The organism is Vibrio sp. NC2 (assembly GCF_025195005.1).
Classification (GTDB): Bacteria; Pseudomonadota; Gammaproteobacteria; order Enterobacterales; family Vibrionaceae; genus Vibrio; species Vibrio splendidus.
Genome location: NZ_JANVFC010000006.1, coordinates 1 through 57,671 on the forward strand (window position 1 = coordinate 1; position 57,671 = coordinate 57,671).

The following is a 57,671-nucleotide window of genomic DNA, read 5'->3' on the forward strand; positions in this document are numbered from 1 at the left end:
TGGAGCGATACATCGGGTTCGAACCGATGACCTCAACCTTGGCAAGGTTGCGCTCTACCAACTGAGCTAGTATCGCATTTTCATTACTCTTACCTCTTCTCATTAACTAAGAAAAAGAGATAATGGAGGCGCCTCCCGGAGTCGAACCGAGGTCCACGGATTTGCAATCCGCTGCATAGCCACTCTGCCAAGGCGCCTTAGTAACGCCAATCGAATCGCTTATTGCCATCCTCTTGGGTACGGGATGCATTCTACGGATTCAGAGGATTGAGTCAATATTATTTTTGTATTTTTAATTCGTTTGAATAGATTTCATACGAAACAGGCTAAATAGCTGACTTTGTGTGCAAAGGACTTTGTGGACAGGCCATTCAAAGGCGATCTATATCACATTAGATATCCACTATTGATAACTTAACCTTAGGTTAAAGATCAAAAAAGCGAGCCTCAGCTCGCTTCTTCATCAATGATGTTTTTCGTCTAACAAATCGTCTTTGGCAGCCATCAAGTATTGCGCCATTGACCAGTATGTAAGAACGGTTGCAACATAGAGCGCAATGTAACCTACCCATACCATCCAGTCGTCGTATCGCCAGATCAGTACCCAAAGAGCGAACATCTGAGAAACGGTTTTGACTTTACCAACCCAAGATACCGCAACGCTTGCACGTTTACCTATTTCAGCCATCCATTCACGAAGCGCTGAGATAATAATTTCACGAGCGATCATGGTAACCGCTGGAATAGTTATCCAAATCGAATGGTAATGTTCAGTCATCAAGATAAGAGCCGTAGCAACCAGCACTTTATCCGCTACAGGGTCAATAAAGGCACCGAAGCGAGACGTTTGCCCGAGTTTACGAGCCAGCATGCCATCTAGCCAGTCAGTAAAACCCGCTACCCAAAACACCATTGCAGCAGCAAAAGGAGCCCATTGGTAAGGTAGGTAAAAAACAACAACGAATACTGGGATCAAAAATAGTCTCAGTAAGGACAAAATGTTAGGTATATTCAAACGCATATTATTGGGCTCTTATTAATTGCGCTTTAATGGTGCGGGATTTTTACTATTGTTTCAATGCTTGATAAATGTTTTCTGCCAAAGAATGACTAATGCCCGGTACTTTGGCTATTTCTTCGACAGTTGCACGCTTAAGTTCTTGTAAGCCACCCATATATTTCAGCAAAGATTGACGGCGCTTAGGCCCTACCCCTTCAATTCCTTCAAGCGCACTGGTTCTACGCGTTTTACCACGTTTTGCTCTATGCCCTGCAATCGCATGATTATGGCTTTCATCACGAATATGTTGGATAAGGTGCAGTGCTGGCGCATCACTTGGTAAATTAAACTCTTCACCTTCAAGGGTCACCAAGGTTTCCAAACCGGGTTTACGTGTTACCCCTTTCGCAATACCCATCATTCTTGGTCGAAACGGCCAATCATCCCAATATTTGGAAATGATCTCATGGGCACGATTCAACTGACCTTTACCGCCATCGATAAAAATGATGTCTGGGATCTTGTCGACATCGAGTTGTTTTGAATAGCGTCTCTCAAGCGCCTGAGCCATTGCAGCGTAGTCATCACCACCGGTAATACCTGTGATGTTGTAACGACGGTATTCCGGTTTAACTGGCCCTTCTTGATTGAAGACCACGCAAGATGCAATCGTACTTTCACCCATGGTGTGACTGATATCGAAACATTCCATGCGTTTGATAACGTCCATCGACAGCACTTCTTGAAGCTCCTTAAAGCGCTGATTGATCGTCATCTTGTGATTAATCTTGGTGGTAATGGCTGTTAATGCATTGGTGTTAGACAGTTTAAGGTAGCGACCACGAGTTCCAGAAGGATTGGTATTGAAGTGAATCTTACGACCCGCAACTTCACACAAGGCTTCTTGAATCGGTGTGACATCTTCCATCAAATCAGCATTAAGGATGAGACGAGTTGGTATGGTTCTCGCTTCATTATGTGCAAGATAGTATTGGCTTAAAAAGCTCGAAAAAACTTCCTCTCGCACCGTATTGTTTGGAATTTTCGGGAAATGGCTTCTACTGCCTAAAACCTTTCCTTGGCGAATCATCAAGATGTGAATACAAGCCACGCCATTTTCTTGAGCAAAACCTAACACGTCCATATCTTCCATTGAGTCGTCAGATACGTACTGTTGCTCTTGCACGCGTCGAATCGCTTGGATCTGGTCACGGAAAGCAGCAGCTTGCTCAAAGCGAAGCTCTTGGCTTGCCTTGTCCATTTTGTCTATGAGTGTCTCAAGAACTAGCTTGTCTTTCCCTTGCAGGAATAAACGAACGTAGTCGATAAGCTCGCTGTACTCTTCATCAGAGATAATTGAGCTAACACAAGGCGCAGCACAACGACCAATCTGATACATCAAACACGGGCGCGTTCTGTTGGCATAAACCGTATCTTCACACTGACGAGCAGGAAAGATTTTCTGTATTAGGTGCAACGTCTCACGCACAGCGCCGGAATCAGGATAAGGACCAAAGTACTCTCCCTTTTTCTTCTTAGCACCACGATGCATCGACAACCGAGGATGTTTGTGACCACTAATAAAAATATAGGGATACGACTTATCATCACGAAGAAGTACGTTGTATTTCGGTAGGTACTGCTTGATGTAGTTGTGCTCAAGGATAAGAGCTTCTGTTTCTGTATGCGTTACAGTGACATCGATTTTGTCGATATTGCTAACTAAAGCGCGCGTTTTTTCACTGTCGACTTTTTTACGGAAATAACTGGAAAGGCGTTTTTTGAGGTTCTTTGCTTTACCGACGTAAATAACAACAGCCTCGGCGTTATACATACGATAAACGCCGGGCTGTTCTGTTACTGTCTTGAGAAATGACACTGAGTCAAACAAGTTGGTCACTATACGATCTCAGTGTTAAAGGGTCTCAGTGTCTAACATTCCATGTCTAATCGCTAAATGCGTCAGCTCTACATCGCCACTGATATCCAATTTGCTGAACAAACGGTAGCGGTAACTGTTGACTGTTTTAGGACTTAGATTGAGTTGTTCTGAAATATCCGTCACTTTCTGACCTTTGGTAATCATCATCATGATTTGAAGTTCACGCTCAGATAAGTCTGCGAATGGATTTTCAGACGCAGGCGAGAATTGGCTCAAAGCCATCTGCTGCGCAATTTCTGGTGAAATGTATCGTTGGCCACTATTAACCACTCGAATTGCATTTACCATTTCATCCGGACCTGCCCCTTTAGTAAGGTAACCAGCAGCTCCAGCTTGCATCACTTTAGTTGGAAACGGATTTTCCGTATGAACAGTTAAAACGATGATTTTAACATCAGGGTTGAAACGCAAGATTTTCTTGGTTGCTTCTAAGCCACCAATACCAGGCATATTCATATCCATCAAAATAACGTCAGTATTATTAGTACGACACCATTTTGCAGCATCTTCACCGCTTTCAGCTTCCCCTGCTACGTTCATTCCACGGACGTCTTCAATAATACGTCGTATCCCTGTGCGAACCAGCTCGTGATCATCTACAAGGAAAACATTTATCAAACTTGTATCTCCACACTATTAATTGGCTCTGCAACCACTGTGTCATTTCATCTGTTTGAAACAATTGAACAAAGGAACAGTGGATCGCAGCATTGAGTACATCTTAACTTAATTACTAAAAAAAAGCTCTGTTGAATATGTGCTGAAACACGAACTTTAGCAAGTACTTATTAACAAATAAGCTAACTAAAACAACAAGCTTTTTCTAAAAATCAACCAGTTAAAACAACACCCAATAAAATTACACAAGATAAAGATATTTTCAATACCATTGAATAGCCATTCGCGACAATTTCACTTATTTGCTTATGGAGTCCCGTTATTTGCCTCTGTTAACTAGAATTTAGTTAGTATTTTGGTTGCCTGTTGTGCGCGGAGAGCCGCTAGATGGTAGTATTCGATTCCCCATTTCAATAGGTTACTACATTGGATATTCAGCAAGGCTTTGTACTCACAAGACAAGCGAGAGACTTTTCAGGGCGTACCCAAATTGATTTGTGGTTAAGCTCCCCTCAAGGCCCAACTCTGCTGACGATTCAAAATGAAAAACCTGTATTTTTTGTCGCTCAATCTGATGTTGAAGAATGTCAGGCAATCGCAGCGAAAGAGTCGATTGATTGCCAATTCAAGTCCCTAGAACTAGCCACATTCGATCAAACCCCTTTAGCCGCTTGTTACACCTCACTGTCGAGAAGTAGCTTTGGTTTAGCACAAGCCTTTCACAGCGAAGAAATTCAGACCTTTGAAAGCGATATTCGACTCGCCGATCGATATCTGATGGAACGCTTTATCAAAGGCAGCATTGAGTTCACTGGGACTGCCGTGCAAAAAAGTCAGCATCTTAGAGTTTCCAATGCAAAATGCAGAGCGGGCGATTACTTACCCAGTTTATCTGTGGTTTCGCTTGATATTGAATGCTCGGAAAAAGGCGTGCTTTATTCCATTGGCTTAGACAGCCCGATGGACAGCCGAGTCATCATGGTCGGCGAACCACAAAAGGCTGACACAAACGTCCAATGGGTCCCTAATGAGAAAGCTCTACTCGAGGCGATGATTAGATGGTTTTCTGAATTTGATCCCGACATCATCATCGGTTGGAATGTCATTGATTTCGATTTTAGGCTGCTGCACAAACGTTCAGAATGGAACGAAGTGAAGCTCAGCATCGGTAGAGACAATCAACCAAGCTTTTTCCGTAGTTCTGCACAAAACCAGCAAGGCTTTATCACTATCCCAGGCCGCGTTGTGTTGGATGGCATCGACATGCTCAAGACAGCGACCTACCACTTCCGCTCTTGGTCTCTTGAATCGGTATCTCAAGAGCTGCTTGGCGAAGGCAAAGACATCCATAACGTTCACGACCGCATGGATGAGATAAACCGGATGTTTAAGTTCGATAAGCCTTCGCTCGCCAAGTACAACCTTCAAGACTGCGTGCTAGTAAATCGCATCTTCGAACACACTCACCTACTCGATTTCGCGATTGAGCGCTCTCGATTAACCGGTGTCGAGCTGGATCGTGTTGGTGGCTCTGTTGCGGCCTTTACTAATTTATACATGCCTCAAATACACCGAGCAGGTTACGTCGCGCCTAATTTAGAGCCCGAGAACTGGATTGCCAGCCCCGGTGGCTACGTGATGGATTCCATTCCCAATTTGTACGACTCGGTTTTAGTACTCGATTTTAAGAGCCTATACCCATCGATCATTCGTTCTTTCTTGATAGATCCAATGGGGCTGGTAGAAGGACTAAAGTTAGAGCTAGGCTCTGAAGAAGACCAAGCGGTGGCTGGGTTTCGTGGCGGTCAGTTCCACCGCTCTAAGCATTTTCTACCAGAGATGATCGAAAACCTGTGGGCAGCACGTGACGTTGCAAAGAAGAACAACGAAAAAGCGTTCTCTCAAGCGATTAAGATCATCATGAACTCCTTTTATGGTGTGCTTGGCTCTTCTGGTTGTCGCTTCTTCGATACCCGTTTGGCCTCATCGATCACTATGCGTGGGCATGAGATCATGAAGCAAACCAAGGTTCTAATCGAGGATAAAGGTTATCAAGTAATTTACGGAGATACCGATTCAACCTTCGTATCGCTAAACGGCAGTTACGATCAGCAAAAAGCAGATGAAATCGGAAACGCACTGGTCGCTTACATCAACGATTGGTGGACGAATCACTTAAAAGAAACCTACAACCTAACCTCAATACTAGAACTTGAATACGAGACTCACTATCGCAAGTTTCTAATGCCAACCATTAGAGGTTCAGAAACCGGCTCGAAGAAACGCTATGCAGGCTTGATCAATCAAGGCGACCAAGAGAAGATCATCTTTAAAGGGCTTGAAAGTGCGCGAACCGATTGGACACCTCTCGCGCAGCAATTCCAACAAACCCTGTATGAGATGGTGTTTCACGACCAAGATCCAACGAACTATGTCAGACACTTTGTCGATGAAACCGCTGCTGGTAAACACGATGATTTACTGGTGTACCAAAAGCGTTTGCGCCGCAAACTACACGAGTATCAAAAAAACATTCCGCCACAGGTTCGCGCAGCTCGTCTGGCCGATGAGATAAATGCCAAACTTGGTCGCCCGCTTCAATACCAAAACAAAGGGCGTATTGAATATTTGATTACCCTGAGTGGTCCTGAGCCAAAGGAATACTTGAAGAGTGGTATCGATTATCAACATTACATCGACAAACAAATCAAACCGGTCGCAGAGGCTATCTTGCCCTTCATTGGTTTAGATTTTGAAAGAGTTAGCGGGCAGCAACTAGGCCTGTTCTAGACCTATTCTATTTTCGAGGCGACATTAGACTCGAGATATCTATTAATACTCGAGCCAGACATAAAAACGAAAAAAGCAGAGAAGTGCTGTGTTACTCAGCCCGCTCTGCTTTTTAGTATTCATTGGGAGGTTACGAATCTCTATCCGATTCGAAACTCAGTTTTCTGATACTGCTTAACCAGCCACTCGCCAAAGCCATCAAGAATCCCTATCACCGAACGTTTAGGAATCGGTCTACCAGAAAGTAAAATACCTAACCTTTGGATTTCGACGTCTTTATCTGGGTGATACTTCAAGAACTGTTGACCACACTCTATTGGGTCATCGAACCAATATTTGTCACGATACATCACCAAAGAGTAACTGGCTCGTAGAAGCTTCTTGGCAATAATCATCTGCGCGCCTACTTGTTGTTCTGGCGTTGTTGCTCGGGCGATCTTATTGCGATACACCGCTAACCAGTTTTCCGCATCCATATTCCAGTGCTTAGCGATTTCCCAACTTGTTTCAAAATCACCATAACAATCCGATAAATCTTCACCATGCACGCACACAGCTAAATGCTTGAGCATAAAGCCCCACGTGAATATGTTGTCGAAATCAACGATCTCGCTCACCAAGGTAGTTTTAATCGCCACTTGAGTGACCTGCGGGAAGCTCTTTTGAAAACGCCATTTGATGGTATTCAGCAGCGTGGTTCGTTGATCTGGGAAAGGACGATGGGTAACCACAACCACATCTAGATTCGAGCGACCGACGACGGCTTGTTTGCGTGCCACACTGCCATAAACATAGACACTGTGCAGATTGGATCCTAACCCACCTTTTAAAAAGGTAATCAGATCGTTAACCACAGGTTGGAATTCAGGTTGAAATGGCTGTGTTGGGTCAATAACAGGTAGCTGCATAGGTCGTTTCGGTAAATAAAATAATGATTTAACTGTCTCTCTATGATCGCTTAGGTGACTTTATGATTCAAGCTATTCCTATTTATAGCGTCTACGAGATATAATCACCGGATAGACCCAATAAGGACAAACACAAAATGCCTAGAGCAAGTGAGATTAAAAAAGGTTTTGCGATCAACGTTGATGGCAAAACAGTACTAGTAAAAGATATCGAAGTGACAACACCAGGTGGCCGTGGCGGTCAAAAGATTTACCGCTTCCGTGGTCACGATGTAGCGACTGGCGTTAAAACAGAAGTTCGCCACAAGGCTGACGAAATCGTTGAAACTATCGACGTAACTAAGCGTGCAGTGATGTTCTCTTACGTTGACGGCAACGAGTACATCTTCATGGATAACGAAGATTACTCACAGTTCATCTTCAACGGTGAAATGATCGAAGACGAACTACTGTTCATCAACGAAGAAACTCAAGGCATGTACGCGATTCTTATCGACGGTACTGCAGCAACGCTTGAACTACCAACTTCAGTTGAGCTAGTGATCGAAGAAACAGACCCTTCAATCAAAGGTGCATCTGCTTCAGCTCGTACTAAGCCAGCTCGTCTGTCTACTGGCCTTACTGTTCAAGTTCCTGAGTACATTGCAACTGGCGACAAAGTTGTTGTGAACACAGCTGAACGTAAATACATGAACCGCGCAAGCTAAGATATTTATTATGACCGAAGCTAACGACCTTATGTCTTACGACGACGCAATTGACACTGCATACGACATCTTTCTAGAGATGGCTCCTGATAACCTTGAACCAGCAGACGTGATCCTATTCACGGCTCAGTTTGAAGATCGTGGCGCTGCAGAGCTCGTTGAAACTGGTGACGATTGGGTTGAACATGTTGGCTTTGAAGTCGACAAAGAGATCTACGCTGAAGTACGCATTGGTCTTGTAAATGAAGCTGATGATGTCTTAGATGACGTATTCGCTCGTCTGCTGATCAGCCGTGACCCTGAACACAAGTTCTGTCACATCTTGTGGAAACGCGACTAGGCTCTTCTTAAATCAGCTCAGAGTACTGAGCTGATTTTCTTACGACTTCATAGCCTCATCACTTTACCAAACTGCAACTCTACAAAATTATGACCAAAGCAAAGACAGATACACTATCCAAAGGCTATGCCTGTGTTGGATTAGTAAACCCCAAAACACCTGAAAATGTTGGCTCAGTAATGCGAGCGGCTGGTTGCTACGGAGCAAACTCTGTATTTTATACTGGCACCCGTTATGACCACGCTCGACAGTTTCATACCGACACCAAAGAAAAGCACCTTGAGCTACCATTAATTGGTGTTGAAGACCTGAAAGACATTATTCCAGTTGGCTGCGTACCAATCGCGGTTGATTTGATAGAAGGCGCTAAGCCTCTGCCTGATTATAAGCACCCACCTCGTGCTTTTTATATCTTCGGCCCTGAAGATGGGACTCTGAAAAAAGAGATCACGGACTTCTGTCGTGAAACCATCTACGTTCCGACTAATGGCTGCATGAACCTTGCTGCTGCGGTCAATGTCATTTTGTATGACCGCATGGCGAAGGGTGATAACTTTTCTAATCATTTGAAAGTGACCTAATACCAATCGTAGTCCATAGCTAGTCACCCTAGCTAGTGAAGCACTTCTACCTGGTTAATCGTTTCTACTTGGTAAGCACTTCCACATGATTTGAACTGCGCCATATTCAAGACGAAAAAAAACCTGCTAAGTTAGCAGGTTTTTTAGTATTCGAAACGTTGGATTAAGCTTTAAGCTTAAGAACTGTAGCAACTACTGGTGTAATTACTTACGTGATCTTGGCTTAGCCGGTTTAGCCGGGCGTCCGTTGTTCAGTTTAGGCTTTTTGGTAGCCTGAGGCTTGCCATTGGTCGTTGGAGCACTACGGCCTGAATCAGGTGTTGTAGTACCACGAGTTGCAGGCTTCTTACGCTTAGTCTGGTTGCTACGGCCTTTAGGAGCATTTGCACGCTCTTCGTGACGCTTAACAGCGCGACGAATTTTTTGGCTACGAGAACGCTCACGCTTACGAGAAGTATTTGCAGGATCAAGATCCAACAGTGTCTCTTTTTCTGGCTGAAGTTCAACAAGCTCACGCAAGTAGTTTACTTCTTGAAGATCTAGCTCTTTCCAACCGCCACGAGGCAGTTTCTTATCAAGGTAGATATCACCGTAACGTACACGTTTCAGACGGCTTACTGTTGTTTCTTGTGATTCCCAAAGACGACGAACCTCACGGTTACGACCTTCGTTAATCGCTACGTAGAAAGTATGGTTCATACCTTCACCGCCAGCGTAAACCACGTCTTCGAAACGAGCCATACCATCTTCAAGTTGAACGCCACGAGTAACGTTTTTAACTTTTTGCTCAGTCACTTCACCAAACACACGTACTAGGTACTCACGCTCAACCTGACGGCTTGGGTGCATTAGGCGGTTTGCAAGTTCACCATCAGTAGTGAAAAGCAAAAGACCCGATGTGTTTGCATCAAGACGGCCAACTGAAATCCAACGAGAACCACGGATCTTAGGTAGACGATCGAAAACAGTGCGGCGACCTTCAGGATCATGACGAGTACAAAGCTCACCTTCAGGTTTGTAGTAAGCAAGTACACGACAAACCACTTCTTCAGAGGCTTTGCCTGTAATAGTGTGGCCATCGATACGGATCACTGAGTTCTCGTCTTCAAGACGCTCACCCAATTTCGCAACTTGACCGTTAACACTTACACGACCAGATTTAATTAAACCTTCTAGTTCACGACGAGAACCGTGACCAGCTCGCGCTAAAACCTTCTGTAATTTTTCGCTCATTTACTCTTTTCTACCTAATTGTCGTCTTCACAGACGTCGAATGAATTTTTCGCGACCAAATCGCGGTCGCGTATTATCGCAAATAACCTGCCAAAAAGCACTTGTTATTTACTCTGGCAGGTTTGCTGTTTCGTTACAGACTGTTAATCAGTAACGCTATTATTCAAACGGCGCTGGATCGCCGGCGCCACGACGTAAAACAACGGCATCATCGTCACTGAAGTCAATAACCGTAGTCGGTTGCTCACCTAAGTAGCCGCCATTCAAAATGACATCAACCGCATGCTCTAGGCTGTCGCGAATTTCTTCTGGATCCGATTCAGTTGTCTCGTTACCCGGAAGAATCAGAGACGTCGACATCAATGGCTCGCCCATCGCTTCCAACAGGTCAAGTGCAATCTTGTTGTCTGGGACACGAATACCAATCGTTTTACGCTTAGCGTTCATCAAACGCTTTGGCACTTCTTTGGTTGCTTTGAAGATAAACGTATAAGCACCGGGCGTGTGTGCCTTAAGTAAACGGAAAGCCACGTTATCAACTCGTGCATACAGTGACAATTCAGAAAGATCACGGCATAACAACGTGAAATTGTGCTTATCATCGATTCGACGAATTTTACAGATGCGTTCAAGTGCTTGTTTGTTTTCAAGCTGACAGCCCAGCGCATAACCGGAATCTGTTGGATAAACCACAACGCCGCCATTGCGAATAATCGCAACCGCTTGAGTAATTAAGCGCGCTTGTGGGTTATCCGGGTGTACATAAAAAAACTGGCTCATTGTTGATCCTCGTTATCGAATCTCTCGACTCTATCATCAGAAGGAGCTGGTTCACCTAAATACTGTCATCGGTATCAGTTGGTGAAACCGTTTGAAACTCCCAATCTTTCCATACTTCTTCGACCCCAGAAGGTAGCCAGAGATTACGTCCAAGCTCCATCCATGGGGATGGGTAATGGAAGTCACTGCCTTGGGAGGCTAATAGTTTGTATTGTATAGCATAATCCGCAAGTGTGCGTCTTTCTTGTTGCGCTTGCTGAGGCTGAGCGACTTCCATAGCGTCACCTTTTGCTTCAACAAATGCAGCTAACAGACGCTTAACCCACTTCGCTGTTAAGCCATATCGGCCGGGGTGAGCTAATACGGCTTGACCACCAGCAGCATGAATAGCCGTGACAGCATCACTCATTGAACACCACGTTGGCGGCACATAACCTGGGTTATTGCGAGTCAGAAACTTTTTAAACACCTGCTGCATGGTTTTTGCGTAGCCGTTATCGACTAACCACTTAGCAAAGTGAGCACGAGTGATAGGCGCATCACCAGCAATCAATTTAACTTCTTCTAGCAAGCCTTCACGAGTCGCTTTCTCAAGACGTTGAGCAATCATCTCTGCACGCCCGACACGGTGTTGCTTCTGTTGTTCAATTAACGCTTTTAGCTCTGGTGACTCCGGATCAACATTTAACCCAACAATATGGATATCTTTGTTTTGCCAAACGGTCGAAATCTCAATGCCGTTGATCAACTGGATAGGAAGGTTGTTATCAGCAATATAGCTGCGTGCTTCAGCAAGCCCATCAGTCGTATCATGATCTGTAATCGCTAACGCTTCGATGTTAAAGCCTAGCGCTCGGTCAATCAGTTCAGGTGGAGTAAGTCGGCCATCTGAGGCTGTTGTATGACTATGTAGATCAATTCTCATATATTCTTTTTCATTGTTTTCAATTTTTATCGTTATATTTGTGTCAACACACTTGACCTGCAAGCGCAAAACTAGTTAACTAGTACACAAATACGAAGTATCACATTTGATAGGTTCACCATGTTACAAGAATTTAACCAAAACCATAAAGATAAAGTTTTAGAACTTTCTTCAGTAGAAGCAAGTTCAGAGCTTAATTGGTGGCGCACTTGGACAAGTTCTTGGTGGGCTAACGTGTACTTCTAGTTAAACAGTTTGTTTATAAAAAAGTTATCACTAAGCCCGCTTTAATAGCGGGCTTTTTAATTTGTCGAACATCTCACATTCAACTGACTAACAAATCATCGAATTGACCATATTCTAGATTGGGTGAAAGGTATCTTTATGCGACTATGTACGGCAGGAAATTTAAAGAATCATAAAGGAGGTCTTGTGAACAAGGCCATTGAAATCAAAAAGCTGGGAACCATTGAGGTCATCAATTCTTCAGTTCCTTACTCGCAAGATCCAACCAGCGTTTTTCATACTTTGTGTGAAAACAAAACAGACAGTCTGTTGCTGGAATCTGCTGAGATTGAATCTAAACAGAACCTGACAAGCCTACTCCTTATCGACTCTGCTGTTCGCATCGTATGTCGCGGACATGAAGTAACCTTCCAAGCATTGACTGAAAATGGTCAAGCGCTTATCGAACATCTAACTCAAAACGTTAAAGCAGAAATTGAATCTGACCTTACCGATAACGTTTTGACGCTGACTTTTGTCGAGCCAAGCAACGAATTAGACGAAGATTCACGTTTAAGAGAAGCTTCTTCATTCGATGCACTGCGTTTGGTTCAACACAGCTTTGAGCAAGACGCTGATAACAAGCACGCGTTATTCATGGCGGGCCTATTCGCTTACGACATCGTGGCGAACTTTGAACCGCTAGGCGATGCAGAAGCGACCAACAACTGCCCTGACTTTGTTTTCTACGTTGCGGAAACACTATTGCGTTTCGATCACCAAGAGAACGAAGGTCTGCTCCACGCCAGCTTGTTCACTCAAGATGAAAACATCAGAACACAATTAACTGAGCGTCTAGCTGACATTCAGACACAATGTCAGTCATTGAAAGCCATCACAGAAGTAACGCCGCTCGACAATGTTGACGCTGTACCAAGCGTTTCAGATGAAGACTTCTGCCAAACGGTTCGTGACTTAAAAGAGTACGTAGTTAAAGGCGATGTATTCCAAGTTGTACCTTCACGCCGCTTCACTCTGCCTTGCCCTGCTCCACTGGCGGCTTATAAAGAGCTCAAGCAAAGTAATCCAAGCCCTTACATGTTCTATATGCAAGACGAGCTATTTACTCTGTTTGGTGCTTCTCCAGAAAGTGCTCTGAAATACGAAACCGAAACCAACCAAATCGAGATTTACCCAATTGCTGGTACTCGTCGCCGCGGTAAGCGCCCAAATGGCCAAATCGATTTCGACCTAGACAGCCGTATTGAGCTTGAACTGCGTACCGACAAGAAAGAAAACGCTGAGCACATGATGCTTGTTGACCTAGCACGTAACGATGTGGCTCGTATTGCGGAAGCCGGCACTCGCCACGTAGCAGACTTGCTGAAAGTGGATCGCTACAGTCATGTAATGCACTTGGTTTCTCGTGTTGTTGGTCAGCTACGTGAAGACTTAGATGCTCTGCACGCTTACCAAGCTTGTATGAACATGGGCACGCTAACGGGCGCACCAAAAATCCGCGCAATGCAGCTTATTCGTGACGTAGAAAAGACGCGTCGTGGTAGCTACGGTGGTGCAGTCGGTTATCTAACCGGTGAAGGCACTTTAGATACTTGTATCGTAATTCGCTCTGCTTACGTTGAAGATGGCGTCGCACAAGTACAAGCGGGCGCGGGCGTGGTGTTCGACTCAGACCCACAAGCAGAAGCCGATGAAACTCGCGGCAAAGCACAAGCGGTTATCTCTGCGATTCAAGCTGCTCATACTAAAAACCTAACAACTAAGAAGGAGTCGTAATCATGGCTGATATTGTATTCATCGATAACTTCGACTCGTTCACTTACAACCTTGTAGACCAGTTCCGTTCGTTGGGTCACAGCGTGAAAATTTACCGTAACAACATTCCAGCAAAGGTAGTTGAAGCGGCGATCAACGAACTAGACAACCCTGTTGCACTGCTTTCACCAGGCCCTGGCGCTCCAGCGGATGCGGGCTGCATGCCTGAGCTAATTCAGCTGCTAAAAGGCAAAGTGCCAATGATTGGTATTTGCTTAGGCCACCAAGCGATTGTTGAAGCCTACGGCGGCACCGTTGCAGGCGCTGGCGAAATCATTCATGGTAAGGTGTCGATGATGGAACACCAAAACCATGCGACTTACCAAGGCTTACCTTCGCCGCTGGCTATCGCTCGCTACCACTCTTTAGTGGCAACGCATGTATCCGATAGCCTAACAGTGACCGCTGAAGTCGATGATTTAGTAATGTCTGTAGTTCAAGAACAAGACAAGGTTTGTGGATTCCAATTCCACCCTGAATCGATTATGACGACCTACGGTGCAACGCTTCTAGCGAACGCTATCGAATGGGCTCTTGAGAAACCTCTTCATCTAGAGAAAAGCTCTACTCTTGATAAAAAGACTAACTAGGAAACGATCATGGAACAGATTAATAAACTTTACGAACAACAGTCTCTTACTCAAGAAGAAAGCCAACAACTGTTTGATGTGATCATCAAGGGCGAACTAGACCCAATTTTGATGGCTTCTGCGCTAACTGCACTAAAAATCAAAGGCGAAACGCCCGATGAGATCGCTGGCGCAGCAAAAGCACTGCTTGCCAATGCAAACCCGTTCCCACGTCCTGATTACGATTTCGCAGACATCGTAGGTACAGGTGGCGACGGTCATGACACCATCAACATTTCTACAACTTCTGCATTTGTAGCAGCAGCGTGTGGTTTAAAAATAGCTAAGCACGGCAACCGCAGCGTATCGAGCAAATCAGGCTCTTCTGACCTACTGGATTCGTTCGGTATTAACCTAGCGATGACAGCAGAAGACACTCGTACTGCAGTCGACGAGCTTGGCGTAGCATTCCTATTTGCTCCGCAATATCACGTCGGTGTACGTCACGCGATGCCTGTTCGTCAGACGATGAAAACGCGCACTATCTTCAACATCCTTGGTCCACTGATTAACCCTGCTCGCCCTAATATCGAGTTAATGGGTGTTTACAGCAAAGAGCTCGTCCGCCCTATCGCGGAAACCATGCTGCAAATGGGTATGAAGCGTGCTGCCGTTGTGCACGGTAGTGGCCTTGATGAAGTGGCTATTCATGGCGAGACAATCGTTGCTGAAATTAAAGATGGCAAAATTCACGAGTACACAGTGACACCGGCTGACTTTGGCCTGAACACTCACCCTCTTGAAGCAATCAAGGGCGGCGAACCAGAAGAGAACAAAGCCATCACAACCGATATCCTGACAGGTAAAGGTACTGATGCTCAAGTTGGCGCTGTGGCAGTCAACGTTGCTCTGCTGATGCGTCTATTTGGTCACGAAGATCTAAAAGCCAACACACAGCAAGCGATTGACGCGATGAACTCTGGCAAAGCGTACGAGCTTGTACAAAAGCTTGCTGCACACGCCTAACGAACGACGAGACAAAGAACATGACACAGACTACCGATAAACTGTCGACCCACGTTTCAGTCAAAGAAGCTGAAATGGCGGAAGTATTAGCAAAAATCGTTCGTGACAAATACCAATGGGTTGAAGCGCGTAAGCAAACTCAACCATTGGACGAGTTTAAAGCAGCGTTAACCGCAACAGACCGCAGCTTTTATGATGCACTGAGCGGCGAACAAACGGTTTTCATCACTGAATGTAAGAAGGCATCTCCGTCAAAAGGTTTAATCCGTGACGAGTTTGATTTGGACTACATTGCATCGGTGTACAACAACCACGCCAACGCAATTTCAGTACTGACAGACGAGAAATACTTCCAAGGTGACTTCGAGTTTTTACCAAAGGTTCGCAGCATTGCTAAGCAACCTGTTCTTTGTAAAGACTTCATGGTTGATACCTACCAAGTTTACTTAGCTCGTCATTACTCAGCTGATGCTATCTTGTTGATGCTATCGGTATTGAATGACGAAGAGTACCAAGCGCTTGCTGACGTCGCTCACTCGCTAAATATGGGTGTACTAACCGAAGTCAGCAACGAAGAAGAACTTCATCGCGCTGTCGCTTTAAAAGCAAAAGTGATCGGTATTAATAACCGTAACCTACGTGACCTTTCGACTGATTTGAACCGTACCAAAGAGTTGGCTCCGCTGATTCGCGAACTGGCTCCAAACGCAGTCGTGATTTCAGAGTCTGGCATCTACACACATCAACAAGTTCGTGACCTTTCAACATTTGCAGACGGCTTCCTAATCGGTAGCTCTCTGATGGCTGAAAAGAACCTAGAGCTTGCGGTGCGTAAAGTGACGCTCGGTGAAAACAAGGTGTGTGGTTTAACTCACTCTGACGATGCAGCAAAGGCTTATCAAGCTGGTGCGGTATTCGGTGGTCTGATTTTCGTTGAAGCATCTAAGCGTCATGTTGATATCGAAGCAGCTCGTTTAACCATGAGCGGCGCACCTTTGAACTACGTGGGTGTATTCCAAAATCATAGCGTTACTGACGTTGCGAAAACGGTTTCTGAGCTAGGTTTATTTGCGGTGCAACTGCACGGTGATGAGTCTCAAGCATTTGTCGATGAACTAAAACAATCTCTACCTGAACACGTTGAGATTTGGAAAGCTTACGGTGTTGCTTACAGTGCTGAAAACGGCGCTAAAAGCGCGCTACCAGAATTACTGAAAAGCAACGTGACTCGTCACCTGCTAGATACTAAAGTGGGTTCTCAAACTGGCGGTACAGGCCAAGCGTTCGATTGGAGCCTAATCAACAACCAAAGCGCAATCATGTTAGCGGGTGGCCTAAACCCAGACAATGCTAACCAAGCGGCTAAGTTGGGTTGTTTAGGGCTAGACCTAAACTCAGGCGTTGAATCCGCTCCAGGTAAAAAAGACGCAGACAAACTGCAACGCGCTTTTGCAGCGATTCGTAATTACTAGTCCAAGCTCGGCGCTAGAAATTAGAAAGCAGAAACTAAAAACATATTTGTGAGCTTTGCCTTTTGCGAAGCTCAAGCAAGATTAAATGACTTGGTGTGAATACACATCGATAGAATTGAAGGAATAACACAATGGCTAAACTCGATGCCTACTTTGGTGAATACGGTGGTCAATACGTACCGCAGATCCTAGTGCCAGCACTAGACCAACTGGAACAAGCATTTATCGATGCACAAGCAGATCCTGAGTTCCGCAGTGAATTCATGACGCTTCTGCAAGAGTACGCAGGTCGTCCAACGGCACTAACGCTAACGCGTAACCTGACTAAAGGTACAAAAACCAAACTGTACCTAAAGCGTGAAGATCTACTTCACGGTGGTGCTCACAAGACAAACCAAGTTCTTGGCCAAGCATTGCTAGCAAAACGTATGGGTAAACAGGAAATCATCGCTGAAACTGGCGCAGGCCAACATGGTGTTGCAACGGCTCTAGCTTGTGCTCTATTGGGCCTTAAGTGTCGTGTTTACATGGGCGCAAAAGACGTTGAACGTCAAAGCCCGAACGTGTTCCGTATGAAGCTAATGGGCGCAGAGGTTATCCCTGTTCATTCTGGCTCTTCAACGCTAAAAGATGCATGTAACGAAGCGCTACGTGACTGGTCTGCAACTTATGAAGACGCGCACTACCTATTGGGTACTGCGGCTGGCCCTCACCCATTCCCAACGATTGTTCGTGATTTCCAACGCATGATTGGTGAAGAAACGAAGCACCAAATCTTAGCTCGTGAAGGTCGCCTTCCAGATGCGGTTATCGCTTGTGTCGGCGGTGGTTCAAACGCTATCGGTATGTTCGCTGACTTCATTGAAGAAGAGTCTGTTCGCCTGATCGGTGTAGAGCCTGCTGGTAAAGGTATTGATACCGACCAACACGGCGCGCCACTTAAGCACGGTAAAACCGGTATCTTCTTCGGTATGAAAGCACCACTGATGCAAGATGAGAACGGCCAAGTAGAAGAGTCTTACTCTGTTTCTGCAGGCCTAGATTTCCCATCAGTTGGTCCTCAACACGCGCACCTAAATGCTATTGGCCGTGCTGAATACGACAACGTAACCGACGATGAAGCGCTAGAAGCGTTCCAATTGATTGCACGCAAAGAAGGTATTATCGCAGCACTCGAGTCATCTCATGCTGTGGCTCACGCTGTCAAAATGGCTCACGACGACCCAGAGAAAGAACAGCTATTAGTGGTTAACTTATCTGGTCGTGGTGACAAAGACATTTTCTCCGTACACGACATTCTTAAAGAGAAAGGAGCATTATAATGGATCGCTATCAATCACTCTTCACTCGCTTAGCTGAAAAGAATCAGGGCGCATTTGTACCATTCGTAACGGTTGGCGATCCTAACCCTGAGCAGTCTCTTAAGATCATGGAAACGCTAGTTGAAGCGGGTGCTGACGCACTTGAGCTTGGCATCCCATTCTCAGATCCGCTTGCAGATGGCCCAACAATCCAAGGCGCAAACATTCGCGCGTTAGATTCAAAAGTAACGCCAGATGTGTGCTTCGATCTTATCGGTCAAATTCGTGCTAAATACCCAGAGTTACCAATCGGCCTACTGATGTACGCAAACTTGGTTTACGCACGTGGTATAGAAAATTTTTACGAACGCTGCGCAAAAGCAGGTATCGATTCAGTATTGATTGCTGATGTACCAACTAACGAGAGTGGCGAGTTTGTTGCTGCAGCTAAGAAGTTTGGTGTTCACCCAATCTTTATTGCTCCACCAACAGCAAGCGATGAAACGCTTCAATCAGTATCTGAGCTAGGTGGCGGCTACACCTACCTACTTTCTCGCTCAGGCGTAACGGGTGCAGAAACAAAAGCAAACATGCCAGTAACGGCACTGCTTGATCGCTTGAACAAGTTCGATGCGCCACCAGCACTGCTTGGTTTCGGTATCTCGGCTCCTGAACAAGTGAAAGAAGCGATTGTAGCTGGCGCTGCCGGTGCGATCTCAGGCTCAGCCGTAGTTAAAATCATTGAAAACAACGTTGAACAACCAGAAGCAATGCTTAAAGCCCTTGCGGAGTTTGTTACGCCAATGAAAGCGGCTACGCAGAAATAATCGACGCTCGTAATCAATGGTCATTAAATAGAACCAGCGATTCAAATACTAAAAGGCTCCACAACTGTGGAGCCTTTTTTATTGCTCTTCATTTGAGCCAATCACTCATCGGCTTTCATCGCTTTCTTAATCGCTGCCTCATTGAGCGTCGCTTTGATCGGGTCGGTTATCTTCTCGACCAGATCGATGGGCATTGGGAATATGATTGTGGAAGTTCGCTCATTAGCTACTTCTGTTAGTGTTTGCATATATCGCAATTGAATGGCGTTGGGCGCTTGATTAAGAACCTCTGCAGCCTCTTTCAGCTTGGTTGATGCTTCTAATTCCCCTGTTGCATGGATCACCTTAGCTCGACGTGAACGTTCCGCCTCGGCTTGCTTAGCAAGGGCTCGCACCATACTGTCATCAAGATCCACATGCTTGATCTCGACATTGGCAATCTTAATCCCCCAGTTATCGGTGTGTTGATCCAGTATCGCTTGCAAGTCTCTATTGAGCTCTTCTCGCTCAGACAGCAATTCATCCAACTCATGCTGTCCTAATACTGAACGCAACGTTGTTTGTGACAGTTGACTGGTCGCTTCGAGGTAGTTCTCTACGTTATTGATCGCCATCTTCGGATCCAGCACTCGAAAATAGACCACGGCATTCACCTTCACTGACACGTTATCGCGTGTGATCAAATCTTGCGTCGGCACGTCCAACACGATAGTTCGTAGATCCACTCGCACAATTTGTTGGATGAAAGGAATGATGATAATTAACCCCGGCCCTTTAACACCGTAAAAGCGCCCAAGGAAAAACACCACTGCACGTTCATATTCGCGCAGCACTCTGAACATGCTGGCTATCAACAAGATAACGAGCACAATGACAATACCTATAGTGTGTATAAACATAACCGCCCCCTAATGGTAACGATGGCTAAGCAATTAATAATTCAATAACGTTTGTTCTAGCATTCCACTCTAACAGTCCGCGCTAGCTAGATTTCGATGATGTATCATCGGGCAGCGCCTCAACATATAAAGATAGCCCCGTCAGCTTGGTCACTCTGATGATCTGCCCCACTTGCAATTCACTCGCACATTTGGCTTGCCAGATCTCACCTTCGACTAGCACATGCCCCGCACCGGGGAAGCCGCTTACCACTTTGCCCGTGTCACCGACTACCGCTTCCATCCCCGTAGTCACTGGTTTGTTTCTCACTCGGACTAGCATTGATATTGTTACGACGATAAAGGCAACAGAGAACAAACTGATCCCGATAATTAACGGCAATGCGATTTGATAACCCGGCACTTCGGTATCCATCAACATGATCGAGCCGAGCGTAAACGCAGCGACGCCGCCCAAACCGAAGATGCCAAAACTGGGGCTAAAGGCCTCTGCGACCATCAAAGCAATTCCCAATAGGATTAAAGCAAGGCCCGCGTAACTCACAGGCAGCATTTGTAAGGAGTACATCGCTAATAACAGACAGATACCGCCCAAAACACCCGGTAGCCCGACGCCGGGGTTATAGAATTCGAGTAACAAACCGTAGATACCAATCAGCATCAAAATATATGCAACGTTCGGGTTCGTGATCACTGACAGCAAACTAAAGCGCCAGTCTTGTTCCCGCTCGATAAAAACCACCTCATTGAGCTGAACTTCCTGACTGACACCGTTGATGGTGACAGTGCGCCCGTTACTCAGTTCAACCAATTGCTGAAGGTCGCTAGCAATAAAATCAATCACGTTAAGTGTGAGTGCGTTCTCTGAGTCTAAACTCGCCGCTTCTCTTACCGCTTTTTCTGCCCATTCTTCATTACGGTTGTGTAGCTTAGCCAAACTGACAATGTAAGCCGCAGCATCATTGATGACTTTCTTCTCCATCGCAGTGGTGGCTTTTACTTGGTCTGAGTTCTCTTGTTTGGTTTCGTCTTGATCACTCGCCGAAGTGTTATCATCTTTATTAGCATCGTCTTGAGGAGATAACGGATTAGCAGGCGCTTTGCCCCCACCGAGCGACACAGGGGTTGCTGCACCTAGATTAGTTCCGGGCGCCATAGAAGCGATGTGACTAGCAAGTAAAATATAGGTTCCCGCACTCGCCGCACGTGAGCCTGCTGACCCAACCCAAGTTGCTATCGGAATCGGTGACGTGGTGATGGATCGAATAATGTCACGCATCGACGAATCTAACCCGCCAGGCGTGTTCATTTTCAAAATGATGAGCTTTGCTTGCTCATCGTGAGCTTGTTCTATTTCTCTAGTGAGGTAATCACTGGTCGCCGGACCTATCCCTCCGTTCACCTCAATCACCCAGACATCATCGGCCTGAGCGAATACAGAGCTGAACAACAGAAGAAACGCAAACAAGTACTTTAATATAAAAGTCATAGCCCCCCTCCTTACAACTGAGATGCTAGATAGACGTTTTATTTAAAGCGCAGAGGTAACATCTTGGTAATAAATAGATACCTTAAGCATAGTTCAGGCTAAATTTCACACAACACGTAACTGTGGATTCACCCCCAACATAGGCGTTCAAAAAACACTCGCAAATGAAATCAAAATGTTAACAAGACGTTTTCAATACCAGCGCTTGCAAATCATTCACAAAATCTCCAGAGAAAAGGCTTTTATAAATTCAACAAATAACATCGCAATAAAAAACCAAGGCAAACGATTGCATTGTTGTGCAAAATCAACAAATGACATTAGACCACCTGTTTTTCAGAGACTTTCACCTCTGCTCATATTGATAAATGTAAAGGATACGTGTAAAACTCGTCGCGAAATATTAATCCAATGGTACATCGTACATTGGTGAGTAGTTCTGGGATTTTTATATTTAGTAGCACAGAGGTTATGGAAGTGTTAAAAGAAAAGAGTTTACTAAGCAACATCGGCGTTCAAGTCGTTATTGCAATGATCATCGGTACCGCTGTCGGTGCAATGATGGGTGACAGCGCAACAATGTTCGCTCCACTGGGCGCAATCTTCATCAACTTAATCAAGATGCTGGTTATTCCTCTAGTCGCAGTTGCCCTAATTTCAGGTGCTGCAGGTCTAGGTAATAGCTCATCAGCAGGTAAAGTTGGTGTGGTTACACTGGGTTACTTTGCACTAACGTCTGCACTTGCTGTAGCACTAGCGCTTGTAATGGGTGAAGTATTCGAACCGGGTCGTGGTATCGATGTTTCTGGCGTTGAAGGTATGTTCTCTTCTGAATACGCTGCGAAAGGCGAACTTCCAACGTTCTGGGCAACCATCACGGGCATGATCCCTACCAACGTTTTCCAATCACTGAACGAAGCTAACATTCTGCAAATTCTCGTTTTCTGCTTATTCTTCGGTATTGCGATTTCTAAACAAGCGAAAGAAAAGCGCGACCCAATCATCAATGGCGTAAACGCGATTGTTGACGCTATGGTTTGGATGATCAACAAGGTTATGATCATTGCACCACTTGGCGTATTTGGCCTAATGGCAGAAGCAGTCGGTACATTCGGTTTTGGCGCACTTATGGTCGTGTTCAAGCTGTTCATTGTCTACATTGCTGCGATTCTTATCTTCGGCTTTGTGGCATACCCACTGATGATTCAAATCTTCACTAAGACTTCAGCTAAGAAGTTCCTAGTGGCAATGAAGAAACCTCAAGCGGTTGCACTATCAACAGCCTCTTCAATGGCGACACTGCCAGTAACAATGGAAACGGTAGAGAAAGAACTTGGTGTTCGTAACTCTACGGCTTCATTCGTTCTGCCACTTGGTGCGACGATCAACATGTCTGGTAACGCAATTTACTACGGCCTAGTTGCTATCTTCTTCGCACAGCTGTTCAACATCGACCTGTCTATGGGCGCTTACATTGCTATCATCGTAACGTCGACTCTAGGCGCAGTTGGTCAAGCAGGTGTTCCAGGTCCTTCTTTCCTAGTAGTTGCGGTTCTTCTAGCGGCTGGTATCCCTATTGAAGGTCTACCTCTATTGTTCGCTCTGGACCGTATCTTCGACATGATCCGTACTGCTCTGAACATCACTGGTGATGCAGCATGTGCAGTCATCGTTGATTCTCTAATCGAAGACGAAGCGAAAGAAGCTGAGCTACAAAAACAGCAAGCGTAATATTAAGCTTCAGTTTTGATTGATAAAAAAACCGCCTTCATACAGGCGGTTTTTTATTAGGTAATGATTAATGTTGAGTCGGTAAATCTTACCCTTGTCAGGCTAATTGATGAGTCCAAACGCACGAGGCAGAGCCAAACTAATTTCAGGAATAAAAGTAATGGCCAACAGTGTGACGATCAATACGGCACAAAACGGCATGATACTTCTTATAACGTTTTCGATCTTGGAGCCACTGACACTACAACCCACAAATAGCGCCGTACCAACGGGTGGCGTTGCAATACCAATACATAAGTTGAAGATAATCATCATCGCGAAGTGAATTGGATGCATGCCTAAATGCTCAGCAATCGGCATAAAGATAGGGGTAAAGATCAATACGGCTGGCGTAAGGTCCATAAACATACCCACAATTAGTAGGATCAGATTCATCAGAATAAAGATGATAATCGGATTATCTGAAATAGAGAGCATCCAATCGCTGATCATGGTCGGTAGACCGGTAAACGCCATTGCCCATGACATGATGGTTGAAGCACCAATCAAGAACAGCATAATGCCAGTAACCTGAACGGTTTCTCTACAAATTATCGGGAAGTGTGCCCATTTGAGGGTTCGGTAACAGAGTGACAGTATAAAAGAGTATAGAACCGCTATACATGCCCCTTCTGTTGCAGTGAAAATCCCACCAATAATACCGCCAATAACAACAACAATAAGCCCTAAGCTTGGTGTTGCTTGCCAAACAATATTCAGCACATCTTTCGTTGTGAAGCCTTCATTGGCACTTGTTTTGTAGCCCTTCTTTTTAGCGATGAAATAGGCGACGACCATACAACTTAAACCCATTAAAATACCTGGGACATAACCTGCGATAAACAGCGCCGCAACGGATGTTCCGCCCGATACTACTGAAAATACGATCAACGAATTACTCGGCGGTATTAGTAAGCCTGCCGGGCAAGATGCAACGTTTACTGCTGTTGCTAAGTTTTTATCATAGCCATCTTTTTCTAATTCAGGGCCTAAGGTTTTACCAACCGCAGCTGCTGCTGCAACGGCTGATCCTGAAACGGCGCCAAACATCATATTGGCGAAGATGTTCACGTGAAAAAGTGAGCCCGGAATCCAACCAACCAAGAGCTTTGCAAGGTTGATAAGTCGACTCGCGATGCCACCCACATTCATTATATTCCCAGCGAGGATAAAGAAAGGGATGGCTAATAAACTGAAACTATCGATACCGGTAATGATTTTTTGACCCGCAGTAATACTGGCGACTTCAAACGGTAAGATGAAATACATGATCGTTAAAGATGACATGGCAATTGCAATCGCAATCGGCATGCTAATCGCGATCATGAATAAGAATAGGCCTAGCAGCCAAACACCAATGGACAAATCCATAATATAGAGTCCTTTTAAAACTTACTTTTTGTTGGGTTCACAAAAAAGATCAAACGTATTCATGACCAAATAGATGAGGATAATAACGGCTGAAATCGGCAATATTGAATACACCGTCGACATCGGTAATTGCAGTGCTGGAGAGAGTTGTTGTGTGGTTCTTCCCATTAGGGCGATGCCACCTTGAAGCATTGCTAGAAATACAAATGCGCCAGAAATGATATTGATGAGTACATGTAATGCGATATGTGCTTTACCCTTAAGATAACCATCCAATAACGTTATTGCTAAGTGTCCTTTGATACCGAATAAGTAGCTTGCCCCTAATAAGCCAAGCCATACCATCGCATAACGGGCAAGTTCATCAGTCCAGTTACTTGGATCATTCAAAACATAACGACTAAAGACCTGCCAAGTGACAGTAACGACAAGTAACATGAGTGCAAAAGAAGAGACAAAAAGAATCAGCCTATCAAGTAGGTTTCTGAAAGTTGCTAACATGGTGTGATACCTCAAAAAATTTTGCCTTAGCAAAGCCAAGGCAAAATTATATTTTCACTAAGACTGATTAAAGAGCTTCAATTTTTTCAATGAATGGAGCTAGTTTTGGATCTTTTTTCGCCTCATCAATCATAGGTTTAACAGCTGCACGGAAAGGGGCTTTATCAACTTCAACAAACGTTACGCCTTCTTTCATTCCTTTCTCTTTGTTCATGTCATCTGTTGCGTCCCAGATTTTGATCTGCTCTTCAAGAGACTCAGCAGCAGCTTCTTTTAAGATTTTTTGCTCTTCTGCCGTTAATGAACCCCATTTGTATTCTGAAATGATGATCACGTCAGGTGTCATCATGTGCTGGTCCATAGAGTAAAATTTGGCAACTTCGCTGTGTTTCATTTCAACTAAGCTAGAAATATTATTTTCAGCACCGTCAATTACGCCTTGTTGCAGCGCCGTGTATACCTCATTGAAAGGTACAGGCGTTGCTTTACCACCTAATAGATTAACCATTTCCATCATCGTTGGAGAACCCGGAACTCGAACTTTCATACCAGCGAGATCAGCCGGTGAGTTAATGGCTTTTTTAGCGTAGAAGCTACGTGTGCCTGAGTCATAGAACGTAAGACCGATGAAGCCTTTACCTTGACTTGAAAGCAACATCTCTTGTGCTGCTTCACTTCGCATGAAGGTTCTCATATGTGGAACGTCACGGAATAAGAAAGGCAGTGCATTAACTTTAAACGTTGGTTCAAAAGATTCGGCTAGCCCACCATTGATTTTGGCCATATCAATCGCGCCAGTAACAACTTGCTCCGCTTGGTCACGTTCAGAGCCTAATTGACCGTTTGGAAAGATCTTAATCGTAAGGTCACCATTCGATTTTTCTTTCACTTTATCAGCCATGATCACCATGCCTTGGTGAGCTGCGCTTTCTAATGACATTGCATGCCCTAAGGTCAAAGTTTTTGCTTGAGCGCCAAATGCCATCAGAATTGACGCCGCTGCAATCGTCAGTAGGTGTTTTTTCATGTTCTTCTCCAGAATCCATTTTGTAAGAGGTACAGTTTTTATATGACACGTTCTAGCTGAGCTTGAAATCTAACGTTCTATTGCATACTGCTCATGACCGTAACGTTTCATTACAATATTCTTACCTCCATATATTTTGTATTACAATACTATATGTATATTTTGTGAGCTAAGGTTCATCTATTTGCCAGAGAGCTGAATTGATTGTGATACCAATCATATTTGGCACCAATTAGACCATTAAGCAGTCTAACTTCGGATTTTTGGGGAATTCCGATCGCTTTCAACTGCTTTTAGAACAGTCTATTAGCAAAAATTACGCGCAAGTTTGTGTTATTTTAAGATCTTAAAATCAGTAATTAGGCACGGACAAAGAAGGTCTCATCGATTGAAAAAGCGAGTCGTGAACTGCGATTTCTGAGGTGGTAGAGGTAAGGTTTCAGGCTGAGCGTATGGAACAAGAGTGGATAAGCAGGGATAAAGACAACGGTGGGAATCTTACTAAGGCGAATTATTTGTAACAAAAATCCGAGAGCTTCACAGCCCTCGGATTTTTGTTTTTGGTGTTCTAGTTTTTAGGCGTTAAACGAATTACAAATCAGCGCCATAAATATCAAACGTGAAGTACTTAGCAGCGATCTTGTCGTAAGTACCGTTCGCTCTGATCTCTTCAATCGCGGCATTGAATTGTTTCGCCAGTTTTGAATCCTGCTTTCTTAGTGCTAACGCCGTACCTTCGCCAATGTAGGCTTTGTCGGTCACTGCTTTGCCTTTGAATTCAAAGCCCTCGCCTTCTTTCTTGTCTAAGAAAGCCAATGACAGTTGATCTGAGTTGCCGAAGGTTAGATCTAGACGACCGTTTTGGAGATCCAGATAAACTTCATCTTGGCCGGTATAGCGTTTAATGTTTGCCACATCGCCAAACTTGTCTGTTACGTAGCGATCGTGAATCGTGCCTTGCTGAACACCGATGGTTTTACCTGCTAAGCCTGCCTCATCGACGCTGAACTCGGCGCTTTTAGCAGCAACAAACACGGCTGGCGTTTGGTAGTACTTATCGGTGAACAAAATCTTGCGCTTACGCTCTTCGGTAATACGCATCGACGCCATGATCACGTCTGACTTTCTTGCCAATAAGCTTGGAATTAACGAATCCCAACTTTGTGAAACCCAAGTGCAATCGAGTTTGGCTTGCTCACACAAGGCATCAGCTATCTCAATATCAAACCCGACAGGCACACCGTCACTGTTTTTATAGTTGAATGGCGGATACGTAAAGTCCGACGCCAAACGGATTTCTTTCGCCTGTACCGTTGTACCAAGTAAAGCGGCCGCACAAGCGAGTCCTAGTATTATCTTTTTCATCATTGCCATCCTAGATATGATCTTTATCGAGTTGAGATTGAGTTTCTTTATGTTGAGATTGTTGATGCTGTCGTTTTTGCTGATCTTGTTGAGTCTGTTGTAGCTCGATTTGGTAGCGTGTTAGTGACGTTATCACTTCTAACATGCTCTCTTGGCTACCAATACTGATTCGAACACAGTTACGCAAAGCAGGTTCATGGTTTTGATTCCTTGTCACAATGCCATCCTTCGCCAATACACTGAACACTTGATGCCCTGGTTTTTGACGCAGCAAAATAAAGTTCGTCGATGAAGGGTAAACAGACTCGATGAAATCAAACTGCGTTAACTCACAAGCAAACCAGTTACGTAGTTCGACCAGCTTTTGTGTGGCGTCTTGCATCACTGAGACTCGTTCATCAGACAAAGCGTCTAACACGATTTGAGATGAGCAATCCGGCATCGGATACGGTGGAATTAATTTAGCGACATACTGCATCACATTTTGACTCGCTAAGATAAAGCCACATCGAACCGCAGCCAGTCCAAACGCCTTAGACAAGGTGCGAATCACTACCAAATGCGGATAACGCTCAATAAGGCTCACCGCTGACGTTTGTGGTTCAAACTCGATATACGCTTCATCGACTACCACTAGAGATTTTCCAATCGTGCCTTCCAGTACCTGAATCAAATCCGATTTGGGAATCACATTACCCGTTGGGTTGTTTGGCGAGCAAAGAAACACGATATTAGTCAGTTCTGCCTTATTCACAATATCAGCGACGTTAAGGCTGAAGTCTTGCTGCAATGGAGAATCCAAGGTATTAATCGCCAATGCATCTGCGCAAAACTCATACATTGCATACGTTGGTGAACAAATAAGTATATTGTCACTCGCTGGCTTACAGAATGTTCTGATCAGTAAATCTATCGCTTCATCTGCTCCACGAACGGCAACAGTCGCAGCATCAGTTCCGCAATACGCTTGATAAGCCTTAGCAATATCTTGCGGTAAAAAATCTGGGTATCTATTGTGGCTTGCTTCTCCTTGAAACAGCGAGCTTTCCAATTCGTTCGCGTTTAACCAGACACGTCCATCACCACCAATTCTTCTTGCTGATTGATAAGGTATTAATTTTTTTACAGCCTGAGGTACTAAACTATCGATAAAAGATGTCAAGAAGCTATCCCTTTCACAAAATCACAATGTCTTCACCACTGCCTTCATATTCAAAAAATGTGACTTATACACATATTGAATCACAAATGATGATTAAGTATTTACATTCAAACAGAACACTATTGATAAATGAATCGAAATAATCACATAATAGCCATGATAAAAAGTCATAGGTAAAGATATGAATCGCACACTTCCTTCAACCAAAACCTTGCTCGCGTTCTTGTCGACGGCAAGACATCTCAACTTTACGCGCGCGGCACATGAGCTCAATGTTACGCAAGGTGCAGTAAGTCGTCAGATATTGTCGTTTGAAGAAAGCCTTGGCTGTGATCTCTTCTATCGACATGCTCGAGGATTGTCTTTAACGCCGAAAGGAGAAGAGCTGGTTCCCCTGATACAAGGAACGATTCATCAACTGCAATCGGCTCTCAATCAAGTGGCAAGTTCTCCCTCTAAGATCAAACTCAACGCCCCCAGCTGTATTACCTCTTGGCTGCTACCCAAATTGATGTCTTTTCAGCAAGCCTACCCTGAAATTGATGTCGAGCTCACGTCGACCATCAAGCACGTTTTTGAACCAAGCTTTGACCCGTTTGACGCCGTAATTACCTATGGAAAGAAGCCAAACCAACAATCGATTGTGAGCCAGTTATTGTTCAACGAGCAGCTGGCTCCGGTCTGCCAGGCGCAAAGCATTACTCAGGGCCATCTTGTAAGTAGCGCTTCTACTATCATCAAGCCACACAAGCTCGCTCAATACACTTGGTTACACGCCAACAATGAGCAAAGTGATTGGCGACTTTGGTTAGAGCACATAGGAAGTCATGACCTTTCAAGTAAGAACAACCAACAATTCGCGACACTTGATCAAGCGATGAACGCAGCCATTCAAGGGTTTGGCATTGCCATAGGCGACATCACGCTGGCTAAGCAAGATATTGATTTGGGCAGGTTGGTGAAAGTGAGTGAAGGCAGTGTCTTTTCTGGAAATGGTTACTTCTTGCTGCAGCCTAAGAATCGACAAAATACATCCTTATCTACGCTGGTTGATTGGCTTGTCGATTAGCGGCAATCATCGTAGATAGAAGCACACTATAAATGGCAGTAGAGCGTCATAATGAGAATTTCATCGTTCTCAAAATGAAACTATTCTATGTCTGTTACGTATTGGTTGTCTGAGAACAGAACGTACCTTGCTTTAACTATTTGAAAAGAAGTTCAATTCTATTTGGTAGGGAAAATGTTCCGTTCAATTAGAGAAAATGGCATTCGAATTGCTTTGTCATAGATAACCCAACCAATATACAGCAGGTTGCAACAGTTTCACTGCAGCTTGTCACGGAGGATAGGCTATGACCTTACAAAGACATACGTATTACGGCTTGATTCACCATGGAATTAAAACCTTATTAATGGACAGAATTGGCCACTTCACAGAGCGTGAATATCACGAGTATCTCGACCTAACGACAGGCAAATCGACGTGTTTTGCCATGAGTGAGCAAGAGCTCGAAAACACCTTAGACAGCTTAATGAGCGAGGGTTACCTTGAAGATATCAAGAAGCTAATACCTCGCTACCAAACCACATCAATGCGATAACGTTATCCAACTCGATGATGAAAAGATCCGACTAGATAAAGCATTTACATGGAATTAATTAGCACCCAATTGTCTCGGGCTATTTAGCATCGAGACAGTTTTCGTTAGACTGTCTGCAACTCAACTAACTGGACAGTCAGTGCCACATGAAGCAAATCCTTGATTTCATTCCTCTCATTATTTTCTTTGCGCTGTATAAGATGTATGACATCTACACGGCTACAGGTGCATTGATTGTTGCTTCCGCAGTACAAATCGTTTTGACATACGTCATCTACAAGAAAGTAGAGAAAATGCAGATCATCACATTTCTGATGGTTGCCGTATTTGGTGGCATGACCATTTTCTTGCACGATGACAACTTCATTAAATGGAAAGTAACCATCGTTTATGCATTGTTCGCTATCGGCCTGACCGTCAGTCACCTAATGGGCAAGTCAGCGATTAAAGGCATGCTGGGTAAAGAGATCACACTTCCTGAAGCGGTATGGAGCAAGATCAACTGGGCTTGGACTTTGTTCTTTACTCTATGTGCCATTCTCAACGTTTACGTTGCTTTCAGCCTACCCTTGGATGTTTGGGTAAACTTCAAAGTGTTTGGCTTACTGATCGCTACTTTTGCATTTACCTTGCTAACGGGTGTCTATATTTATAAGCATTTGCCAAAAGACCAGCATCTACAAAAAGATCAGCATTTGCCGAAAGAACAGCATCTACAAAAAGACCAGCAGAAAGAGTTAACGGATAAAAATACCGACGAGAAGTAACCCTAAGGGATGAGTCCTCATCCCCTTTTTGATACAATTATTATCAATATGCTATTTAACAGTGGCCAATGATACTCGTGATCATTGGCCACTGATTGTTTGTGTTCGGTGAATACGTTAAAAATACGACCACCGCGAGTCCCGCAAACACATCTATTTAAATTTAAAACAATCAATACCATTAAGAGTACAACAATGACTATTCAATCAACTTTGAACCCGATTGGTTCTTTACTTCTTCGCACTTTGGCGATGCCTTCTGATACCAATGCAGCAGGCCAGATTTTCGGTGGTTGGATAATGTCTCAGCTCGACCTTGCTGGCGGGATACTGGCGAAAGAGATCTCTAACGGCAAGATAGTCACGGTTTCAGTATCAGGTATCGAGTTCAAACAACCAGTTTCAGTGGGTGATGTGGTATGTGTTTATGGTGACTGCACCAAGATTGGTCGTAGCTCGATGAATATCGACCTAGAAGTATGGGTTAAGCCGGTACTTGATCACGGCATCGGCGATCGTTACAAGGTATGTGGCGCGACATTCAACTACGTTGCTGTAGACGAAAGCGGTAAACCCCGCCCAATTAATAAATAGTACTTTCGACGGCCCTATCGCACTGTAAGGTCTTTAGCCATTTCGATTAAAAATGCTAAAGACCTTCTCACTCTCCCGCACCATTTCACAATTTCTTATCATTAGCTCTTCCAATACCAATTAGTTCGCGTAAATTAGCAAGATAGCGAATTTAAACGCCCTCAATTTAGTGAAGTAAAATAAGGATATCTCAATATGTGGTACGTGATTTTTTCTCAAGACGTCGAAAATTCATTAGAAAAACGCCTAAGTGTTCGCCCACAACATCTAGAACGCCTACAAACACTTCACGATGAAGGCCGCCTTTTGACAGCAGGTCCAATGCCAGCGATTGATTCAGATAATCCTGGTGAAGCGGGCTTCACAGGTTCTACTGTGATTGCTGAATTTAATTCTTTAGACGATGCACAGGCATGGGCAGACGCAGACCCGTACATTGCTGCAGGTGTCTACCAAAATGTGATTGTTAAACCATTCAAGAAAGTATTTTAACGTGAAAAAATGGATTATCGGTTCACTGGCCGCTGTTCTGCTTGCAGGCTGCAGCTCATCAAGTGAACAAGACAAACAAAGACAGCTAGAAATGATGGCGCAGCATCGCGCTGGCGTTTTATCCGCAGGCTTGCCGATTGAGTATGGTCCGCTATCGGTCATGCGCGTGCTAGCAAAAAACACGGTTATCGAAATCATGATGATCTACAACCAAGATGCAAAAGGTGCTAAACCTTTAAACCAAGTTGTAGACATGAGTGTGAATAGCTACTGCACCAACTCTGAAGTAAGAGCAAACCTCGACATGGGCTTGGCTTACAACATCAAGATTCGCAACACTCGCGGACAACTGATCGTTGAGAAGCTGATCAGTAAAGATACGTGTCAAAGTAGCAGCTAGTTTCTAGCTCGAGATTCGAACAAGTATAAAAACAGAAGGCCTCGCAAATGCGAGGCCTTTGTTGTGGTTCATCGTGGATTAACGGATCAATCAAAATCTTAGATTGAATTATGCCTCAGCTGACTCCCACTCTTTACGCAGTGTCTTAGTCGCCGAAACTAAGTTAGTTAGTGCGGCTTCTGTTTCTGCCCAGTTACGGGTCTTCAATCCACAATCTGGGTTCGCCCACAAACGTTCTGCTGGGATTCTTTCTGCCGCTTTCTTAAGTAAATCCACAATCCACTCCTCTGAAGGAATGTTTGGCGAGTGAATGTCATAAACACCCGGTCCAATCGCATTCGGGTAGTTAAACTCTTCAAACGCTTTCAGTAGCTCCATGTTCGAGCGAGAAGTCTCAATGGTAATCACATCGGCATCTAGCGCGGCTACTGAATCAATGATCTCGTTGAACTCGCTGTAACACATATGGGTATGGATCTGAGTTTCTGGTTTAGCACTCGCCGCTGAGATCTTAAAGGCATCAACCGCCCACTCTAGGTATTCTGCGTGGTCCCGCTTTTTCAGTGGTAAACCTTCGCGAATAGCAGGCTCATCAATTTGAATAATGTTAATGCCTGCGTCTTGTAAATCAGACACTTCATCTCGCAGAGCAAACGCCAGTTGATTGGTGATTTCTTTGCGTGAGATGTCTTCACGTGGGAATGTCCAACATAGAATAGTGACGGGTCCTGTCAGCATGCCTTTCATCTGCTTCGAAGTCAGAGATTGTGCATAGGTCGACCATTCCACCGTCATCGGTTTCTCACGTTCTATATCCGCGACCACAATCGCTGGCTTCACGCAGCGAGAGCCATAGCTTTGTACCCAACCAAACTTGGTGGTTTGAAAGCCTGCTAGGTTTTCTGCAAAGTACTCCACCATATCATTACGTTCAGCTTCGCCATGAACAAGCACATCCAAATCCAGAGCTTCTTGACGCTTAATCGCATCCGCGATGTGACCTTTCAGTGCGGTGGTGTATTCCGCTTCGCTCAGTTTACCAGTACGGTAAGCACTGCGCTGAACTCGGATCTCTCCTGTTTGTGGGAACGAACCAATGGTTGTGGTTGGTAATAGCGGTAAGCCGAGAACTTCAGACTGATGTGCGGCGCGTTCTGCATATGGCGCACTTCGATCTGCTAGTGCTTTCGTGATGGTATTAAGGCGCTCTCGTACCTGAGGCTTGTTCACATGAGTCGCGCTCTTGCGTGCAACAATAGGTTGGCTGTAAGTCTCACACGCTAAAATGGCACTTTGATCGCCGTCTAACGCCGCACCCAATAAGCTCACCTCGGTCACTTTCTGTTTTGCAAAGGCAAACCAACTCTTCACTTCTTCGCTAAGCGTCTCTTCTAACTCAAGGTCAACCGGGCTATGCAGTAGTGAACATGAACTTGCGACCCATAGTTTATCGCCTAGCTTTTCTTTCACAGGTTGCAGTAACTCAAGCTGAGAAGCTAAGTCTGCTCGCCAAACATTGCGTCCATTGATTGCACCCGCAGAAAGTACCCAATCTTCCGGTAACTTATTCACCACTTCATCGAGTTGCTGCGGTGCGGCAGCCAAATCGATGTGTAAGCCGTTGACGGGCAATTCCACGATCTTGTCTAACGTGTCAGTCACCGAATCAAAGTACGTAGTGAGCAGTAGCTTTACGTCCCCTTGAATCACTTGATAAGCCAGTTTGAATGAATCAGCCCACTGCTTTTCAAGTTCCAGAGAAAGGATAGGTTCATCGATTTGAACCCACTCAACACCCAGCTTGGCTAGTTTAGCCAAAATCGCTTGATAGGCAGTAAGAAGGCGAGGCAACAGAGTTAAGCGGTCAAAGCCCTCTTCCACTTCTTTGCCTAGATATAAGTAAGACAGTGGGCCGAGAAGGACTGGCTTCACCTTATGCCCGGCTTTAATCGCTTCATTCACTTCATCGAACAGTTGTGGCCAGCTCACCTCAAACGAATCGTCTTTGCTGAACTCAGGAACAATGTAGTGGTAATTGGTATTGAACCACTTGGTCATGTCGGAAGCAGCCGAACTGTCTTTCGTGACATCATTAGACGTATGCGTACCACCGCAGCAAGTAGACTGAACTTGAGACTGACCGCGACCTACACGGAACAAGGTATCCAGATCTGGGAAGGCTTTTTCATCTTCTGCTCCACCAGCATGACGTTTTGGCACATGACCTAGAAGTAGAGTCGTTGTTAGAACATGGTCGTACCATGCGAAGTCACCCGCAGTTGCAAAGCTTAGATTCGCGTCAGCTTGTACATTCCAGTTACGATTTCTTAATTCGCTGCCGAGTTGCTTGAGCTCAGATTGATCGATTTCACCGCGCCAGTATTTCTCGAGCGTGAATTTAAGTTCGCGTTTTTCACCAATGCGTGGGTAGCCAAGAATATGCGTTGTTGTTGTCATGAGTCTGTTCCTTATTCGATAATTTTAATTTCCGGTCAGACTGCCTTTGATGATTTCACTTTCCCAAAAAGGCGTCTGGATGGCTAAACTATCGCCCTAATCCGATCTATGGACAACGTCCAAATATTCATCTTGTTTATTAATAATATTCATCTTGAATCATCCAAAGATGAACAGATTAAATCCATCCGGACATCTAGACGTTTACAAAAGACCAAAAACACCGTAGGGTGATTATTAAGAAATATTGAATTGGCTTAGGGAATATGAGGAATACTCATGATAGAGCTTAAACACCTTCGAACATTGACCACCTTGAGAGACAGCGGATCGTTAACAGCCACTGCGACCTCTCTTCACCTGACTCAGTCGGCGCTTTCTCATCAATTAAAAGACCTTGAAGCGCGTATTGGCGGTCAGCTTTTCCTACGAAAAACTAGGCCAGTGAAATTCACCTCTGAGGGTGAGATCTTGCTTAAGCTCGCGGATGAGATACAGCCAAAGATTGCTAAAGCAGAGAATGAGTTGGCGAGCCTGAAAGAGGATGTGAATGGCCGATTGCACATGGCGATCGAGTGTCACTCATGCTTCCAATGGCTAATGCCTGCTTTGAAGGAATACCAAGTTGCTTGGCCAAGCGTAACGCTCGATTTCTCGTCAGGGTTCGGGTTTGAGCCTCTACCGGCATTGATGGCTGGAGAACTCGATTTGGTGATCACCTCAGACATTCAGCCGCGTTCAGAGGTCCATTACGAACCGCTCTTTGATTTTGAAATGCGTTTGATCACCGCCATTAACTCACCTTTGGCAGAAAAGCCAAGCATCGATCCACAAGATCTTAGCGATATCACGATGCTCTCTTATCCGGTTCAAAAACAGCGTCTTGATGTTGTGAAGCACTTTTTGCAACCGGCAGGCGTAGAGCCGAAGAAATGGAAACAGGCAGATAACACATTAATGTTGGTACAAATGGTATCGGCTGGTTTAGGTGTTGCGGCATTGCCGAACTGGGCGATCAGCGAGTTTTCAAGACAAGGGTTAATTGCCAGTAAACCACTGGGCAAAGGACTTTCAAGACGACTGTTTGCGGCGGTAAGAAACTCTGAGAAAGACAAACGTTATCTGCAGGCTTTCTTTAGCACGGCAAGACAGCAGAGTAAGAGTCACCTAGATGGGATTGAGGTCGTTTAAGGGTATTGATTGTTAGGTGAAATGAGCCTGCGTTCAACGTTAGATGCAAGCTTAAAAAATAAGCGCCAGATACAAAAAAGTCACAGATAATCTGTGACTTTTTTTCAGTATCAATTCAGTATCAACTGGAGGACATACTTCTTTGAACACGAGCGATAGCACGCCAATTCGATGTTTATCTTGGATAAGACTTGAACTGATTAGTCAGTGGGTCGTATTGATAGCCAAGCATATCGAGCTTACCTACGACACTTTCTATATCCATTTCATACATGCTGACCAGCTCTTCAAAGCTATCACATTCCAAACGAAGCTTTTCGTTGACGATCCCGAGCAAGATAATGCTATCGAAACCTTTGACGTTGCTTAAATCCATCCTGAACTCCTAACGAACACACGATTAGAATTAAGTTTAGAACGCTTACTAGCCGCATGCTTAAAAACAGATCACACTTCTTTCGCTATAACGGATTTAATCAACTAAAAGTTTCGAGAGATCGACAGCCTCTTACAATGCCCAAACCGGAGTTAAGCCAATCACTGATGCTAATAACATCAGCAATGCTATCGTTAATTGCAGCTTCTCAGGTGTTTTGACAAACAGCAAATGCCAACACCAAACCACGATAGAAGAGATAAGCAAAGCAAAGCTAAACAACAAGGTTGAAATAACAGGTTCTAATTGCGCTTCAGACAGTGAATAAACGTTAATCACGGTCGCCAACACCACCAACATGCCTGTTAATACGCCCACAACAGGCAGCACACGGTGAAATGCTTGTAAGCGTGTTCTCGCAATCGTCAGCAGTAAATGACCAAACGCAGACCCCAACAGTGCCACTAGCAGTAAAGTAGTAATAATACCGACGGTGGTTGCTTGCTCCGTCGCTTGAATAGCAACGTATGACAGCGCCAAACCACATGCAAGGTACATCACCCAAATAGGACCAGAATCACGTGTCTTCTTAGTTTGAACTTGAGAATAGAAATAAAAGATCGCGAACACGACAAGAAACGCTTCAATTCTTAATGAAGCAACAGCAAGCCAAAGCACGCCAATCGCAGGTAACATCTTGTGAATACGGCCACGTTGACCAGGGCAAATATCACCCTTCACTAAGATTAAAGTTAAGATCAGTTGGGCTCCTAATAGCATGGGAGCAAATTGTACTAATAATGATTCGACCATTGTGGATCTACTTATTCAGACTTATTTTCGCGAATAATATCAAAAACTGCTGCGAACACTAATCAAAATCACAAATTAGCGACGTTATTCAAGGCTTCAACTATGCTGTTGTATGGTTCTTTTGTCAGCATTATCTGCAAAATGGCGAAAGACATCAGAACTAACAGGGGCATGTTCTACTGGCTAGTCTAGGCTCATGCCGCTATAATTCCCGCCTCAAAAATCAGAGGTTGAAATATGTACAGCGATATCACTCCTATTCACGAACACAAAAAATACTGGGCCGAGTGCTACGGAACAGCACCCTTTTTGCCTACCAGTAGAAAGGAGATGGATGCTCTTGGATGGGATAGCTGTGACATTATTATTGTAACTGGTGATGCTTATGTCGATCACCCGAGCTTTGGTATGGCTATCATTGGCCGTTTACTTGAAGCTCAAGGTTTCCGCGTGGGCATCATTGCTCAACCAAAGTGGGACAGTAAAGATGCCTTCATGGAACTGGGTAGACCTAACCTATTCTTCGGCATCACTGCGGGTAACATGGATTCCATGATCAACCGCTACACCTCTGATCGCAAACTTCGTCACGACGATGCCTACACACCAAACAATGAAGGTGGTAAGCGTCCTGACCGTGCAACTCTGATTTATTCTCAACGTTGTCGTGAAGCTTACAAAGGCACACCAATCGTTCTTGGTGGTATTGAAGCGAGCTTACGTCGCGTTGCGCACTACGACTACTGGTCTGATAAAGTTCGTCGCTCTGTATTGTTTGATGCAAAAGCAGACATTCTTCTTTTCGGTAACGCTGAGCGTGCACTGGTTGAAGTCGCACACCGAATTGCCGACGGCGAAGATATGTCAACGCTGACAAATATTCGCGGTACTGCTATCAACTTGCCTGCAGCGCCTGAAGGTTACAAAATTATTGATTCTTCTCGTATCGAAAAACCGAACAAAGCCTACGTTCCGGTTAACCCGTACGAAGTAGAAACGCAGTGTGATACCAAGAAAGATGAAAAAGAAGAAGTAAAGGCGCAGCCAATTACTATTCGTCCTTCTCGTCACGATGCAAAAACAACCGCGGTTCGTATCCCTGGTTTCGAAAAGCTCAATAACGACCGTATTCTTTACGCTCACGCTAGCCGTATTCTACATCTAGAGACCAACCCGTATTCAGGTCGCGCTCTTATTCAACGTCACGGTGACCGCGAACTATGGGTAAACCAAGCGCCAATTCCTCTTGCAACTGAAGAGATGGATTACGTGTTTGGCCTTGCTTACAAGCGTGTTCCTCACCCTATGTATGGCAAAGCGAAAATTCCTGCATACGACATGATCAAAACCTCGGTTAACATCATGCGTGGTTGTTTTGGTGGTTGTTCTTTCTGTTCAATCACAGAGCACGAAGGTCGTATCATCCAGAACCGTTCGAAAGAATCGATCTTGGATGAAATCGAAGACATTAAAGATAAAGTACCTGGCTTTACCGGTACCATATCTGACTTGGGTGGCCCAACGGCGAACATGTATCGTCTAGGTTGTTCTGATCCTAAAGCTGAAATTAACTGTCGTCGCCCATCATGTGTGTTCCCTAAAATCTGTGAAAAACTGAACACAGACCACCAGCACACCATTGATCTTTACCGCTCAGCGAGAAAGGTTCCGGGCATCAAGAAAGTAATGATCGCATCAGGCGTTCGTTATGACCTTGCGATTGAGTCTCCAGAATACGTACGTGAGCTTGTGACTCACCACGTTGGTGGTTACTTGAAGATTGCTCCAGAGCACACTGAAAAAGGCCCTCTGGATCTGATGATGAAACCGGGCATGGGCACTTACGATCGTTTCAAAGAGATGTTCGAGAAGTACAGCGCTGAAGCGGGCAAGAAACAGTATCTAATTCCTTACTTCATCTCTGCTCACCCGGGCACGGAAGATGAAGACATGCTTAACCTTGCGTTGTGGCTGAAAAAGCACAACTACGAGTGTGACCAAGTACAGAACTTCTACCCATCGCCAATGTGTAATGCGACGTCGATGTACTACTCAGAGACCAACCCTCTGAAACGCGTGAAATACAAAAAACGTGAAGATGTTCCTGTACCGAAAGGTGATCGTCAACGTCGTCTGCATAAAGCACTGCTTCGTTACCACGATCCTGAGAACTGGAAGATCATCCGTGAAGCACTGATCAGCATGGGCAAAAAGCACCTAATTGGTGACAAAGCGAACTGCTTAGTGCCAGAAGAAGATTTTGAGGCTCAAACACCAGCACAGCGTCGTAAGTCTGGTCGTCACGGCTCGCAACGTTTTGCAACTAAGCACAGTAAAGCTCAACCGGGTCTTGGCGGCGAAAGCCCACGTAACCATTCTAAGCCTGGTGGCAATAAGCCTAAACCGGGTGGTAAGAAGCCAACAGGTAGCCAAAGCAACGGCAATCAGGGCAACGGGAAGCAGAACGGTAATGGTAATAAACCAGCGACTGGCTTCATCAAAAAAGCCCCTGCTAGTCAGCAATCGCAAGGCAATGGCGGCGGAAATGGCAAGCCAAACCGCAACAAAGCGGGCAATGGTCAAGGTGGTAAACCAGCAAGTAACGGAAAGAATCGCCAGCGCGCAACACAGCGTTAATATCGCGAGCCGATTTACTTCACTATCGTAAAAATACAAAGCGCAGCTATTTAGCTGCGCTTTTTTGTGTCTGTTACCAATATTTTTAATTGGCTAATTGATTACAAGAGAGCTTAACGGGTGAAGACCCAATAATGACTAAACAAATAGTTAGTGACCATGCCCACCAAGATACCAACGGCCATTGCGATAAATACAGCCCCAGTAAATGCAGGAAGCAATTCCGTCATCAGCTTAAAGCACAGCAAATTAGGTATCGCCGATATCGATGCGGAAAACATGAACTTTTGCCACTGAATCAACTTCTCTGACCAACTACCCTGCCCTTTGAAGTCAAAAGTTAGCACTCGATTACCAAACCACGTTGTCGTGGCGGCTGCAATGAAAGATCCTATCCGTGCACTCATCAAAGGCAGCCCAACGGCATAATGCAGTAACGCAAACACTAAGCAATCAACAACAAACCCTCCAACCCCAACCACAGCAAATCGAACCACCTTGTGGTGGGACTGTAACCTCTGACTGTGCGTTTGAAGCTTGTTGTTGAACATTCGTAACCCCGAGTTAACGCTGAACATCGCTGCCACTTTGAATATGACTCAACGATAGATTTGGCTTGATGCTTGAGCTATGACAGCTGAATAAAGCACGCTTTATTTTCACCGTCGGCTCTAGAATGCACGTCAATGCGTTCTCTTTAATCTTGGTTTCCACTTCCGCTCTTTTACCAATCAGATAGAACTTGTCGATACCATCTAACTGTTCAACATCAAGTAGCTTTTTCGCTTGCCCATGACTATAAAACTGCCCTGAGAATGGTCGTTTACCCACGTAAAAGCTTGGCGCAGAATCCGTAATCTGTTCGAAGATAATACGGTCACTTTTCTCGTTCGCCTTGCCGAGATTCAGGTAGACCATCGCAATCATTAGCAACACAGGTAGAACCAAAGCCACGCTCGAAAACCACTTCTTATCTTTTTCCACTACGAGTATAGCAATCAACAAGCCAAGAGCCGGAATACCTGGCAGGACGTAAGCTGGGAGAATATTGCCCGCCATAGTGAAAAGAATTAGAGGTGAAATCAACCAACAGACAAGAAATGAAAACAAGCCGCGATTTTCAGTATTAATTTCTGCAATTTTCTTACGTCGAGCAAATGCCAATATAGGTAATACAATCGACCACGGCGCAGCCGCTTGAAGCCAAAACAGCCAGATCATGCCTCTTGCTTGATCATGGGCAGAACCGTATAAATCGCCCTCCCAGCCACTCACAACAAAGCGCTTAAAGTGCTCGCCAACAATAAAGTAATCAATAAAGCCCGGTGTTGCCATTTCAGCCATGATGTACCAAGGCAAAGCAATCGCTAGCATCACACCCAAGCCAGACAACAATGGAAAGCGTTGCCAAAGCACTTTGAAAGCGCCAAAGAAGCCATGTTGTAATACTAACCAAGGGAAAACTGCGATACCCATGATCACAATCGCTACTGGCCCTTTTGCAAGCAAGCCTAGTGCTAAGCCAATGAAACCAACATAACCCCAAGATCGATTAGTCTTCGCACTGCCTTCACCTTTCCAACCCTCTCCTCCTAGCCAACACAAGTAGAAGCCTAACATGGCAATGGTCATCGCTAAGGTTAATGCTATGTCTGTCATCACAGCGCCCGCGGCAATAGAGAAAATACCGCATGTCGCCAACACTACCGCGGCAACCAACGCACTTTGCCCAGTTCGCTTCGCCATGTAAGCGGTTAACAAAATTGTCGCTACTCCCGCTAACCAGTGAGGTGCACGAACAGCAAACTCACTCAAACCAAACAGCTCAATACCAGCAGCACTCATCCATGTGAACAACGGTGGCTTGCCCCAAAAAGGAATGCCGTAATCAAACTGAGGTGTTAACCAATTGCCGGTTTCCACCATCAAGCGAGCCATTTCTCCATAGCGCGCCTCCGTAGTATCCATTAACGGATAAGTCGCCAAAGATAGGAGTCTTAGAACCAGTGCAAAAGCCAACAAATACCATAGGTGCGTTCTGTTCAGGCTCATGCTGACTCCTCTAATTTGAAATGTGTTTTTAATGCAGGTGTATCGACCACCGACTGAATCAGATACAGAGGGCGATTCTTGGTTTCGATAAAAATACGACCTATGTACTCACCCATTAAACCAATACTCAGGAGTTGAATACCGCCAAGGGCAAGTTGCACGACCATCATTGACGGGTAGCCCATGATAGGCTCACCAAACGTAATGGTTTTGAATACGATGAAGACGCCATACACAAAAGCAGTAAGCGCCACTAAACCACCAACGGCCGTCGCAATACGCAGAGGTCGGATAGAGAACGAGGTAATCCCATCCATCGCCAAACCGATTAATTTGAGGTAGTTCCACTTGGTCTCACCACAGAAGCGAGCATCACGCTTAAATTGGAGCGTCGCTTGTCGGAAACCCGGCCAAGAAAAAATGCCTTTCATGTAGCGGTTACGTTCTGGAAGCTGATTGATATGGTCGACAACTTCTCGGCTTAACAGTCGGAAATCACCCACATTCTCAGGAACATCAATCTTCGCCGCCACGTTCATTACTTTGTAAAAGCTCGCTGCTGAAAACTTCTTAAACCATGTTTCACCGTCGCGCTGGCTACGCTGCATATTGACTACGTCATAACCTTCGCGCCACTTGGCAATCATTTGCGGAATCAACTCAGGTGGATCTTGTAAGTCAGCGTCTAGCAAAATCACCGCTTGTCCACGACAGTGCTCAAGGCCTGCGCTCATCGCTGATTCTTTGCCAAAATTACGGCTTAAACCGATAACAGAAATTGAGCTATTGATTGAAGTGAATGAACTCACCAACTCCAAACTGCTGTCTTTGCTACCATCATCGACATAAACGATTTCACTCTTGATGGGTAAGCTATCAAGCACCTTGGTAAGGCGAGAGTGGAACTCTTCCAACACCTCTTGTTCATCGTAAAAAGGCACAATGATAGACAGAGAAACCGCAGGGTTGATCTGCGATGTAGATATCTTGGGGCGGCTTATATGAAGTTCAGACATAATACGTTCTTCTATTTTTTAATCTGAATCCAATCTACCCTCCCATAAGTGAAAGTTATGTTATTGACATATTTTTCACGCTCACTCAGGATAATGTTACCGTCTATTTCTGTATGAGAATCAAAATGAAACGAGTTCTATTAGTCGAAGATAACCGTGAAATCGCAGGTGTCTTGTTTGATTATTTTGAGTGTATTGGCATGGAACTCGATTATGCGGACAACGGCGAACTCGGCTTACAACTCGCGTTGGAAAACTCATTTGATATCATCATATTGGATCTGATGTTGCCAAGAATGGACGGCCTCACGGTTTGTAATAAACTGCGAGACCAAGGCAACGCGACACCTATTTTGATGTTGACTGCGTTAGATAGCCGCGATGATATGTTAAAAGGGTTTGAGCATGGTGCCGATGACTATCTAACCAAACCTTTTGATTTGGATATTTTGGAAGCCAGAATGAAAGCGCTTGTTCGTCGTTACCGAGGAAAAGTGGCTTCTTCTAAGCTTCAGTTTGATGAACTCACCATTGATCAAAAAACCCGTAAAGCCTACCGTAAAGACAAACTGCTCGCGCTTAACCCAACGACTTACACCATCCTTGAGATGCTGTGCCAAAAAGCACCTGAAGTAGTGACTCGTGAAGATATTTCCTACAAGCTATGGCAAGAAGACGAACCCAACAACGATGTGTTACGTAGCCATATCTATCAACTGCGTAATCAACTCGACAAGCCTTTTGACACCCCAATGTTGATTACCGTTCCTAAAGTTGGATTCCGTCTGGAGCCATCGAATTGATTTCAAATGTTCTGACAAGCACCAAAACCCTCACAGGCCGCCTAGCGCTTTTCTTTGGGTTGATGGCCGTGATTGTATCTGCATTCGTCTATGTCGTTTTTGTTGCCGGGTTGTATATGTCAGAAGACCGGGTTGGAGAAAGACGCATCCTGATTGACCGAAACTATGCTGTCGAACTCTTTCAAGCTGGCGAGAGCGGCGCAATACGTATTGACGGTCTCACCATGGCGTACAATGACCTCTCATTTGTACCAAAAGAGTACACACCTTACATAGAAGGTAAGGATAACTTCCTTGGTGAAGTCGGCGACGAGCCGGAATCGCGAATGATCTATGTGGGAGAATACTCTCATGAAGGTAAAACTTACCCGATCATCCTTATGTCTGAGATAGATCGCGTCGAATTTGATACCTATGAATTGGTATACGCCATCTCGTTCGTGTTGGTGCTGTTATCCATTTTGATATTTAGCTTTGGTACCTTACTCTCTCGTCTTTCCAAACGACTGATTGAGCCTTTCAATTCCCTATCTGAGCAACTCAACTCGAACAAACTCGACCTAGGGGAAGAGTTTGATGTCAGTGAAGGTGCAGCTGTTGAGTTTCGTCAGTTAACAGACCAACTCAATCAATACCGTAGAGAAATCAATTCCTTGATCAAACGTGAACAAGCGTTTGCTCGTTATTCAAGTCATGAGTTAAGAACCCCACTAACGGTCGCTCGTGGTGCGAATAAATTGCTATTAAGAAGCGAAACAACGGAATTTCAATCTCGTCAGGTTGAGCGCATTGATGAAGCTATTATCCAGATGTCAGAAATGGTCGATGCCCTACTCGGTTTAGTTCGTTATGAAAGAAACAGTGACGATGCACCGCTGCGCTTGTTTAGTCAGCAAGAGTTAGAAGCTATCGTTTCCAAGAATTCATTACAGGCGGATGAAAAGCTAGTCGAGATATCCCTACACATTCAATCAGAGCCGACTATTCAAGCCACCAGCGCGATCATGAATATGTTGGTCGGCAATTTATTGAGGAATGCCATTGCAGCGACCAATAGTGGCACTGTCACGGTTACCCTGTCCGAACAGAGTATTGTGATTGAAGACCAAGGTGAAGGCCTTCAGGAACAATACAATCCGAATGGTCATGGATTAGGTTTATTGATTGTCGACGACTTGTGCCAACGCTTCCATTGGGGTTTTGAGTTGGTCAATCGCAACTCTGGAGGGTGCATTGCCAGAATCGCCTTTCAGACAGATTCAACCTCATCTAAACAAACATCTACAAAAACATAAACATCAACTAGATCAGCACAAAATAAACTCGTAGTACTGTACTCAATATCCTACGAAAACTTGATTTAGTTGGTTTACAGCACTTGCAGGCTACTAGATACTTGTTAGTCCTATTTGAACTAAAAATGCTGGCTTCTTAGTCAGCGTTTTGTCTAAGTGCGATGAAACTAAATAATAGCCCTGTAACTCAACATCAATACAACGACCGCACCTTTTTCTTGAAGCGTGACGATCAACTCCACTCTCACTTTTGCGGCAATAAAGCGCGAAAGTTCATGAAGCTACTGGAAGACGATCACCCAAACATCACCACTCTAATAAGCTACGGTTCCGCTCAAGCTAACTCATTGTTCTCGCTAGCCGCACTTGCAAAAATTAAAGGCTGGACGCTTGAGTTTTACGTTGACCACCTTCCTCAATGGCTACAAGAACGTCCAATCGGCAATTACCGTGGCGCTGTAGACTTGGGCGCTAAGGTTATTTCAGTCAAAATGACGGGCTCTGAGCTTCATCCGCAGGAGTATATTGAGCAAATAAGACAGCCAGATTCTCAGTGCATTGTATTGCCTGAAGGTGGACGCTCTCAGCTTTCTGAATACGGCGTGAAGCAACTGGCAATGGAAATACTCAGCTGGACGCGTTTCGAAAACAAACACGATTTCGTGGTGGCACTACCAGCAGGCACCGGCAGTACAGCTCTATATCTACATAAGCATTTAAAAATGCACAACATCCCGGTGTTAACCTGTGCGTGTGTTGGCGGTAATGACTATTTAACGCAGCAATTCAATGAACTTGGCGAATCCGATCACCCACAGATTTTACCGCTCAAAACCAAACACCATTTCGGTAAGCTGTATCAGCAGGATTATCAAACCTGGTTGGATCTACAAGAGCAAACCGACATTGAATTTGACCTGCTCTATGACCCTTTGATGTGGCAATGCTTGGAACAATGGCAACAAGACAACCCAACCAAAACCGTCATCTATATCCATCAAGGTGGCATCTTAGGTAATGAATCGATGTTGCCACGCTATCAGCGTAAGTATCCGGAGATGAGCATTAGCAAAACCAACGCATCTTGGTAGTTGTTTTCCTTTATTCCCCAGTTTAGCTATTCAAGTTTTGGTAAGCTGAGAACATCACAAAACAGCCATCGCACTCCCTCTCGATGGCTATTCATCAGCAATAGCCACCTGCTATCCCTGCCATACATTTCAAGTTAGAAACAGAAATCTGGCGAGAATCATCGCGTTATCTATACTTTCGATTGGAACATCAATTGTCATCGAAAGGAATCACGCATGCGAACAATCACTACGCTCGGCCTGTTTTCAGTTTTACTGCCCTTCTCTGCGATTTCAGGAGAAAACATCACTTACCAAGTCGATGGTATGGATTACGAAGGTTATTGGAGTGAGGCCAGAGACCAAGCGCCTTTGGTGCTGCTAATCCACGATTGGGATGGCTTAACTGATTACGAAAAGAAACGTTCTGAGATGCTCAACGAACTCGGTTACAACGTGTTCGCCATCGACCTATTTGGTAAAGGCATTCGCCCGACCGAAGTGAAAGACAAAAAACAACACACAGGCGAGTTGTATAAAGACAGAGAAAAAATGCGTGCACTACTTAATGCGGGAGCAATGGAAGCGAAAAGGCTTGGTGGTAACTTAGATAACAACGTGATGATGGGTTACTGCTTTGGCGGCGCTGCCGTTTTAGAAGCCGCTCGTGCTGGCATCCCATCGAAAGCTTATGTGACCTTCCATGGCGGTTTATCGACACCAAAAGGACAAGACTACTCTGAGACAAAAGCTCCGGTTGTCGTGTTCCATGGCACAGCAGATTCTATGATTACAATGAAAGATTTTGGCAGCCTTGCCGCTCAACTTGAAACAACCAAGGTTCCGCATGAAATGATCACCTACAGTGGTGCGCCACATGCCTTTACCGTATTCGGCTCAAACAACTACCAACAAGAAGCTGACCAAAAATCCTGGGATAGATTTACCCATGTGCTAGAAACCACCACCAGATAACTTTCGACACCCACCCAGAAAAAACAACCCCATTCTAAAATTTAAGAATGGGGTTACTTTCACCATCATTACATCATGTTGTTACAAATAACGATGAATACTCAAGTCATCTGTTTTGATATCACTTGAAGAACCACTGACTATGCCTGCCAAGATCTTCCCTGAACCACACGCCATCGTCCAACCTAATGTTCCATGGCCCGTATTGGTAAATAAGTTCTTAATCGGAGTCTTGCCGATAATAGGAGTGCCATCTGGCGTCATTGGTCTTAGCCCAGTCCAGTATTCAGCCTTAGAAAAGTCACCCGCTTGTGGAAAGAGATCTTTGACCACCATATCAATCGTGGCTTTACGTTTTTCAGGAATAAGATAATCAAAACCAGCAAGCTCTGCCGTTCCTGCAATACGAATCCGGTCATCAAAACGCGTCATCGCTACTTTGTAGGTTTCATCCATTACAGTAGAGGTTGGTGACTTATCTGCATTCACGATCGGTAGTGTTAGCGAGTACCCTTTCACTGGATAAACAGGAATAGACAGGTCAACTTGCTTCAACAAGTCTCGAGAATAGCTTCCTGAAGCGACCACGTAAGCGTCCGCTTTGAATTCACCTTGAGTCGTAGTAATACTCTCAATGTTTTGATTCTGATGATTCAAACTTACCACTTCAGTATCAAACACGAACCTAACACCGAGTTGCTTGGCTTTCTCAGTCAAGGTTAAACAGAACTGATGGCAATCACCGGTTTCATCATGTGGTAAATACAGGCCGCCAACCAGCTTATCTTTCACATCTGATAAACCTGGTTCAATGGATAGGCATTGCTCAACATCAAACAACGAGTGCTCAATTCCACTTTCTTTAAGCAGCTTCATATCTTGCTGAATGAAATCCAATTGCTTCTCGCTTCGAAACACTTGCAACGTCCCTTTCTGCCTACCTTCATAAGCCAATTGCTCACTGGTTCTTAGCTCAGTCAGACAATCTCGGCTGTAGTTTGCGACTCTCAACATCCGTGATTTGTTCTGTGCGTACTTGGCTTCATTGCAGTTGGCGAGCATCTTCGTCGCCCAAGAAACTAACTCAGGAGAAAGCGAAGGCTTTACTTTAAGAGGGGCATGTTCTTGGGTTAACCATTTCATCGCTTTCAAAGGGATACCAGGCGCCGCCCATGGTGAAGAATAGCCATAAGAAATTTGCCCTGCATTCGCAAAGCTGGTTTCTTTGCCACTGCTATCTTGACGATCAATAACCGTGACCGAGTGACCTTCTTTTGCCAGATACCAAGCACTGGTCAATCCAATAACACCGCTGCCAATTACAATAACTTCCATTCTCTTCCCCTAATGCCCGACAAAGCCAAAACCAGCCGAACACAGCTGTCAGTCTAAAACTCGTTTCGTTAATGGTTTGTAACTTATTCCGCACATGTTGACTTAACAATAGAGAGAGCGTTGACAAAAACTCAATTCGACTTAAAAACGAATTCGGCAGTTTGGAACTGTGATATTGGCGGTATTTGGGAGCTTGGGAGCTTGGGAGCTTGGGAGGGATCGTTACATAAATCTACAATGCCTAGATATTGTAAGCGTCATGACTCAAGAAAGTGGCGTTTTCCAGTAAGAAATCCAACAAGGTTTCAGCCTGTAACGTAAGTGCGCGACCTTTCAAAGATTGAACCTTAACCGTCGCCTTCGATAGCATCTCCAACTCGGTCGCAACCACTTCGATCTGCCCTGACTTGATCTCATCGATCACGCTGAGTTTGGGCATAAAGGTTACGCCCAACCCTGCTGAAACAAAGTTAGTCAGTGCGGTTACCGAATTAGTTTGAAGTTTTGGCTGCAAGGTAAGATGGGAAATTTGTTCGGCCTGCTTTACCAGTCTCCCCATGCCGGTCGAATTATCGATTAAGGCGAGAGAAGCGTCTTGAATATCTTGCATTACCACAGGCGATTCTTTCATCGTAAGGAAGTGTCCTTTCGGAGCAATCAATTCGAGCGGATGGCTGCGTTCAACGTGAGAGTGCAGTTTAGGATGTGGAACAGAAGCATAGGTTATCGCAAAATCTATCTGTTGATCTTCCAACATCTTGACAGCGTCCAATGCCCCAGCAATCTCAATAGAAAGGTTGATATCAGGATAACGAGTCATGAAGGTTTGCATCGGCTTTGACACCAAGTTGGTAATAAATCCTTCACCGATGGCAATGCTGACATTGCCTCCTTTGAGGTTTTTAAGCTTGGTTAGTCGAGCAAGTACTGCGGCCTCTCCCCGAACAATGGAACGGTAGTAATTCAGCAGTTCATTACCCGCTTCAGTTAACAGTGATTGGCGGTTGTTGCGCTCCCATACTTTCATTTCCGCTTGCGCTTCTAACTGTGTCAGCATTCTACTCATCGCGGCAGGGTCAACGTTCATCATCTTAGATGCTTTACGTAACGACCCATATTTTGATAACGCGTTTAAGTACTCGAGAGCACGGATATTAAAGTGGTGCATTCAACTTCCTTGTGATTCGACTGACACTGAATCAAGCGTCTCACAAATTTACTGCGAACATGTATCCCAATTTATCAAGATCGTGTTTGCACTTACTAACTTGTGCACCGAGTCACTTCAAGCCTGCACATCAACCGTTGATACACGTAGTACCGTTTACTCTAGACACAGCACTACTTTTATTAAACTGATTTCAAGGTACCCGGTATTGTCAACAAACAGTTTAAACGCTGAGTACTAGGTTCGGTCGAATCAAGTCATAGACATAATCAAGGTCATCATTGAGTTGAAACTGATTGTTGATGATGCCACCAGCCATGTGAGAATGCCCACCTCCAAAACCGATCTCTTTATCGTTCAGTGCCCTTTTAACTATATTGGCGACATTGTTATTGGAACACTCTGAACGAAGAGAGATAAAGGTTTTCTCATTACTCTTCGCAGTGAGCACTACGATATCAAGCTCATCAACACTTAATAGAAAATCACCTAATACACCGAGCATATTTTTAGGACAACCTTCAGGAAGCACCGCAAATGCTGCATTTTTTTCACGGCGTAAGTTAGTAAGCATTGAATTGAAAAGTTGCAATTCGTGGAACTCGACCTGATTACGACAAATCTTGTTGACCATGGCATTGTCTGCCCTCTCTTGAAGGTATAGCAGTGCTTTTAGATCAGCCGCCCCTACAGCCCGAGTAAAGTTAGCGGTATCAAAGCTCAAACCGACCAATAGTGCTGTTGCAACTTTTTGTGGCATCTGCAAAGAAAAATAGCAGTAATACTCGACCATCATGGTTGCTGTTGCGCCATAATTTGCTCGCACATCTGAGTACCATACAAAATCAGGTACTTTGACTTGGTGGTGATCAATCACTGCGACTTCTAAACCTGGAACGTCAGTAACGTTCTTTTCACCGATACAGCCATCAACAACAATAATCTTGTCGTCAGGTTGTAGCTTCAAGTCTTTTGGTTCATAGATTGGAATCTCCAACCAATCAATTAGGTTCCTAAGTGACACTCTATCGATGTAACCATGAAAGGTAATAAATGGATGAAAGCCTTTCTTTTTTAATAGATAAGCCAGAGCGTACGCCGAAGACAATGCATCATGGTCTGGGAAGTCATGAGCTTGGACAATCACTCTTTTATTTACTTTCAGCTTATCTAGAAAAGCTTCAAATTCAATATTTGCCATTTCGAAATCACTCATTGAAAATCAGCCTCCAAAGAGACTAGAGAAAAAATAAGAAGTTCTAAATCTTATGAATTAATCGGTACTCAGTATTAGACAGAACCGCTTCTTCTAAAGCTCCCACACCTAACGTGCTGTACCCATAAAAATTTGGCTTTGCGTTGCTACGCAAAGACTGAACACTTTCTACGATGTTCTCATCCATTGTCAATGCATCCACCACTTCCGAAAGAAGCTTCCTATTATCTTGTGACATCGGAGAAATAAACTCGCTTGCACCACTGATTGATGAATATAAATAGCCAAATTCGCCACCATTATTCTCTTCAATGTAGTAGTTGCCTGTTCTTGCAAACGACGCACGGATCTCGTTAACACTCTCAATTGAGCTAAACGTCTGAGAAAAGAACTCCGAGCCACCAGCATGCTCTAGAGTTTCCGGGGCGAAGCCTTCATTTGGGAAAACAAGATAAGCAACGATCGCATTGTCTCGGGTAATTGCAGAAAGAATGAAGTTATCGTCTTGGTAATACTTAATGACGTCATTCGTTGAAGCGCGTTTGATATAGACAGGCGCACCAAAAGTTTGATCCAAAGCTTCAGCGGATGAACGAATATATATTCTCTCTAGCTTTCTATGTGATGGAATGTCTGTCATTTGAGATAAGCCGAAATCAAACATTTTCTCCAGCGCATCAAAACTGTCATTGAAGCCACCCAAAGCAATGGAAATAACCGACACTAGACCAATAGTGCGAGCTATCCCGCCCTTCTGCTGCTCTTCCAACAAAGACTCTTGGGTATCTTGAAGTTCTTGTAACTCTTCCTGAATATCTTTTTGAATATCCTTGTTTTGCTCTTCAAACATTTTTAGCCTTTGATCTCATCGATTTTGTCCATTAACGCATCTGTACCGTCTTCAGCCTTCTCTTGTACTCGCTCAAACGCATCGGTATCCATGATATCTTCAATTTCGTCGCTGTAATTAAGGCCTAGGTAAATACCAATAGCGATGAAAAATAAAGCGAAAATCTTAAACATATTTAATCTCACCTCTTCAAAAAGTTAAAGCACATGCTTTTCGCAAGTGCTTCAAAAAGCTTTACTTATATAATGCAATACGGCTGTTCACTTTCTTCAAGTAATTTTTCGTTTCATCGTATGGCAACTTCGCAACTAGGTGGTTATACACCTCTTGTGGAGTCATTTTGTTGATCACTTTGGATGCTTTGCCGATACTCGTTGAGCGATCTTTGTTGAATGCCCGGGCAACGTTACCAGCGCCAGTGTTATAAGCCGCAATCACACAGTACAAACGACTTTCATCATTCTCAATCTTACGCAGATACTTACTGTTTAGGATATCCAAATAAGCGGTACCGGTTTCAACATTGATGACAGGCTGATACAAGTCCGAAACCTTCATTGGCGCATCGATATTGCGAACTTGTTTGTTCACGTCATGCCCCGCACTGGTTGGTACCACTTGCATCAAACCAAACGCCGGTACGTGTGATTTAGCATCAGGGCGAAAAGCGGATTCAGAATGCATAATTGCCATAATCAGTGCTGCATCTATTTCCCAGTTTTTACTTTCTTTCTCAGCTAAAGAACTGTACTTGCTTGCACGCGCTTTTAAGCTGTTTTCAGGAAGTTTAACTTTGTAGGTGACCACCTTTTTAGGTTTCACTGGCGTAGCAGCCACTTCCACTACAGGCTTAGGTTTCACAGCGTGAGTTTCAGGTGCTTTTTCAGCTGCGTCCTCTACGGTCATTTGAACCACTTTCGAAGGTTGCTTTGGTTCTGCAACTGGCTCTGATTTCACGACTTCCTTAGGAGATTCTACTTTTTCAACCAGTTCAACGATTTCAACCTGAGGTTCTAGTCGTGTTACTTCAATTCCGTGTTTAGCACGCATTTCATCGTACAGCTTAGTTTGTGCTGCAATACGCTGTTGCGCTTTGCTCAGGAGTGCCAGTTTTTTGTTGTGAGCACGCTGATAAATGAATGAATCTGGAATGCCCGTGTTTGATTGAATAAGACGCTCAGCTTGAACATCAAGCTCATTCATTTGACTTTGCGTCTGTTCGATTACAAAGTCCTTTTCTTCTTGCTCTTTTTCCCAAGAGTACAAAACCTCGTGGTCTTGAGCTTTCAAGTCTGATAGCTCTACCACTTGCCCTGCAACTTCTACCGGGATTCCCTTTACAAGATCATCAATCTCTTCTGCACTGCTGTCTTTATCAACTAAAACAGAAACGGTCGCCGTATTATTTTCATAATCCACAGCGGTTTTAACTTGATCACCTTGGGAGTATTCAACTTGTGTGGTTTGAGAAGAAACCTCCCCTTCACCCCACGCTTTAATAAGGTCTGTACGACGTTCATCAAGCTGATTGGTGTATTCGTCACGCCATTGTTCATACTCATCCAAATACGCATTTACATAAGCATGGAACTCTTTGAGCCTTTCTTCTTGGGATTGACTGGCATTAACCACTGCATTGTTTAACTGCTGTTTTTGGTTATCTGACACCGCAAGCGTAGGGAAACTAATTGCTGCTGAGATTGCGATAGCTAACCCTGTTTTGGTGATCGTTTTATACATAACTAACTCCGAGATTGCATTGTCTCGTCCTAAAATACATAGAACAAAAGGCCACTCAATCGGCGGCCTTTTCACTTTAACTAATCGTCATACCACGATTATTTTTTCAAAGCATCGAATGCCGCTGCAAGATCTGTAGCTGCTTTCTCGTTGTTGAATTGATCCCAAAGTGCAGAATCTTCACCACCGACTTCGTCGATAACCTTATTCATGTTCGCATCATAAGCCGCTTGGTCCATGCCAACTAGAACGTACAACCCACCAGTAGGGCTAGCTTGACTTACAATGACACGGCTATTTGTGAGCGTTTTGTTCACTACGGACTTAGTGATATTTTCAAACGTCTCTTTAACTTCTTCTGTTACTAACGTTAAACCTTCAGCAGAAGAGGTTGATGTTACGCCCTCTGTCGCAGCTTGGAATAAGTTGCTTACGTCAGTTTCGAATTCAGCAGCAAGGTTTACACGCGCATCATTTACAGCAATCTTGCGCATAACACTCATACCCGCAGCGCTTTTCTTCGCGTATCCCTTAGCCGCAGTAGCGATGTCAGTAGGAATCACATCACAGATCCAGCCCGGAGCCGATACGGTAGGTGCATCAGGGAAGGTACAAGGCGCAAAGTTTTGCGTTTCCTTAACAGTCGCGTTGTTGCTCTGACAGCCAGCTAGAACCGTCACTAACGATGTAGCAATAAGTAATTTTTTCATAGGTTATATTACTTCCTTAGCGGCCATTTCAGCTTTTTTAAGTTGGCATGGAATATCAGAAAAATCGCACTCAAGACTTGATGCGTCTACTTTACCCATCGTGCCTTTTTTCATTTTTAGTGAGACTTCTTCGTCAATCACAACCCAAGAGTACTTGTCGGTCACCGCATTAACTTCGTTGTTTACAACGTAGCCTTCACCGATTGGGAAAATTTCAGTTTCGCCTTCCATCGATTTCATTGCATTTGAAAACAGAATATCTGTACCCGGTTTAATTTTCTTTTGTTTGCCCATTGCAACACGTACTTGAGTCCCAGCTGCACACTGGCGCATCTCTAAAACCGGAGCACTTGCCGCCAACATTTTGCCCAAGTCAGTAGAATACTCTACGGCTTCTGCAGCCGCTTTCGCAGCCATTGCGCCGTAACCTGATTCACTTACCGGGCAACGAGAATTGCTGGTCTCTGAAGACGAGTAAAAATCGCCTTCAAGTTTAATGCGCTTCATCACTTCCATGCTTGGTAACGCCACTACTTTCGCAATCGCTTCTACATCAAAATCATAACTGCATGACGCTGGAACAACCTTAGTTTCACCTTCATCATTCTCGTAAGTACGACGCTCACTGAATGACGTGCTTAGGTCGGCACTGGTAATTTCCGTGATGATTGCATAATCAGCAATTGGAACGCCTTTGCTGCTTAGGCGACCACTCTGCTCTGCTAGTTTAATTTCGCTTTTTGCTTTGTTGGCAATTTTACGGTCAACAAGGTTTGCACCGGTTTCATCGATTTGAGTTTCTAATGCATTTCGCATTGCTGCCTGCATCTTTTTCGATGCCGAATTTTTGAACTCAAGGTCAACTGGAAGAACAACCACCTTAGTATCGTCTGAAGAAGGCAACTGAATGTCAGCGGCTTCGATTTCTACGCGTGTATCAGGCGTACATACTTCACTCACTGACGCACAACCAGACAAAGTTGCCAGTACAGCGCTAGCCATTAACGTTTTCTTTAACATTTATTCGCTCCGAACATGTTTGTTTTATTTTATTTTTTTAGAATCTGGAGTTTGCTATTTGATTAAACCTAGCGCTGCCCAAATCCCTTTTTCTTTTACTTGCTCATCGAAATGGCGAGCAGCCCCTTCGTCGGCATATGTGTAATTAGTGACAGAATTACCCGTAGAAATAATTTCACTGCGAGATACTGTTTTCGAATTCATGTTGACAACTTTGATATTCGAAACCAGTGTTGAAATAAATGCATCACCTACTTTATTTCTTCGTCGCTCTGAATCCACCTTCAGAATATGTGTTTGGTTCTTTTTCTTAGATGTCGATGTGGCAATATTAAATACAGAAAGTTGGTTGCCTAATAACTGGACGGCCTTGCTCGACTCTCGATCAGACGAAAGGCGAATATTGATCTCACTGCTTACTTTTTGATGAGTAACAACCAGTTGTTCAATTGAACTGATGTCAGCTTGATAGGTCGGGTTTAAAGGCGACAACATCGCAATACGCACTGATGCATCCTGCTGCGTTTGATGTGCGTTACGGTTATCCAGCCACCAAAGCAGTTTATCTTCATGTTTTAGGGCTGCGATTTCTCTCTGTGCTTTGCGGTTAATATCTTGAATTTCACGTATTAACTGCTGAGTCACTAAATTCTTCTTTATTTTAACTTCGACAAATGCCCCGAGAGCGTTCTCTTCCATCTGTACATATTCAATACCATTAAGGGTCAATGATTCGGTTTTCGTATTTACTTTGTTGTCTACTAAGCTATTTGAAAACCCGGTACCATTCGTGTCACGCGCGGTTTCACGCATATAAAAAGAAGATTCAACTTGAGTCCAAAGCTTCTCATTAATATTGTTCACTGCAATTTTTTTTGCGTGAGACAGAGTTCTTGCCTGTGCCACCGCATAGATATACTCGTTAGTATCTGCTTGAGGTTTCGAATACCAAGTTGGCTTAGTTGACTGACAGCCAGTGGTAAAAGCGATCCCAAAAAACACAAAAAGTACAAGGATTTTTTTTATATTTGTAAACATATGGCATCAAGGTCTAATAAATTTGCCGGCATGTTATATCTTCATTTAATAACATTCAAATTACCACACCAGCAGAATGGTTAATTTTCGATCAAAAATTTATGATGTTAATTTTTTCTCTGTTCAATTAACACTCACCAAGAAACGCAAATGACAAAAGCAACAATATAACCAACTGTTTAAATTGACTTAATCTTTTAATCAGAAAACAAAAAAAACCGTAAAATTTAATTTATTATATTTTTTATAAGTGTGATAAAAATCATAATAAGTAGATGTACGGTTGAAAAATAAACTATTTCAACGCCCATCACAAAGAAACCATAACAATAAACTAATTGAAATTTTTATACTAAAAGCTTAATTTGTGTTTATTATTTACACTGAAAACAATCAAAGTTTTTAATTAATTTAGAATAAAAAACAAAAATCGAAGATATTATAAATATGATCGTAAGAGATTTTCCTCACGAAAAGTCAACCTTATTTATAATATTACAACTACAAAAAAGAATAGAGAGGAAGAAGCGGTCAGCATGAAAATATAAGGTTTAATAAATACGATATTCTCAAAAATTAGTAGACAAAAGATACAGATTGATAGAAAAATATGGCGTATTTTCGAGCTAGTCACCCAAGAATCAAAGAGCTCACTCAATCGAGCAAGCTACTGAGAGTTGTCTCTAGTTAATGACAAGAAAGTACTAGGAAGTCACTACATCCCAACAAAAAAGCTAATCACCAACGCATTAATCAAATCAACAAAGAATCCACACACTAATGGCACCACAATAAACGCTTGTGGGCTTGCGCCATAGCGGTGAGTTACCGCGGTCATATTAACAATTGCAGTTGCTGTCGAGCCAAGGGTGATACCACCGAAGCCTGAACATATCACCACAGAATCATAGTTTCGCCCCATTAGGTAATAAACGACGAATATCGTAAACAGCAGTGAAAGCAGGATCTGGATACTCATGACAACAGAGATATAGCCAAACAGTCCATCGAGATCCCAGATACGCAGCCCCATCAAGGCCATGGTCAAGAACATACCTAAACAGATGTCAGAGATCATCGCTAAGCCTTTGCGGCCTTGAGCAATTTTCTCTTGTGTACGGCGCTTCTTGAACAATGCTCGACCAATATTTCCTATGAGGATACCGGCAATTAAGCAGCTTACGAATAACGGCAGTTTTAAGCCCATCGAATCGATAACTTCGCTCAAGCTGTAACCGAGCATCAGTGTTAAGTTGAGAATCAACCACGCCCACAAGACACCGTAATGGCTCAATTCAGTGCGAGTTTCACTTTCTTGGTATGCACCAACTGTCACTTCTTCTTCATTGGATGGACTCACTTTGTGCTTGTTTAGTAGGTAGTTGGCA

Annotated in this window: 54 protein-coding genes, 2 tRNA genes and 1 other annotated feature (1 of these 57 running past the window's edge); of the genes, 24 read left to right on the forward strand and 32 right to left on the reverse strand. The window is 44.3% G+C overall.

Going from position 1 to position 57,671, the window contains the following annotated elements:
- The 5 genes from NX845_RS10140 to uvrY all read right to left on the reverse strand — a co-directional run bounded on the left by NX845_RS10140 (position 1) and on the right by uvrY (position 3,560).
- Positions 1 to 76, reverse strand: a tRNA-Gly gene (locus NX845_RS10140).
- Between the two features lie 47 nt (positions 77 to 123).
- Positions 124 to 197: transfer RNA gene (locus tag NX845_RS10145), tRNA-Cys, on the reverse strand.
- A gap of 266 nt (positions 198 to 463) precedes the next feature.
- Complete coding sequence (pgsA, locus tag NX845_RS10150; RefSeq protein WP_017078221.1) at positions 464 to 1,021, reverse strand: CDP-diacylglycerol--glycerol-3-phosphate 3-phosphatidyltransferase; 558 nt, start codon at positions 1,019 to 1,021, stop codon at positions 464 to 466.
- A 46-nt stretch (positions 1,022 to 1,067) separates the two neighbouring features.
- Positions 1,068 to 2,900: an excinuclease ABC subunit UvrC gene (gene uvrC, locus NX845_RS10155; protein WP_017078220.1), complete on the reverse strand. Its 1,833-nt coding sequence runs from the start codon at positions 2,898 to 2,900 to the stop codon at positions 1,068 to 1,070.
- 15 nt (positions 2,901 to 2,915) lie between these two features.
- Positions 2,916 to 3,560 carry a UvrY/SirA/GacA family response regulator transcription factor gene (uvrY, locus tag NX845_RS10160; RefSeq protein ID WP_004729778.1) on the reverse strand — a complete coding sequence of 215 codons (645 nt, stop codon included), beginning with the start codon at positions 3,558 to 3,560 and terminating at the stop codon, positions 2,916 to 2,918.
- A gap of 426 nt (positions 3,561 to 3,986) precedes the next feature.
- Between uvrY and NX845_RS10165 the strand changes: the two genes are divergently transcribed.
- Positions 3,987 to 6,350, forward strand: coding sequence for a DNA polymerase II (locus NX845_RS10165; RefSeq protein ID WP_065681541.1), 2,364 nt, complete (start codon positions 3,987 to 3,989; stop codon positions 6,348 to 6,350).
- 140 nt (positions 6,351 to 6,490) lie between these two features.
- Here NX845_RS10165 and NX845_RS10170 read toward each other — a convergent pair whose 3' ends face one another.
- Entirely contained in the window at positions 6,491 to 7,258 is a 768-nt protein-coding gene (locus NX845_RS10170; protein ID WP_065681542.1) for a nucleotidyltransferase, read from the reverse strand.
- 137 nt (positions 7,259 to 7,395) lie between these two features.
- Between NX845_RS10170 and yeiP the strand changes: the two genes are divergently transcribed.
- The 3 genes from yeiP (at position 7,396) to NX845_RS10185 (ending at position 8,886) form a co-directional block, all read left to right on the forward strand.
- The gene (gene yeiP / locus NX845_RS10175) at positions 7,396 to 7,965 is read left to right on the forward strand and encodes an elongation factor P-like protein YeiP (protein WP_004729781.1); all 570 of its coding nucleotides are present in this window, start codon (positions 7,396 to 7,398) and stop codon (positions 7,963 to 7,965) included.
- A 10-nt stretch (positions 7,966 to 7,975) separates the two neighbouring features.
- Positions 7,976 to 8,305 carry an HI1450 family dsDNA-mimic protein gene (locus NX845_RS10180; protein WP_004729782.1) on the forward strand — a complete coding sequence of 110 codons (330 nt, stop codon included), beginning with the start codon at positions 7,976 to 7,978 and terminating at the stop codon, positions 8,303 to 8,305.
- 89 nt (positions 8,306 to 8,394) lie between these two features.
- Positions 8,395 to 8,886, forward strand: a complete 492-nt coding sequence (locus NX845_RS10185; RefSeq protein ID WP_004729783.1) for an RNA methyltransferase — start codon at positions 8,395 to 8,397, stop codon at positions 8,884 to 8,886.
- A gap of 204 nt (positions 8,887 to 9,090) precedes the next feature.
- On the opposite strand, the gene rluB is transcribed toward NX845_RS10185, so the two are convergent.
- The 3 genes from rluB to NX845_RS10200 all read right to left on the reverse strand — a co-directional run bounded on the left by rluB (position 9,091) and on the right by NX845_RS10200 (position 11,824).
- Positions 9,091 to 10,119: a 23S rRNA pseudouridine(2605) synthase RluB gene (gene rluB / locus NX845_RS10190; protein ID WP_017089834.1), complete on the reverse strand. Its 1,029-nt coding sequence runs from the start codon at positions 10,117 to 10,119 to the stop codon at positions 9,091 to 9,093.
- A 159-nt stretch (positions 10,120 to 10,278) separates the two neighbouring features.
- Positions 10,279 to 10,899, reverse strand: coding sequence for an L-threonylcarbamoyladenylate synthase (locus NX845_RS10195; RefSeq protein WP_009848751.1), 621 nt, complete (start codon positions 10,897 to 10,899; stop codon positions 10,279 to 10,281).
- Positions 10,900 to 10,954: 55 nt separating this feature from the next.
- A complete protein-coding gene (locus tag NX845_RS10200; protein ID WP_004729788.1) occupies positions 10,955 to 11,824 on the reverse strand; it encodes an RNase RNM in 870 nt (289 codons plus the stop codon).
- A gap of 120 nt (positions 11,825 to 11,944) precedes the next feature.
- Between NX845_RS10200 and NX845_RS10205 the strand changes: the two genes are divergently transcribed.
- From NX845_RS10205 to trpA, 7 genes are all read left to right on the forward strand, one after another.
- On the forward strand, positions 11,945 to 12,070 hold the full coding sequence (locus NX845_RS10205; RefSeq protein WP_009848753.1) for a trp operon leader peptide: 126 nt from the start codon (positions 11,945 to 11,947) through the stop codon (positions 12,068 to 12,070).
- Positions 12,017 to 12,131: a sequence feature (Trp leader region), on the forward strand. Its footprint overlaps the gene before it by 54 nt.
- 125 nt (positions 12,132 to 12,256) lie before the next feature.
- A complete protein-coding gene (locus tag NX845_RS10210) occupies positions 12,257 to 13,846 on the forward strand; it encodes an anthranilate synthase component 1 (protein ID WP_065681543.1) in 1,590 nt (529 codons plus the stop codon).
- A gap of 2 nt (positions 13,847 to 13,848) precedes the next feature.
- Positions 13,849 to 14,475, forward strand: a complete 627-nt coding sequence (locus NX845_RS10215; protein ID WP_004729794.1) for an aminodeoxychorismate/anthranilate synthase component II — start codon at positions 13,849 to 13,851, stop codon at positions 14,473 to 14,475.
- 9 nt (positions 14,476 to 14,484) lie between these two features.
- Positions 14,485 to 15,480, forward strand: coding sequence for an anthranilate phosphoribosyltransferase (gene trpD, locus NX845_RS10220; RefSeq protein WP_017080967.1), 996 nt, complete (start codon positions 14,485 to 14,487; stop codon positions 15,478 to 15,480).
- Positions 15,481 to 15,500: 20 nt separating this feature from the next.
- A complete protein-coding gene (gene trpCF / locus NX845_RS10225) occupies positions 15,501 to 16,952 on the forward strand; it encodes a bifunctional indole-3-glycerol-phosphate synthase TrpC/phosphoribosylanthranilate isomerase TrpF (protein ID WP_065681544.1) in 1,452 nt (483 codons plus the stop codon).
- 131 nt (positions 16,953 to 17,083) lie between these two features.
- Complete coding sequence (gene trpB, locus NX845_RS10230; protein ID WP_004729801.1) at positions 17,084 to 18,274, forward strand: tryptophan synthase subunit beta; 1,191 nt, start codon at positions 17,084 to 17,086, stop codon at positions 18,272 to 18,274.
- Positions 18,274 to 19,080, forward strand: a complete 807-nt coding sequence (trpA, locus tag NX845_RS10235; protein WP_017080965.1) for a tryptophan synthase subunit alpha — start codon at positions 18,274 to 18,276, stop codon at positions 19,078 to 19,080. The genes trpB and trpA overlap by 1 nt, the downstream gene beginning before the upstream one ends.
- Positions 19,081 to 19,181: 101 nt before the next feature.
- On the opposite strand, the gene NX845_RS10240 is transcribed toward trpA, so the two are convergent.
- Positions 19,182 to 19,979 (reverse strand): slipin family protein, encoded by a 798-nt coding sequence (locus NX845_RS10240; protein WP_004729804.1) that lies wholly within the window; start codon positions 19,977 to 19,979, stop codon positions 19,182 to 19,184.
- 82 nt (positions 19,980 to 20,061) lie between these two features.
- A complete protein-coding gene (locus tag NX845_RS10245) occupies positions 20,062 to 21,468 on the reverse strand; it encodes a nodulation protein NfeD (RefSeq protein ID WP_065681545.1) in 1,407 nt (468 codons plus the stop codon).
- A 411-nt stretch (positions 21,469 to 21,879) separates the two neighbouring features.
- On the opposite strand from NX845_RS10245, the gene NX845_RS10250 reads away from it, so the two are divergent.
- Entirely contained in the window at positions 21,880 to 23,199 is a 1,320-nt protein-coding gene (locus tag NX845_RS10250) for a dicarboxylate/amino acid:cation symporter (protein ID WP_017078211.1), read from the forward strand.
- Between the two features lie 102 nt (positions 23,200 to 23,301).
- On the opposite strand, the gene NX845_RS10255 is transcribed toward NX845_RS10250, so the two are convergent.
- The 5 genes from NX845_RS10255 to hisC form a co-directional block, all read right to left on the reverse strand.
- Positions 23,302 to 24,609, reverse strand: coding sequence for a TRAP transporter large permease (locus tag NX845_RS10255; RefSeq protein WP_065681546.1), 1,308 nt, complete (start codon positions 24,607 to 24,609; stop codon positions 23,302 to 23,304).
- Between the two features lie 21 nt (positions 24,610 to 24,630).
- Complete coding sequence (locus NX845_RS10260) at positions 24,631 to 25,110, reverse strand: TRAP transporter small permease (RefSeq protein WP_004736522.1); 480 nt, start codon at positions 25,108 to 25,110, stop codon at positions 24,631 to 24,633.
- 67 nt (positions 25,111 to 25,177) lie between these two features.
- Positions 25,178 to 26,137, reverse strand: a complete 960-nt coding sequence (locus NX845_RS10265) for a TRAP transporter substrate-binding protein (protein WP_065681547.1) — start codon at positions 26,135 to 26,137, stop codon at positions 25,178 to 25,180.
- A 591-nt stretch (positions 26,138 to 26,728) separates the two neighbouring features.
- The gene (locus NX845_RS10270) at positions 26,729 to 27,502 is read right to left on the reverse strand and encodes an ABC transporter substrate-binding protein (RefSeq protein WP_017085617.1); all 774 of its coding nucleotides are present in this window, start codon (positions 27,500 to 27,502) and stop codon (positions 26,729 to 26,731) included.
- 10 nt (positions 27,503 to 27,512) lie between these two features.
- On the reverse strand, positions 27,513 to 28,664 hold the full coding sequence (hisC, locus tag NX845_RS10275; protein WP_065681548.1) for a histidinol-phosphate transaminase: 1,152 nt from the start codon (positions 28,662 to 28,664) through the stop codon (positions 27,513 to 27,515).
- A gap of 181 nt (positions 28,665 to 28,845) precedes the next feature.
- Between hisC and NX845_RS10280 the strand changes: the two genes are divergently transcribed.
- The 6 genes from NX845_RS10280 to NX845_RS10305 all read left to right on the forward strand — a co-directional run bounded on the left by NX845_RS10280 (position 28,846) and on the right by NX845_RS10305 (position 32,521).
- Positions 28,846 to 29,733 (forward strand): LysR substrate-binding domain-containing protein, encoded by an 888-nt coding sequence (locus NX845_RS10280; protein ID WP_065681549.1) that lies wholly within the window; start codon positions 28,846 to 28,848, stop codon positions 29,731 to 29,733.
- Positions 29,734 to 30,019: 286 nt separating this feature from the next.
- Entirely contained in the window at positions 30,020 to 30,268 is a 249-nt protein-coding gene (locus NX845_RS10285) for a hypothetical protein (protein WP_260256803.1), read from the forward strand.
- A gap of 146 nt (positions 30,269 to 30,414) precedes the next feature.
- A complete protein-coding gene (locus NX845_RS10290; RefSeq protein ID WP_017094464.1) occupies positions 30,415 to 31,035 on the forward strand; it encodes a septation protein A in 621 nt (206 codons plus the stop codon).
- A 195-nt stretch (positions 31,036 to 31,230) separates the two neighbouring features.
- On the forward strand, positions 31,231 to 31,629 hold the full coding sequence (gene yciA, locus NX845_RS10295; protein WP_004736513.1) for an acyl-CoA thioester hydrolase YciA: 399 nt from the start codon (positions 31,231 to 31,233) through the stop codon (positions 31,627 to 31,629).
- Between the two features lie 195 nt (positions 31,630 to 31,824).
- The gene (locus NX845_RS10300; protein WP_004736512.1) at positions 31,825 to 32,121 is read left to right on the forward strand and encodes a YciI family protein; all 297 of its coding nucleotides are present in this window, start codon (positions 31,825 to 31,827) and stop codon (positions 32,119 to 32,121) included.
- Between the two features lies 1 nt (position 32,122).
- Complete coding sequence (locus tag NX845_RS10305) at positions 32,123 to 32,521, forward strand: GspS/AspS pilotin family protein (RefSeq protein WP_004736511.1); 399 nt, start codon at positions 32,123 to 32,125, stop codon at positions 32,519 to 32,521.
- Between the two features lie 108 nt (positions 32,522 to 32,629).
- Here the strand turns inward: NX845_RS10305 and metE are convergent, their stop codons facing one another.
- The gene (gene metE / locus NX845_RS10310; RefSeq protein ID WP_102538182.1) at positions 32,630 to 34,978 is read right to left on the reverse strand and encodes a 5-methyltetrahydropteroyltriglutamate--homocysteine S-methyltransferase; all 2,349 of its coding nucleotides are present in this window, start codon (positions 34,976 to 34,978) and stop codon (positions 32,630 to 32,632) included.
- Between the two features lie 279 nt (positions 34,979 to 35,257).
- On the opposite strand from metE, the gene NX845_RS10315 reads away from it, so the two are divergent.
- Positions 35,258 to 36,169 carry a LysR substrate-binding domain-containing protein gene (locus tag NX845_RS10315; RefSeq protein WP_102538183.1) on the forward strand — a complete coding sequence of 304 codons (912 nt, stop codon included), beginning with the start codon at positions 35,258 to 35,260 and terminating at the stop codon, positions 36,167 to 36,169.
- 175 nt (positions 36,170 to 36,344) lie between these two features.
- On the opposite strand, the gene NX845_RS10320 is transcribed toward NX845_RS10315, so the two are convergent.
- Both NX845_RS10320 and NX845_RS10325 read right to left on the reverse strand, forming a co-directional pair.
- A complete protein-coding gene (locus NX845_RS10320) occupies positions 36,345 to 36,545 on the reverse strand; it encodes a DUF4250 domain-containing protein (protein ID WP_017076390.1) in 201 nt (66 codons plus the stop codon).
- 132 nt (positions 36,546 to 36,677) lie between these two features.
- Entirely contained in the window at positions 36,678 to 37,358 is a 681-nt protein-coding gene (locus NX845_RS10325) for a hypothetical protein (protein WP_108189369.1), read from the reverse strand.
- Between the two features lie 330 nt (positions 37,359 to 37,688).
- Here NX845_RS10325 and NX845_RS10330 point away from each other — a divergent pair, with 330 nt between their 5' ends.
- A complete protein-coding gene (locus NX845_RS10330; RefSeq protein ID WP_004736506.1) occupies positions 37,689 to 39,995 on the forward strand; it encodes a YgiQ family radical SAM protein in 2,307 nt (768 codons plus the stop codon).
- A 113-nt stretch (positions 39,996 to 40,108) separates the two neighbouring features.
- Here NX845_RS10330 and NX845_RS10335 read toward each other — a convergent pair whose 3' ends face one another.
- From NX845_RS10335 to NX845_RS10345, 3 genes are read right to left on the reverse strand one after another with little or no spacing between them, the layout of a single operon-like run.
- Positions 40,109 to 40,573, reverse strand: coding sequence for a GtrA family protein (locus NX845_RS10335; protein WP_102567601.1), 465 nt, complete (start codon positions 40,571 to 40,573; stop codon positions 40,109 to 40,111).
- Entirely contained in the window at positions 40,560 to 42,047 is a 1,488-nt protein-coding gene (locus NX845_RS10340; protein ID WP_102456084.1) for a glycosyltransferase family 39 protein, read from the reverse strand. The genes NX845_RS10335 and NX845_RS10340 overlap by 14 nt, the downstream gene beginning before the upstream one ends.
- Positions 42,044 to 43,063, reverse strand: coding sequence for a glycosyltransferase family 2 protein (locus NX845_RS10345; RefSeq protein ID WP_065681554.1), 1,020 nt, complete (start codon positions 43,061 to 43,063; stop codon positions 42,044 to 42,046). Before NX845_RS10345 ends, NX845_RS10340 begins: the two co-directional genes overlap by 4 nt.
- Positions 43,064 to 43,188: 125 nt before the next feature.
- Between NX845_RS10345 and NX845_RS10350 the strand changes: the two genes are divergently transcribed.
- The 4 genes from NX845_RS10350 to NX845_RS10365 all read left to right on the forward strand — a co-directional run bounded on the left by NX845_RS10350 (position 43,189) and on the right by NX845_RS10365 (position 47,206).
- Positions 43,189 to 43,866, forward strand: a complete 678-nt coding sequence (locus tag NX845_RS10350; RefSeq protein WP_029224595.1) for a response regulator transcription factor — start codon at positions 43,189 to 43,191, stop codon at positions 43,864 to 43,866.
- Complete coding sequence (locus NX845_RS10355; protein WP_065681555.1) at positions 43,863 to 45,161, forward strand: HAMP domain-containing sensor histidine kinase; 1,299 nt, start codon at positions 43,863 to 43,865, stop codon at positions 45,159 to 45,161. The genes NX845_RS10350 and NX845_RS10355 overlap by 4 nt, the downstream gene beginning before the upstream one ends.
- A 161-nt stretch (positions 45,162 to 45,322) precedes the next feature.
- Positions 45,323 to 46,252: a 1-aminocyclopropane-1-carboxylate deaminase/D-cysteine desulfhydrase gene (locus tag NX845_RS10360; protein ID WP_065681556.1), complete on the forward strand. Its 930-nt coding sequence runs from the start codon at positions 45,323 to 45,325 to the stop codon at positions 46,250 to 46,252.
- Between the two features lie 216 nt (positions 46,253 to 46,468).
- Positions 46,469 to 47,206 carry a dienelactone hydrolase family protein gene (locus NX845_RS10365; protein ID WP_065681557.1) on the forward strand — a complete coding sequence of 246 codons (738 nt, stop codon included), beginning with the start codon at positions 46,469 to 46,471 and terminating at the stop codon, positions 47,204 to 47,206.
- A gap of 81 nt (positions 47,207 to 47,287) precedes the next feature.
- Here the strand turns inward: NX845_RS10365 and NX845_RS10370 are convergent, their stop codons facing one another.
- The 10 genes from NX845_RS10370 to gltS all read right to left on the reverse strand — a co-directional run.
- Positions 47,288 to 48,541: a D-amino acid dehydrogenase gene (locus NX845_RS10370; RefSeq protein WP_260256805.1), complete on the reverse strand. Its 1,254-nt coding sequence runs from the start codon at positions 48,539 to 48,541 to the stop codon at positions 47,288 to 47,290.
- Between the two features lie 241 nt (positions 48,542 to 48,782).
- Positions 48,783 to 49,709, reverse strand: coding sequence for a LysR family transcriptional regulator (locus tag NX845_RS10375; RefSeq protein ID WP_065681559.1), 927 nt, complete (start codon positions 49,707 to 49,709; stop codon positions 48,783 to 48,785).
- Positions 49,710 to 49,932: 223 nt separating this feature from the next.
- A complete protein-coding gene (locus tag NX845_RS10380) occupies positions 49,933 to 50,910 on the reverse strand; it encodes a bifunctional oligoribonuclease/PAP phosphatase NrnA (RefSeq protein ID WP_260256820.1) in 978 nt (325 codons plus the stop codon).
- A 58-nt stretch (positions 50,911 to 50,968) separates the two neighbouring features.
- The gene (locus NX845_RS10385; RefSeq protein WP_065681560.1) at positions 50,969 to 51,775 is read right to left on the reverse strand and encodes an ETEC_3214 domain-containing protein; all 807 of its coding nucleotides are present in this window, start codon (positions 51,773 to 51,775) and stop codon (positions 50,969 to 50,971) included.
- 2 nt (positions 51,776 to 51,777) lie between these two features.
- Positions 51,778 to 51,948 (reverse strand): hypothetical protein, encoded by a 171-nt coding sequence (locus NX845_RS10390; protein WP_017093117.1) that lies wholly within the window; start codon positions 51,946 to 51,948, stop codon positions 51,778 to 51,780.
- 61 nt (positions 51,949 to 52,009) lie between these two features.
- Positions 52,010 to 53,515, reverse strand: coding sequence for a transglycosylase SLT domain-containing protein (locus NX845_RS10395; protein ID WP_065681561.1), 1,506 nt, complete (start codon positions 53,513 to 53,515; stop codon positions 52,010 to 52,012).
- A 98-nt stretch (positions 53,516 to 53,613) separates the two neighbouring features.
- A complete protein-coding gene (locus NX845_RS10400) occupies positions 53,614 to 54,225 on the reverse strand; it encodes a lipoprotein (protein WP_065681562.1) in 612 nt (203 codons plus the stop codon).
- A 3-nt stretch (positions 54,226 to 54,228) separates the two neighbouring features.
- Positions 54,229 to 55,245, reverse strand: coding sequence for a hypothetical protein (locus NX845_RS10405; RefSeq protein WP_241905657.1), 1,017 nt, complete (start codon positions 55,243 to 55,245; stop codon positions 54,229 to 54,231).
- A gap of 54 nt (positions 55,246 to 55,299) precedes the next feature.
- Positions 55,300 to 56,283 carry an LPP20 family lipoprotein gene (locus NX845_RS10410; protein WP_017094440.1) on the reverse strand — a complete coding sequence of 328 codons (984 nt, stop codon included), beginning with the start codon at positions 56,281 to 56,283 and terminating at the stop codon, positions 55,300 to 55,302.
- Between the two features lie 715 nt (positions 56,284 to 56,998).
- Positions 56,999 to 57,671 carry the 3' portion of a sodium/glutamate symporter gene (gene gltS / locus NX845_RS10415; protein ID WP_065681564.1) on the reverse strand. It continues 542 nt past the right edge of the window, so the window shows 673 of its 1,215 coding nt (coding positions 543–1,215); its start codon lies beyond the right edge, outside the window; it ends in the stop codon at positions 56,999 to 57,001.

Bases quoted from the DNA above. Each gene is read 5' to 3' on its own strand.
- trpA (WP_017080965.1), top strand. From the start codon at position 18,274: ATGGATCGCTATCAATCACTCTTCACTCGCTTAGCTGAAAAGAATCAG.
- NX845_RS10285 (WP_260256803.1), top strand. From the start codon at position 30,020: ATGACCTTACAAAGACATACGTATTACGGCTTGATTCACCATGGAATT.
- NX845_RS10290 (WP_017094464.1), top strand. From the start codon at position 30,415: ATGAAGCAAATCCTTGATTTCATTCCTCTCATTATTTTCTTTGCGCTG.
- NX845_RS10270 (WP_017085617.1), bottom strand. From the start codon at position 27,502: ATGAAAAAGATAATACTAGGACTCGCTTGTGCGGCCGCTTTACTTGGT.
- NX845_RS10395 (WP_065681561.1), bottom strand. From the start codon at position 53,515: ATGTATAAAACGATCACCAAAACAGGGTTAGCTATCGCAATCTCAGCA.
- NX845_RS10185 (WP_004729783.1), top strand. From the start codon at position 8,395: ATGACCAAAGCAAAGACAGATACACTATCCAAAGGCTATGCCTGTGTT.
- NX845_RS10300 (WP_004736512.1), top strand. From the start codon at position 31,825: ATGTGGTACGTGATTTTTTCTCAAGACGTCGAAAATTCATTAGAAAAA.
- NX845_RS10345 (WP_065681554.1), bottom strand. From the start codon at position 43,063: ATGTCTGAACTTCATATAAGCCGCCCCAAGATATCTACATCGCAGATC.
- yciA (WP_004736513.1), top strand. From the start codon at position 31,231: ATGACTATTCAATCAACTTTGAACCCGATTGGTTCTTTACTTCTTCGC.
- NX845_RS10200 (WP_004729788.1), bottom strand. From the start codon at position 11,824: ATGAGAATTGATCTACATAGTCATACAACAGCCTCAGATGGCCGACTT.
- NX845_RS10375 (WP_065681559.1), bottom strand. From the start codon at position 49,709: ATGCACCACTTTAATATCCGTGCTCTCGAGTACTTAAACGCGTTATCA.
- rluB (WP_017089834.1), bottom strand. From the start codon at position 10,119: ATGAGCGAAAAATTACAGAAGGTTTTAGCGCGAGCTGGTCACGGTTCT.
- NX845_RS10265 (WP_065681547.1), bottom strand. From the start codon at position 26,137: ATGAAAAAACACCTACTGACGATTGCAGCGGCGTCAATTCTGATGGCA.
- NX845_RS10350 (WP_029224595.1), top strand. From the start codon at position 43,189: ATGAAACGAGTTCTATTAGTCGAAGATAACCGTGAAATCGCAGGTGTC.
- yeiP (WP_004729781.1), top strand. From the start codon at position 7,396: ATGCCTAGAGCAAGTGAGATTAAAAAAGGTTTTGCGATCAACGTTGAT.
- trpD (WP_017080967.1), top strand. From the start codon at position 14,485: ATGGAACAGATTAATAAACTTTACGAACAACAGTCTCTTACTCAAGAA.
- NX845_RS10325 (WP_108189369.1), bottom strand. From the start codon at position 37,358: ATGGTCGAATCATTATTAGTACAATTTGCTCCCATGCTATTAGGAGCC.
- NX845_RS10240 (WP_004729804.1), bottom strand. From the start codon at position 19,979: ATGTTTATACACACTATAGGTATTGTCATTGTGCTCGTTATCTTGTTG.
- NX845_RS10250 (WP_017078211.1), top strand. From the start codon at position 21,880: ATGGTACATCGTACATTGGTGAGTAGTTCTGGGATTTTTATATTTAGT.
- NX845_RS10335 (WP_102567601.1), bottom strand. From the start codon at position 40,573: ATGTTCAGCGTTAACTCGGGGTTACGAATGTTCAACAACAAGCTTCAA.
- NX845_RS10255 (WP_065681546.1), bottom strand. From the start codon at position 24,609: ATGGATTTGTCCATTGGTGTTTGGCTGCTAGGCCTATTCTTATTCATG.
- trpCF (WP_065681544.1), top strand. From the start codon at position 15,501: ATGACACAGACTACCGATAAACTGTCGACCCACGTTTCAGTCAAAGAA.
- NX845_RS10315 (WP_102538183.1), top strand. From the start codon at position 35,258: ATGATAGAGCTTAAACACCTTCGAACATTGACCACCTTGAGAGACAGC.
- NX845_RS10410 (WP_017094440.1), bottom strand. From the start codon at position 56,283: ATGTTTACAAATATAAAAAAAATCCTTGTACTTTTTGTGTTTTTTGGG.
- NX845_RS10380 (WP_260256820.1), bottom strand. From the start codon at position 50,910: ATGGCAAATATTGAATTTGAAGCTTTTCTAGATAAGCTGAAAGTAAAT.
- NX845_RS10180 (WP_004729782.1), top strand. From the start codon at position 7,976: ATGACCGAAGCTAACGACCTTATGTCTTACGACGACGCAATTGACACT.
- NX845_RS10340 (WP_102456084.1), bottom strand. From the start codon at position 42,047: ATGAGCCTGAACAGAACGCACCTATGGTATTTGTTGGCTTTTGCACTG.
- NX845_RS10245 (WP_065681545.1), bottom strand. From the start codon at position 21,468: ATGACTTTTATATTAAAGTACTTGTTTGCGTTTCTTCTGTTGTTCAGC.
- pgsA (WP_017078221.1), bottom strand. From the start codon at position 1,021: ATGCGTTTGAATATACCTAACATTTTGTCCTTACTGAGACTATTTTTG.
- NX845_RS10280 (WP_065681549.1), top strand. From the start codon at position 28,846: ATGAATCGCACACTTCCTTCAACCAAAACCTTGCTCGCGTTCTTGTCG.
- NX845_RS10400 (WP_065681562.1), bottom strand. From the start codon at position 54,225: ATGAAAAAATTACTTATTGCTACATCGTTAGTGACGGTTCTAGCTGGC.
- metE (WP_102538182.1), bottom strand. From the start codon at position 34,978: ATGACAACAACAACGCATATTCTTGGCTACCCACGCATTGGTGAAAAA.
- NX845_RS10390 (WP_017093117.1), bottom strand. From the start codon at position 51,948: ATGTTTAAGATTTTCGCTTTATTTTTCATCGCTATTGGTATTTACCTA.
- NX845_RS10215 (WP_004729794.1), top strand. From the start codon at position 13,849: ATGGCTGATATTGTATTCATCGATAACTTCGACTCGTTCACTTACAAC.
- NX845_RS10320 (WP_017076390.1), bottom strand. From the start codon at position 36,545: ATGGATTTAAGCAACGTCAAAGGTTTCGATAGCATTATCTTGCTCGGG.
- NX845_RS10385 (WP_065681560.1), bottom strand. From the start codon at position 51,775: ATGTTTGAAGAGCAAAACAAGGATATTCAAAAAGATATTCAGGAAGAG.
- NX845_RS10360 (WP_065681556.1), top strand. From the start codon at position 45,323: ATGAAACTAAATAATAGCCCTGTAACTCAACATCAATACAACGACCGC.
- NX845_RS10365 (WP_065681557.1), top strand. From the start codon at position 46,469: ATGCGAACAATCACTACGCTCGGCCTGTTTTCAGTTTTACTGCCCTTC.
- NX845_RS10205 (WP_009848753.1), top strand. From the start codon at position 11,945: ATGTTACAAGAATTTAACCAAAACCATAAAGATAAAGTTTTAGAACTT.
- NX845_RS10195 (WP_009848751.1), bottom strand. From the start codon at position 10,899: ATGAGCCAGTTTTTTTATGTACACCCGGATAACCCACAAGCGCGCTTA.
- NX845_RS10330 (WP_004736506.1), top strand. From the start codon at position 37,689: ATGGATGCTCTTGGATGGGATAGCTGTGACATTATTATTGTAACTGGT.
- NX845_RS10170 (WP_065681542.1), bottom strand. From the start codon at position 7,258: ATGCAGCTACCTGTTATTGACCCAACACAGCCATTTCAACCTGAATTC.
- trpB (WP_004729801.1), top strand. From the start codon at position 17,084: ATGGCTAAACTCGATGCCTACTTTGGTGAATACGGTGGTCAATACGTA.
- NX845_RS10405 (WP_241905657.1), bottom strand. From the start codon at position 55,245: ATGTTAAAGAAAACGTTAATGGCTAGCGCTGTACTGGCAACTTTGTCT.
- NX845_RS10260 (WP_004736522.1), bottom strand. From the start codon at position 25,110: ATGTTAGCAACTTTCAGAAACCTACTTGATAGGCTGATTCTTTTTGTC.
- NX845_RS10370 (WP_260256805.1), bottom strand. From the start codon at position 48,541: ATGGAAGTTATTGTAATTGGCAGCGGTGTTATTGGATTGACCAGTGCT.